The organism is uncultured Vagococcus sp. (assembly GCF_963518325.1).
Classification (GTDB): domain Bacteria; phylum Bacillota; class Bacilli; order Lactobacillales; family Vagococcaceae; genus Vagococcus_D.
In genome coordinates this window covers 1-57671 of sequence record NZ_CAUQJB010000010.1, presented here as the reverse complement: position 1 = coordinate 57671, position 57671 = coordinate 1, and the positions used below count along the sequence as shown (strand labels likewise).

50 protein-coding genes and 1 other annotated feature (1 of these 51 running past the window's edge) are annotated in these 57671 nt (G+C 38.9%); of the genes, 22 read left to right on the top strand and 28 right to left on the bottom strand.

Going from position 1 to position 57671, the window contains the following annotated elements; translation table 11 throughout:
• Window positions 1-825, bottom strand: the 5' portion of a protein-coding gene (locus RWN13_RS10265) for a pyrimidine-nucleoside phosphorylase (RefSeq protein ID WP_314063021.1). 477 nt of this gene lie to the left of the window's left edge; the window shows 825 of its 1302 coding nt (coding positions 1-825); the start codon lies at window positions 823-825; its stop codon lies off the left edge, out of view.
• Between the two features lie 137 nt (window positions 826-962).
• Window positions 963-1985 carry a LacI family DNA-binding transcriptional regulator gene (locus tag RWN13_RS10260; RefSeq protein ID WP_314063019.1) on the bottom strand — a complete coding sequence of 341 codons (1023 nt, stop codon included), beginning with the start codon at window positions 1983-1985 and terminating at the stop codon, window positions 963-965.
• 600 nt (window positions 1986-2585) lie between these two features.
• On the opposite strand from RWN13_RS10260, the gene RWN13_RS10255 reads away from it, so the two are divergent.
• The 3 genes from RWN13_RS10255 to RWN13_RS10245 are packed head-to-tail and all read left to right on the top strand — an operon-like array spanning window position 2586 to window position 5335.
• Window positions 2586-3569, top strand: a complete 984-nt coding sequence (locus tag RWN13_RS10255; RefSeq protein WP_314063017.1) for an ABC transporter substrate-binding protein — start codon at window positions 2586-2588, stop codon at window positions 3567-3569.
• 42 nt (window positions 3570-3611) lie between these two features.
• A complete protein-coding gene (locus tag RWN13_RS10250; protein ID WP_314063015.1) occupies window positions 3612-4535 on the top strand; it encodes an ABC transporter permease subunit in 924 nt (307 codons plus the stop codon).
• A complete protein-coding gene (locus RWN13_RS10245) occupies window positions 4532-5335 on the top strand; it encodes an ATP-binding cassette domain-containing protein (RefSeq protein WP_314063013.1) in 804 nt (267 codons plus the stop codon). The genes RWN13_RS10250 and RWN13_RS10245 overlap by 4 nt, the downstream gene beginning before the upstream one ends.
• A 61-nt stretch (window positions 5336-5396) precedes the next feature.
• Here the strand turns inward: RWN13_RS10245 and RWN13_RS10240 are convergent, their stop codons facing one another.
• Window positions 5397-5609 carry a zinc ribbon domain-containing protein gene (locus RWN13_RS10240; protein ID WP_314063010.1) on the bottom strand — a complete coding sequence of 71 codons (213 nt, stop codon included), beginning with the start codon at window positions 5607-5609 and terminating at the stop codon, window positions 5397-5399.
• A 293-nt stretch (window positions 5610-5902) separates the two neighbouring features.
• On the opposite strand from RWN13_RS10240, the gene RWN13_RS10235 reads away from it, so the two are divergent.
• On the top strand, window positions 5903-6880 hold the full coding sequence (locus RWN13_RS10235; RefSeq protein ID WP_314063009.1) for a biotin--[acetyl-CoA-carboxylase] ligase: 978 nt from the start codon (window positions 5903-5905) through the stop codon (window positions 6878-6880).
• 41 nt (window positions 6881-6921) lie between these two features.
• Here the strand turns inward: RWN13_RS10235 and menA are convergent, their stop codons facing one another.
• The 3 genes from menA to pplA all read right to left on the bottom strand — a co-directional run bounded on the left by menA (window position 6922) and on the right by pplA (window position 10136).
• Window positions 6922-7866, bottom strand: coding sequence for a 1,4-dihydroxy-2-naphthoate polyprenyltransferase (menA, locus tag RWN13_RS10230; protein ID WP_314063007.1), 945 nt, complete (start codon window positions 7864-7866; stop codon window positions 6922-6924).
• A 12-nt stretch (window positions 7867-7878) separates the two neighbouring features.
• The gene (locus RWN13_RS10225; RefSeq protein WP_314063004.1) at window positions 7879-8952 is read right to left on the bottom strand and encodes an FAD:protein FMN transferase; all 1074 of its coding nucleotides are present in this window, start codon (window positions 8950-8952) and stop codon (window positions 7879-7881) included.
• Window positions 8953-9203: 251 nt separating this feature from the next.
• Entirely contained in the window at window positions 9204-10136 is a 933-nt protein-coding gene (pplA, locus tag RWN13_RS10220) for an extracellular electron transfer flavoprotein PplA (protein WP_314063001.1), read from the bottom strand.
• A gap of 299 nt (window positions 10137-10435) precedes the next feature.
• Between pplA and RWN13_RS10215 the strand changes: the two genes are divergently transcribed.
• The 3 genes from RWN13_RS10215 to RWN13_RS10205 all read left to right on the top strand — a co-directional run bounded on the left by RWN13_RS10215 (window position 10436) and on the right by RWN13_RS10205 (window position 14110).
• The gene (locus RWN13_RS10215) at window positions 10436-12361 is read left to right on the top strand and encodes an NAD(P)/FAD-dependent oxidoreductase (RefSeq protein ID WP_314062999.1); all 1926 of its coding nucleotides are present in this window, start codon (window positions 10436-10438) and stop codon (window positions 12359-12361) included.
• A 171-nt stretch (window positions 12362-12532) separates the two neighbouring features.
• The gene (locus RWN13_RS10210) at window positions 12533-13066 is read left to right on the top strand and encodes a Gx transporter family protein (protein ID WP_314062997.1); all 534 of its coding nucleotides are present in this window, start codon (window positions 12533-12535) and stop codon (window positions 13064-13066) included.
• A 57-nt stretch (window positions 13067-13123) separates the two neighbouring features.
• Window positions 13124-14110, top strand: coding sequence for a polyprenyl synthetase family protein (locus RWN13_RS10205; protein WP_314062994.1), 987 nt, complete (start codon window positions 13124-13126; stop codon window positions 14108-14110).
• A 103-nt stretch (window positions 14111-14213) separates the two neighbouring features.
• Here the strand turns inward: RWN13_RS10205 and RWN13_RS10200 are convergent, their stop codons facing one another.
• From RWN13_RS10200 to RWN13_RS10190, 3 genes are all read right to left on the bottom strand, one after another.
• The gene (locus tag RWN13_RS10200) at window positions 14214-14768 is read right to left on the bottom strand and encodes a hypothetical protein (protein WP_314062991.1); all 555 of its coding nucleotides are present in this window, start codon (window positions 14766-14768) and stop codon (window positions 14214-14216) included.
• A gap of 10 nt (window positions 14769-14778) precedes the next feature.
• Window positions 14779-15591, bottom strand: coding sequence for a sugar-phosphatase (yidA, locus tag RWN13_RS10195; RefSeq protein WP_314062988.1), 813 nt, complete (start codon window positions 15589-15591; stop codon window positions 14779-14781).
• Between the two features lie 127 nt (window positions 15592-15718).
• On the bottom strand, window positions 15719-17410 hold the full coding sequence (locus RWN13_RS10190) for a M3 family oligoendopeptidase (RefSeq protein WP_314062985.1): 1692 nt from the start codon (window positions 17408-17410) through the stop codon (window positions 15719-15721).
• Between the two features lie 249 nt (window positions 17411-17659).
• Between RWN13_RS10190 and RWN13_RS10185 the strand changes: the two genes are divergently transcribed.
• Complete coding sequence (locus RWN13_RS10185; protein ID WP_314062983.1) at window positions 17660-19288, top strand: ATP-binding cassette domain-containing protein; 1629 nt, start codon at window positions 17660-17662, stop codon at window positions 19286-19288.
• Window positions 19289-19393: 105 nt separating this feature from the next.
• On the opposite strand, the gene RWN13_RS10180 is transcribed toward RWN13_RS10185, so the two are convergent.
• The 13 genes from RWN13_RS10180 to dnaA all read right to left on the bottom strand — a co-directional run bounded on the left by RWN13_RS10180 (window position 19394) and on the right by dnaA (window position 36314).
• Window positions 19394-20245, bottom strand: coding sequence for a DegV family protein (locus tag RWN13_RS10180; RefSeq protein ID WP_314063189.1), 852 nt, complete (start codon window positions 20243-20245; stop codon window positions 19394-19396).
• A gap of 127 nt (window positions 20246-20372) precedes the next feature.
• The gene (locus RWN13_RS10175; RefSeq protein ID WP_314062981.1) at window positions 20373-21665 is read right to left on the bottom strand and encodes an adenylosuccinate synthase; all 1293 of its coding nucleotides are present in this window, start codon (window positions 21663-21665) and stop codon (window positions 20373-20375) included.
• A gap of 160 nt (window positions 21666-21825) precedes the next feature.
• Window positions 21826-23190: a replicative DNA helicase gene (gene dnaB, locus RWN13_RS10170; RefSeq protein ID WP_314062978.1), complete on the bottom strand. Its 1365-nt coding sequence runs from the start codon at window positions 23188-23190 to the stop codon at window positions 21826-21828.
• Between the two features lie 406 nt (window positions 23191-23596).
• Window positions 23597-24049 carry a 50S ribosomal protein L9 gene (rplI, locus tag RWN13_RS10165; protein WP_314062975.1) on the bottom strand — a complete coding sequence of 151 codons (453 nt, stop codon included), beginning with the start codon at window positions 24047-24049 and terminating at the stop codon, window positions 23597-23599.
• Window positions 24050-26040: 1991 nt separating this feature from the next.
• Window positions 26041-26283, bottom strand: a complete 243-nt coding sequence (gene rpsR / locus RWN13_RS10160) for a 30S ribosomal protein S18 (protein WP_209527163.1) — start codon at window positions 26281-26283, stop codon at window positions 26041-26043.
• Window positions 26284-26304: 21 nt separating this feature from the next.
• A complete protein-coding gene (gene ssb, locus RWN13_RS10155) occupies window positions 26305-26829 on the bottom strand; it encodes a single-stranded DNA-binding protein (RefSeq protein ID WP_314062972.1) in 525 nt (174 codons plus the stop codon).
• Between the two features lie 43 nt (window positions 26830-26872).
• Window positions 26873-27172, bottom strand: coding sequence for a 30S ribosomal protein S6 (gene rpsF, locus RWN13_RS10150; protein ID WP_209527167.1), 300 nt, complete (start codon window positions 27170-27172; stop codon window positions 26873-26875).
• Window positions 27173-27406: 234 nt separating this feature from the next.
• A complete protein-coding gene (gene gyrA / locus RWN13_RS10145) occupies window positions 27407-29902 on the bottom strand; it encodes a DNA gyrase subunit A (RefSeq protein WP_314062970.1) in 2496 nt (831 codons plus the stop codon).
• A 117-nt stretch (window positions 29903-30019) separates the two neighbouring features.
• Window positions 30020-31975 carry a DNA topoisomerase (ATP-hydrolyzing) subunit B gene (gene gyrB, locus RWN13_RS10140; protein WP_399553650.1) on the bottom strand — a complete coding sequence of 652 codons (1956 nt, stop codon included), beginning with the start codon at window positions 31973-31975 and terminating at the stop codon, window positions 30020-30022.
• A gap of 2 nt (window positions 31976-31977) precedes the next feature.
• Complete coding sequence (gene recF / locus RWN13_RS10135; RefSeq protein WP_314062968.1) at window positions 31978-33099, bottom strand: DNA replication/repair protein RecF; 1122 nt, start codon at window positions 33097-33099, stop codon at window positions 31978-31980.
• A complete protein-coding gene (yaaA, locus tag RWN13_RS10130) occupies window positions 33086-33340 on the bottom strand; it encodes a S4 domain-containing protein YaaA (protein ID WP_314062965.1) in 255 nt (84 codons plus the stop codon). The genes recF and yaaA overlap by 14 nt, the downstream gene beginning before the upstream one ends.
• Window positions 33341-33626: 286 nt before the next feature.
• Entirely contained in the window at window positions 33627-34757 is a 1131-nt protein-coding gene (gene dnaN / locus RWN13_RS10125) for a DNA polymerase III subunit beta (RefSeq protein ID WP_314062962.1), read from the bottom strand.
• A gap of 213 nt (window positions 34758-34970) precedes the next feature.
• Window positions 34971-36314 (bottom strand): chromosomal replication initiator protein DnaA, encoded by a 1344-nt coding sequence (gene dnaA, locus RWN13_RS10120; protein ID WP_314062960.1) that lies wholly within the window; start codon window positions 36312-36314, stop codon window positions 34971-34973.
• Window positions 36315-36798: 484 nt separating this feature from the next.
• On the opposite strand from dnaA, the gene rpmH reads away from it, so the two are divergent.
• From rpmH to mnmG, 6 genes are all read left to right on the top strand, one after another.
• On the top strand, window positions 36799-36933 hold the full coding sequence (gene rpmH / locus RWN13_RS10115) for a 50S ribosomal protein L34 (RefSeq protein WP_314062958.1): 135 nt from the start codon (window positions 36799-36801) through the stop codon (window positions 36931-36933).
• Between the two features lie 336 nt (window positions 36934-37269).
• Window positions 37270-37632, top strand: coding sequence for a ribonuclease P protein component (gene rnpA / locus RWN13_RS10110; protein WP_314062955.1), 363 nt, complete (start codon window positions 37270-37272; stop codon window positions 37630-37632).
• Window positions 37616-38446, top strand: coding sequence for a YidC/Oxa1 family membrane protein insertase (locus RWN13_RS10105; protein ID WP_399553649.1), 831 nt, complete (start codon window positions 37616-37618; stop codon window positions 38444-38446). Before rnpA ends, RWN13_RS10105 begins: the two co-directional genes overlap by 17 nt.
• A 177-nt stretch (window positions 38447-38623) precedes the next feature.
• Window positions 38624-39352 carry an RNA-binding cell elongation regulator Jag/EloR gene (jag, locus tag RWN13_RS10100; protein WP_314062953.1) on the top strand — a complete coding sequence of 243 codons (729 nt, stop codon included), beginning with the start codon at window positions 38624-38626 and terminating at the stop codon, window positions 39350-39352.
• Window positions 39353-39704: 352 nt separating this feature from the next.
• Window positions 39705-41090, top strand: coding sequence for a tRNA uridine-5-carboxymethylaminomethyl(34) synthesis GTPase MnmE (gene mnmE, locus RWN13_RS10095; RefSeq protein WP_314062951.1), 1386 nt, complete (start codon window positions 39705-39707; stop codon window positions 41088-41090).
• 18 nt (window positions 41091-41108) lie between these two features.
• Window positions 41109-43004, top strand: coding sequence for a tRNA uridine-5-carboxymethylaminomethyl(34) synthesis enzyme MnmG (gene mnmG, locus RWN13_RS10090; RefSeq protein WP_314063182.1), 1896 nt, complete (start codon window positions 41109-41111; stop codon window positions 43002-43004).
• A 55-nt stretch (window positions 43005-43059) separates the two neighbouring features.
• On the opposite strand, the gene RWN13_RS10085 is transcribed toward mnmG, so the two are convergent.
• Complete coding sequence (locus RWN13_RS10085; RefSeq protein ID WP_314062948.1) at window positions 43060-43260, bottom strand: YwbE family protein; 201 nt, start codon at window positions 43258-43260, stop codon at window positions 43060-43062.
• 222 nt (window positions 43261-43482) lie between these two features.
• Between RWN13_RS10085 and rsmG the strand changes: the two genes are divergently transcribed.
• The 7 genes from rsmG (at window position 43483) to guaB (ending at window position 49883) form a co-directional block, all read left to right on the top strand.
• The gene (gene rsmG / locus RWN13_RS10080) at window positions 43483-44202 is read left to right on the top strand and encodes a 16S rRNA (guanine(527)-N(7))-methyltransferase RsmG (protein WP_314062946.1); all 720 of its coding nucleotides are present in this window, start codon (window positions 43483-43485) and stop codon (window positions 44200-44202) included.
• A gap of 158 nt (window positions 44203-44360) precedes the next feature.
• On the top strand, window positions 44361-45128 hold the full coding sequence (locus RWN13_RS10075) for an AAA family ATPase (RefSeq protein ID WP_314062943.1): 768 nt from the start codon (window positions 44361-44363) through the stop codon (window positions 45126-45128).
• Window positions 45115-46008: a ParB/RepB/Spo0J family partition protein gene (locus RWN13_RS10070; protein ID WP_314062940.1), complete on the top strand. Its 894-nt coding sequence runs from the start codon at window positions 45115-45117 to the stop codon at window positions 46006-46008. The genes RWN13_RS10075 and RWN13_RS10070 overlap by 14 nt, the downstream gene beginning before the upstream one ends.
• Window positions 46009-46021: 13 nt before the next feature.
• The gene (locus RWN13_RS10065) at window positions 46022-46207 is read left to right on the top strand and encodes a DUF951 domain-containing protein (protein ID WP_314062938.1); all 186 of its coding nucleotides are present in this window, start codon (window positions 46022-46024) and stop codon (window positions 46205-46207) included.
• A gap of 91 nt (window positions 46208-46298) precedes the next feature.
• The gene (gene ychF / locus RWN13_RS10060; protein WP_314062936.1) at window positions 46299-47399 is read left to right on the top strand and encodes a redox-regulated ATPase YchF; all 1101 of its coding nucleotides are present in this window, start codon (window positions 46299-46301) and stop codon (window positions 47397-47399) included.
• Window positions 47400-47465: 66 nt separating this feature from the next.
• Window positions 47466-48161, top strand: a complete 696-nt coding sequence (locus RWN13_RS10055; RefSeq protein WP_314062934.1) for a DUF1129 domain-containing protein — start codon at window positions 47466-47468, stop codon at window positions 48159-48161.
• Window positions 48162-48398: 237 nt separating this feature from the next.
• Entirely contained in the window at window positions 48399-49883 is a 1485-nt protein-coding gene (gene guaB, locus RWN13_RS10050) for an IMP dehydrogenase (protein WP_314062932.1), read from the top strand.
• A 77-nt stretch (window positions 49884-49960) separates the two neighbouring features.
• Here the strand turns inward: guaB and RWN13_RS10045 are convergent, their stop codons facing one another.
• From RWN13_RS10045 to RWN13_RS10025, 5 genes are all read right to left on the bottom strand, one after another.
• The gene (locus tag RWN13_RS10045; RefSeq protein WP_314062929.1) at window positions 49961-51367 is read right to left on the bottom strand and encodes a polysaccharide deacetylase family protein; all 1407 of its coding nucleotides are present in this window, start codon (window positions 51365-51367) and stop codon (window positions 49961-49963) included.
• A gap of 138 nt (window positions 51368-51505) precedes the next feature.
• Window positions 51506-52783 (bottom strand): serine--tRNA ligase, encoded by a 1278-nt coding sequence (gene serS, locus RWN13_RS10040; RefSeq protein WP_314062926.1) that lies wholly within the window; start codon window positions 52781-52783, stop codon window positions 51506-51508.
• Between the two features lie 196 nt (window positions 52784-52979).
• Window positions 52980-53185, bottom strand: a binding site (T-box leader).
• 62 nt (window positions 53186-53247) lie between these two features.
• Window positions 53248-54573, bottom strand: a complete 1326-nt coding sequence (locus RWN13_RS10035) for a serine hydrolase (RefSeq protein ID WP_314062923.1) — start codon at window positions 54571-54573, stop codon at window positions 53248-53250.
• Window positions 54574-54652: 79 nt separating this feature from the next.
• Complete coding sequence (locus RWN13_RS10030; protein ID WP_314062920.1) at window positions 54653-55831, bottom strand: HAMP domain-containing sensor histidine kinase; 1179 nt, start codon at window positions 55829-55831, stop codon at window positions 54653-54655.
• On the bottom strand, window positions 55821-56510 hold the full coding sequence (locus RWN13_RS10025) for a response regulator transcription factor (RefSeq protein ID WP_314062918.1): 690 nt from the start codon (window positions 56508-56510) through the stop codon (window positions 55821-55823). The genes RWN13_RS10030 and RWN13_RS10025 overlap by 11 nt, the downstream gene beginning before the upstream one ends.
• Window positions 56511-56725: 215 nt before the next feature.
• On the opposite strand from RWN13_RS10025, the gene RWN13_RS10020 reads away from it, so the two are divergent.
• Window positions 56726-57340 (top strand): histidine phosphatase family protein, encoded by a 615-nt coding sequence (locus RWN13_RS10020; protein ID WP_314062916.1) that lies wholly within the window; start codon window positions 56726-56728, stop codon window positions 57338-57340.
• The last annotated feature ends 331 nt before the right edge of the window (window positions 57341-57671 follow it).

Sequence of the window (57671 nt, the reverse complement as noted above, 5' to 3'; positions counted from 1 at the left end):
TAAGACATAGACCATCTCAGTTAAATCTTCTGGCCCTTTGCCTTGCAGTGTTTCAATCGCTTCCACGATTTCAATTGAGTTACCAATGGCCTCACCTAAGGGTTGAGACATATCGGAAATCACCGCCATCGTCCGACGACCAGCTAACTCACCGATACGGACCATGGTCTCAGCCAAACGAGTGGCATCGTCAATATTTTTCATAAAGGCACCATCACCTGTTGTGACATCCAAGACGATGGCATCCGCACCTGACGCAATTTTCTTGCTCATGATCGAACTGGCAATCAGTGGAATGGAATCGACAGTTGCTGTTACATCTCTTAAGGCGTACAAGGTTTTGTCTGCGGGGGCAAGATCACCGGATTGGCCAGTAACAGCAACTTGACTCTCATTCACCAGTTGAATAAATTTATCATTCGGTAATTCAACTTGGAAACCAGGGATTGCTTCTAACTTATCGATTGTGCCACCTGTATGGCCTAAACCGCGACCAGACATTTTAGCGACAGGCACACCAATACTCGCAACTAAAGGCGCTAAGACGATTGTCGTTGTATCACCAACGCCACCTGTAGAATGCTTATCTACTTTAATGCCGTTAATAGAAGATAAATCAATCACATCTCCTGAATTAGCCATAGCTAAGGTCAATGCGGTAATTTCTTCATCACTCATGTCTTCATAAAAAATAGTCATCAGGAACGCGCTGACTTGATAATCAGGAATCGTACCGTCGGTTAAACCTTTTACGAAAAAATCAATCTCTGTCTTTGTTAGCTCTTTACCTGCTCGTTTCTTCTCAATCAGGTCGATCATTCTCATTGTTATTTATCCCCCTATATGTCTTCACTATTATAACGAAATTTGTCGAAAAGGTAAAAATAAAAATAGTAAAACGTTTTACCTTTAACAACATACGGCTATCAACCGCTTTCATTTAACATGATAGCATCATTATTTTAACTAGTCAACCGTTTTACACTATTTCTAATAATCAAATTTGTCGGGAATATTTTATTGGGAATCCGTGAATGTGGGTTATCAATCGCATCAACGGCAAACTTTGCTGCAGAAAAGCCAATGTCAAAAACAGGCTGATAAACCGTTGTTAAAGCTGGTGCTAGAAACTTGCCGATCTCTAGTCCGTCAAAGCCAATTACCGAAATATCTTCTGGTACTCTCAGCCCAGCTTCGTGGATGGCTTGATAGGCCCCAACTGCCATTTGGTCATTAGTACACACTAAGGCTGTCAATTGTCCCTTGTTTTTGGCTAATAATTTAGCTGTTCCTTCATATCCGCCTTCAATTGTCAGAAAACTCTCCTCGATTAGTAAATCGTTATACTCAATCTCCCGATCTTCTAGGCAATTCAAATAACCCGTAATCCGTTCAGACAACTGATAATAATCGTCGACTTCACGCAAAAAGCCAATTTGACGGTGTCCCTGATCGATTAAATAACTAACAGCTTCATAAACACCCCGATATTCTTCCACAATTAATTTTCCTTCATTTCGTTGATTTTTCCCCATATCAACGAGAATCAGTGGCAAGTGGGGTTGTTTACTTAAAACCACCTCCATAATCTCCTGATCCAGGACATTTGGCGTAGCAATGATCATGGCTTCCACTGCCCGATGCATTAGCTCATCAAAGTACTTTTTCTCCAATGACACATCGTGTTTAGAATTACAAAGAATAATCATGTAACCTAGAGAATTTAGATAAGTTTCGACCCCTTCAATTAACTTTGAAAAGAAAAAGTCGGTCACGTCTGGCACGATCATCCCAATGGTTTTTGAGCGTTTAGTAATCATGCTTTGGGCAAAGAAATCCGGTTTGTAATTAAATTCTTCGACAATATCTAACACTTTTTGGCGTGTTTCATCGCTGAAGCGGCTGCCTTTATTATTTAAAATTTGCGAAACAGTTGTGGTTGAAACTCCTGCTTTATTGGCAATATCTTTAATCGTTAATTTCATGTGTCTTCCCAACTTTCATGACGTGATTCGAAAAGGGTTTCAGTCCTTGTCTCTTCCTATCATATCAAATATTAAAAAAAAAGCATAGAACATCTTTTACCTTCCGTTATTTAATTCACGTGTTATTTAAAGGAAAGGTCCCTCAAACTAGCTGTTTAACTACCGAAGGATTAACAAAAAATGGCATTCGTTAGAAACCGGCTAAATTTATCTCAACGCTCTTTAAGAATCCCCCCTTCTGCAATTGTCTGACTATTCAAAAAAATAGTTGACAAACCTTTGTTGAATGCCCTATACTGGAAACATCTTGAAATTTGTGGAGGTTTTTTCATATGACTCACTTACATACCACACAACTGAATAACACTTACTTTAGCTTCTTTAGATAGGGTTTGTAGTCATGATTCATGGGTGCAAACAATGTTTTGTATCTATGTGGGCTAGAGAGTTTTGTCGTCAAGATAAACGCCACGTAGGATTTTAAAATCTAAGTGGTGACTAAACAATTTTAAGCGTATATTAAATTGAGCAGCCATTTAGATCTGAGTATCTAAATGGCTTTTTATATATAAAAAAACAGAGAAACCGGAGGAAAACAAAATGAAATCGAAATTAGGTCTTTTATTAATCGCTGGCGTCGCAATGGCGAGTTTAGCGGCTTGCGGTAGTGGCAATAAAAATGGTGAGGCTTCTGACTCAGGCTCAGACAAAAAATCAGTTGGGGTGCTTCAATTAGTTGAACATGAGTCTCTGGATGCTACCTACGAAGGATTTAAAGAGGCTTTGGCAGAAGAAGGGTTTAAAGAGGGCGACAACTTAACCATTGAGTATCAAAATGCCCAAAATAACCAAGATAACTTAAAGAGTATGAGTGAGAAGCTAGTTAAAGCAAAACCTGATTTAATTCTGGGTATTGCCACACCGGCAGCTCAATCCTTGTTAAATGAAACAACGGACATCCCTATTCTAGTAACAGCTGTCACTGATTTGGCCGAAGCGAAGTTAGTTGAAAGTAACGAAAAACCTGGCGGCAACTTATCAGGAACCAGTGACATGGGGCCAATTGAAAAACAAATCGACTTACTCCTAAGCATCGTGCCAGATGCCAAAACGGTCGGCATCATGTACAACGCCAGTGAAGCCAACTCGATTATCCAAGCAAATATTGCGAAAAAAGCCTTAGAAAAAGCTGGCATAAAAGTCAGCGAAAAAACAGCCAATTCAACTAATGATGTCCAACAAGTCACTTCCAGTTTAGCGAAAAATGTGGATGCCATCTATATCCCAACTGACAATACTTTCGCCAGTGCTGCTGCAGTGGTTGGTGAAGTCGCAAAAGAAGAAAAAATTCCCGTGATTGCCGCATCTGTTGGTCAAATCGAAGAAGGGGGCTTAGCCACTTTCGGCATTGACTACAAATCTCTTGGCAAACAAACAGGACACATGGCAGCTAAAATCCTAAGAGGCGAAGCCAAACCGGCTGACATGCCTGTTGAATATTCAACAGACTCTACTTTATTTGTTAACGAAGAGATGGCAAAAGCTCTGGGTATTGATCCAGCTAGCATCAAAGCACCTAAATAACCTAAAACAAACACTGTTTTTAGTAGAAAAGAGATAGTTAATATGGAAATTCTCAGTAATATAATAACAAACTTGCCTTCAATTGCGATATCATCAATTTCACAGGGCCTCTTGTGGTCTTTACTGGCCATTGGTGTATTTATCACTTATCGCATTCTCGATGTGGCTGACTTAACCACCGAAGGGACCTTCCCTTTAGGTGGTGCCATTGCGGCAACAGCCATCGTCAACGGGTTATCCCCCGTTATCGGTACCTTACTTGGTTTTTGTGGCGGCATGTTAGCTGGATTGGTCTCAGGTTTACTTCACACAAAATTAAAAATTCCCGCTCTTTTGGCTGGAATTATTACTATGACAGGTCTTTATTCGATTAACTCCCGGGTCATGGGAAAACCAAATGTCTCTTTGCTTGGAGAAAAACGGCTTTTTTCCAGTATTGAGTCTCTCGGCCTTAACAAAGAAAATGCCGTAATTGTTGTGGGTCTAATTATTGTCGTCCTTGTAATCGCCGCTTTATATGTCTTTTTCCGCACCGAAATTGGGTTATCAATCGTGGCAACTGGCGATAACTTAGAAATGAGTGAAGCCAACGGAATTAACACTCACACTACCAAAATTTTAGGGTACATGATCTCCAATGGTTGTATCGCTCTCAGCGGTGCCCTATTGGCTCAAAACAATGGCTTTGCTGACTTAAATGCTGGTGTTGGCACGATTGTGATTGGCCTAGCATCCATCATCATCTCGGAAGTTTTATTTGCCAGCCAACCACTTTTCTTTAGAATGTGTTCAATCGTTTTGGGAGCCATTATTTATCGGTTTATTTTAGCTATTATTTTGGAATTTCCTATCGAAGCAAATGACAACAAATTATTTTCAGCTTTAATTCTCATCCTATGCTTGTCGCTTCCACTCATCAAGAAAAAAATGCGCCGCAAAACCGGGAAAGGAGTGGCAGCTAAATGACCGCAATTTTAGAAATAAAGAACTTGCATCAGTATTTTGAACGAGGGACTGTCAACGAAAATCACGTCCTAAAGGGCATTAATCTCGAGATTAATCAAGGTGATTTTATTACGATAATCGGAGGCAACGGTGCTGGAAAATCAACTTTGCTCAACAGTATCGCTGGCACATTGCCGATTGAAGAGGGGCAGATGTTCCTTGGTGCAAAAAATATTACCAAACAAAATGTGGTTAAGCGCTCCAAGCAAATCAGCCGGGTCTTTCAAGACCCTAAAATGGGGACAGCTGTCCGCTTAACAGTTGAAGAAAACTTGGCCATCGCATTAAAACGTGGCAAATCTCGTGGCTTTACTAAAGGGGTTAAAGCCATTAACCGGGACTTTTTCCGGGAACAATTAGCGACCCTTAACCTTGGCTTAGAAGACCGTCTTCAAGCGGAAATTGGCCTTTTATCTGGCGGTCAACGCCAAGCCATTACCTTGTTAATGGCCACCATCGTCAAACCAGAATTAATCTTACTTGACGAACATACGGCTGCTTTGGACCCTAAAACATCTGCCCTTGTTATGGCATTAACGGAACAGTTAATTACCGAGCAACAGCTGACTGCTTTTATGGTCACTCACAACATGGAAGACGCCATTAAACACGGAAACCGTCTGATTATGTTACATCAGGGAACAATTGCCGTAGATATCTCCGGGGAAGCCAAACAAAACTTAACAGTGGCTGATTTACTGGACCTCTTTCATAAACAAAGCGGCACCGTTATTAAAGATGATTCTCTATTGTTAGCTTAAACTAAAGAAACGTCACACTTTCGTGTGACGTTTCTTTTTAATAGCCAAGGTAAGTGAGACTCTAGCCCCCCATTAGGAAGTCTAAAATATCCCAGCCTTCTGTTGTTTCACCTTTGTACAATTCAGTAAACCCACAACGGGAACAACTAATTGTAATAAATTTTTTATTTTGCACATCAAAAATCTTGGCAAAATTCCCCCCTGTTGCTTGAAACTGGTCAGACACAAAATGTTGATTGCCGCATTTATCACAATTGTATTGAACTTTATCCACTTTTTCTCCTCCTTATTTTCGTCGAACCTTGCTTATAAGGTTTATAAGCCAATTGATGTGACTAAAAAAATCACTAAAGCCAGTCCGACCACTTGCTTTCATTAGCTTCATCGCTAACTCAATAAAATAAGTATACCTCTTCTTCCCCTTAAAGAAATCAGTCTTTGGTCTGTATTCCACTCAGAATTGCGACTGATTTTTGAGTGAGGAATCAACCAATCAGACGATTGAAAGTTGTTTTCAGGTTGACAATCTGACAACCTCCTTTACAATAAAAGAAAAAGGAGGCCCTTATGTCAACTAAAAGTGCTGTACTAACCATTTTATTAGAAAACCAAGGAACGCCCATCTCCGGTGAAACCATAGCAACTAAGCTGTCTCTTTCACGAACAGCCATTTGGAAAGCCATAAATGAACTAAAAAAAGAGGGTCATCACATTGAAAGTGTTACGAATCAAGGCTACACCTATCTGGCATCGGATGTCCTAACAGCCGAAGGCATCAACCTTTATCTGGCACCAACGACGCCCAAGTTGTCCATTCAAATTGTGGATGAACTTGAATCAACCAATCAAACCTTAAAAAAAATGGCGATTGACGGGGCCCCAACTAATACATTGCTATTAGTCAATAAGCAAACGAAAACTAGGGGTCGTTTTGGTCGTGAATACTTTGCCGTTGACAGCGGACAGGGAGTCTACTTTAGCCTGTTGCTTCACGCTAACCAACAATTTTCTGAAGTTGCCCAATATACCTTAATAACTGCTGTCGCAATCGCCCGAGCAATTGAACATTTTCAAGATCGAAAGGTCATGATTAAATGGGTGAACGATGTTTTTATCGATCAGCAAAAAGTCTGTGGCATTTTATCAGAGGCTATGACCGATGTGGAAACACAAACCATTGGCTCGGTCATCATTGGTGCTGGTACCAACTATACCTTAACGATGGAAGACTTTCCTGAAGAGTTGCGCCACAAGGCAACATCTGTTTTTCCTGACGGTTATGCAAAAGTTTCCCGCAACCAATTTGTGGCAACTTTTTTAAATGAGTTTTACCAGCTCCTTGCCAACCAAGCAACTCAACCGGTGATTGATGAGTATCGAGAACGTTCACTGGTTCTGGGAAGAGAGGTGACGTTCACTTACAATCGCCAACCTTGTAAAGGAACTGCCACCACCGTGAATGACCGCGGTGAGTTGGTTGTCAACCTTGATAATGGTGAACAATTAACCTTATCGTCTGGCGAAATCAGTCTGACCTCTTATTAAAAAAAAAGCGGCTAACTCTATCCAGAGACGCCGCTTTTTTCTTATTTTGTGAAAATCAACCCCAACAATAAGCCGACAATTTGGGCACCATTTAAGATCACCAAATTTTTCAACGATATCACAAAGGTTTTACTTTTCACTTGTTCCCCATTAAAAATGCGAACATTTTTTATCACTAAAGGCAGTGTCAACAAGACGATCAGCATACTCCAGTGATACACGTGAAATGCCACACCAATCACAATCGTCACATAACAGCCGTACATTAAGACATTAAATAATTTCACACCATTTTCTCGGCCGATATAGAAAGGCAAGGTGTAGCGGTGATTGCCAATATCTTCATCTAAATCACAAAGATTATTGGCTAACATAATATTGGCAATGGTAAAAATCATCGGCAAGGAGGCCCAAACAATGGCTAACAACGGTTTGATATCGCCGTGAATGACAAATTGCCAATGATCAATGGCCAGATAGAAAAATTGTAAATCGTAAGTATTAACGTATATTGTCATCATAAAGATGCCCAACCCCATAACGACCCCACTAAAGACTTCACCTAGAGGCATTCGTGATAAAGGCACTGGTCCAAAGGTGTAAAAAACACCAATAAAGCAACAAGCGCCTCCCATAATTAACATCAACCAACCTGTTGCATAAGTTAAATAAGCACCTACTAGGGCTGAAAAAATCAACATAATTGTAATTAAACGTCTGACCTCTGGTTCTTTCAGCCCTGCTTGACCAACAATATTTGTTTGATACTTATACTCATCATTTTTAGCCTTTTTAAAGTCCATAAAATTATTAATCGCCGTTGTGGTCATATCAAAAACCAACATTCCCGCGAAAAAGATTAGGGTTGTTTCCCATTTAAAGGTCTGGAAGTAATACATTGAAAAGAGAACACCTATTAAAAAGGGAAAAAGACTGGCCAGTTTGGTTTGGATTTCAACTAATTTAAAAAACGTACTAATGGTCATCGACTCACTCCCTTACTTTAACTCGCGAATATCGCCAATTTCATAACCAGACTCTTTATTTAACTCAAATGTTTCTTTCACACCACTACTTAAATATAATTTATCGTCTAAGGTAACAAAAATGGCATCAACATTTTTTAACTGATTGATGTGAGCCATGCCCTCTTTAACACCCATTGAAAAAATGGCCGTCGACAGCCCGTCACCATCGATTGATTCCTGAGAAATAATCGTGACACCGGCAATTTCATTATCGAATGGATAGCCTGTTTTCGGATTAAACAAGTGGTGGAAGGTTTCGCCGTTGACTTTTAAATTTCGTTCGTAGATACCTGATGTTACCAGTGATTGATTTGACGCTGGCACCGATCCAACAATGGTGTTCCGCGCTTGATTGGGATCTTGAATGCCCACTTTCCAGTCGCTGTTTTCTTTCCGCGGGCTGTGGCCTAAAACATAGACATTCCCACCTAAGTCCACAATCGCCGTTGTCACATCATTCGCTTTAAAGACTTTGACCACTTCATCGGTGATATAGCCTTTAGCAATTGCACCTAGGTCTAATTCCATGCCTTTTTTCTCTAAGTAGACTGTCTGTTCTTTATCGTCAAGAATCACTTGCTCGTGTTTAACTAATTTTAAAGCCTCATCAATTTCACTTTGCTCTGGTTTACGGGCATCATCAAAACCGATATGCCAAAGTTGGGTAATGGGTCCGATTGATAGATCAAAACCGTCGTCTGACTCTTCACTGTATTGATAGGCTTTTTTTATTAACGGATAAACATCATCTGAAACTTTTACCGGTTTTATCCCAGCCTGCTCATTGATTTTATCGATTTCAGAGCCTGGCTCGTTAACCGTGATCTCCGCAGCCAGTTCTTTTACTCTGTCAAAGCCCTTTTTTAATACCGCCTCTTTGCCATCGTCATAAATCTGCATTTTAACGTATGTTCCCATTAAAAATTGCTGATCACTGTAGGCTTCTTTGTTAATAACTGCTTCTTCCTTTTTATTGCTGCAAGCTGTTAGTCCTAAAAGTAAAAACAAACTAATTCCAACAACTATCTTATGCTTTTTATTCATTTTATCCTCCCCTAATTCAACTAAGCTTTATCAGTGTTTTCAACCAACTGATTTTCTTTATTTTATCAGTTAACGGCTAAAGGTACCTCACTAAATGCTTGACTGGTTAATTTCTTGCCATTGTTAGTTTACCTCTTTTTCTTTCATTATACAAAACCAGGCAATAGTTTAATAAAATTTTATTACTTGTCAAATAGAAAAACAACAAGCTCTGGTCTCAGAACTTGTTGTTTCTCAAGATTAATCTACGATTATTTACCCATGACAATATTGTCTACTTCAATTTTAGTTGTGTCGCCTTTTTCAGCGGCATTAACTAATTGTTCAGCATACATTTGGAACGTATGAGTTGAATGAGTTGCTCCCGTTACCACATCGATATTAGCTGGTGATTGATCTTCCGCATCGATTAGCGCTTTGTTTAATGCTGGGATGAATTCTGCTGGGCCAACGCCAGCTTTTTCTTTCATCATTTCATTGTAGTCTTTATCGTCTACTTTAGACTTGCCTTCAGCGTTGACATTGTCATATTTAGATTCCGTAATTTTTTTGTCTTTGACAACAATTGTAAAGACTGTGTGGTAACCGTTAGAATCATTTTTCTCTTCTAATGTGTACTCGCCGTCTTTTAAGTCAGCGCCATTGTCAATTTCAATCTTATCTGTTTTACCAGCTTGAGACGCTTGAATTAATTGTTGTGCATAGTTTTTAAATGACGCTGTTGAATGAGTTGCTCCTGTAACGACTTCAACACCATCCGCAGATTGCGCAGAAACCAATGATTTGTTCAATTCAGGGATAAATTCAACTGGACCAACACCCGCTTTATCCTTCATCATTTTTTGGTACTCTTCATCGTCTACTTTAGATTTACCTTCAGCATTGACGTTGTCGTATTTAGATTCAACAATTTTGCCATCTTTAACAACGATTGAGAAAGTTGCTTTATAGCCATTGTTTTCATTTTTTTCTTCTAACGTAAAGGTACCATCTTGTAAATCGCCACCTGCTACTTTCGTTGCTTCTGTTGACTCTTCAGTTTTTTCAGATGATTTTGATGTTTCCTCTGTTTTTGACGATGATGCTTTTGTATCATCCGCTTTGTTATCTGGTGAACAAGCCGCCAGTGCCAAAGTTGATAATGCTAATACCGCAAACCCTGTAACAAATTTTGTTGATTTCATAATTCTTCCACCTTTTCCTTATTTTTTCACTTTGTACAATCCTAATTGTGAAATATTTTACATAATCAGTTTATCTCATTCTTTCACACAATGCAATAACAATTTTATTTTTTCACTTATTTCACATAATTCCTGTTTTAATAAGATACCTTTATTGGTTTTTTCTCATAAATTTGTGATAAACGGAAAATATATTAGACTTCTGAGTCATTTGGTTATATAATTAATTAGATTGTGTAATTATTTTCAAAGCAATTATTTTGTACAAAGTATATTTATTTAAAGGAGAGGTTAAAACTATGGCAAAGACTAAGATCGTCGTAGTAGGGGCTGGATATTCAGGTGTGTTTGGCACAAAAACACTATCTAAAAAACTGAAAAAAAATCCAGATGTTGAAATTACGCTAATCGATCGTCATTCCTACCAAACAATGATGACCGAACTGCACGAAGTAGCTGGTGGCCGTGTTGAACCGACTGCGATTCAATATGACTTACAACGTTTATTCTGCAAACGGAAAAACGTTACTCTAGTGACAGATAATGTCACCAACATCGACAAAGAAAATAAGGTTGTCATCACTGAAAATGGCGAATACCCATTTGATTACATCATGCTTGGCATGGGTGGCGAACCGAATGATTTTGGAACACCTGGCGTTAAAGAAAATGGCTTCACCTTATGGTCGATGGAAGATTCCATTAAACTAAGAGAACATATTCAGGCTACGGTTAAAAAAGCAGCCTTAGAACCAGACGCGGCTTTACGTAAAGCCATGTTGACTTTTGTTGTCTGTGGCTCTGGTTTTACTGGGATTGAAATGGTCGGCGAATTATTAGACTGGAAGGACCGTCTAGCAAAAGACAATAAGTTAACGGCTGACGAAATTTCATTATTAGTAGTCGAAGCCGCTCCAACTATTTTAAATATGTTGGACCGCAATGATGCTGGTAAAGCCGAACGCTTTATGGTCAAAAAAGGAATTCAAATCCTTAAAAACTCACCAATCGTTGAAGTATCAGCAGATGCTATTACGTTGAAGAACGGTGAAAAAATTCCGACTCATACACTGATTTGGACAGCAGGTGTGCAAGCTAACAGTGATGCTAAGGCCTTTGAAATGGAATCTGCACGTGCGAATCGTTTAGTTGCCAATGAGTTTTTACAAGCAAAAGGCTTTGAAGACAAAGGCGTATACGTTGTTGGAGACTTGGTGTACTACGAAGAATTCGAAAACACACCAACACCACAAATTGTTCAAGCAGCTGAAGGAACTGGTCATTGTGCTGCCATGAATATTGTCGCTGAAGTTAATGGCACTGAAAAACACGCTTATAAAGGGAACTATCAAGGCTTTATGGTGTCTATTGGCTCTAAATACGGTGTGGCTTGTCTCTTTGAAAAAATCCATTTAAGTGGCTTCATGGCCATCTTAATGAAACACATGATTAACTTGAAATATTTCCTGGACATTCGGACAGGTTACTACGCTTTCCAATATGTGATGCATGAATTCTTCCATATTAAAGATGAGCGTAACGTTGCTCGTGGTCACTCATCACGTTATGGTAACGTCTTATGGTCTGTGCCACTGCGTGTCTTCTATGGCTTAATGTGGTTAGTGGAATCCATGAAAAAAGTCGTCGGAACAGGGGATTACTTGAAACCATCTACTTGGTTTGGTCAAGGCTCTTGGTTCACTGACAATGTGGTCTTCCCATTCCCTTGGTTACAAGAAGCGGCCACAAGTGGTGCTTCTGGTGCGGCTGAAGCGACAACGGGAGCCTCTGGTGCAGTTGAAGCTGGAACAGAAGCTGTTGCACACTTTGGTTTAAGTTATGCTTACGGTGAAGAACCGATGATGGTCTTTGATCACATGCCAAAATGGTTTGCTTCTGTGATGGAATTTATGATGCCTAACAAAGAAGTGGCTCTATTCTTCCAAAAATTCATGACTATTTTTGAAATTTTAATTGCCTTAGCCTTAATTGCTGGTCTCTTCACTTGGTTAGCAAGTGCTTCGACAATTGCCTTAGTAGCAGCTTTCTGTTTATCTGGTATGTTCTATTGGGTAAACATTTGGTTTATCCCCGTTGCCTTTGCTCTAATGAATGGCTCAGGAAGAGCGATTGGTTTAGACAAGTGGGTTGTGCCATGGTTACAACGGACACTTGGTAAATGGTGGTACGGTGAAACGAAATCGATGTACGGGCGAAGCGAATAGCACCACTCAGAACAGTTTAAGGAATGATTGATTCCCTGAACCCTCAAATAAAGTTCTAAGGGAAGTTCCCTTAGAACTTTATTTTGATAAAAAATCAATTATTCGTCTATTATATGGCATGACATCCTTACTATTTATGATATACTTAGCTAATCAATCTGGAGGAAACATATGAATAAGAATAAACGGCTCATCTATATTTCACTCCTAGTAGCTCAAGGCGTTATCATTGGCTTACTTGAAAATATGATTCCTTTTCCTTTTGCCATCGCCCCTGGAGCTAAATTAGGATTAGCTAATTTAATTACGATTATCGCCATCTTTACGATGCCCAAACGTGAAAGTTTTTTTCTCGTTTGTCTGCGCTTGATCTTAACCACCTTACTAGGTGGAACTGTCTCAACCTTGCTTTACAGTGCTGCTGGTGCTCTTTTAAGCTATGTCGGCATGCTCTTGACGAAACAATTGGGTCCAAAACGAGTCAGCGTAATCGGCATTAGTTCTGTCGGTGGTTTTTTACACAACGTTGGTCAGTTAGCCATGGCGAGTTTTATCGCCCGTTCATGGTCGGTTATGCTTTACTTACCGATTCTCTCAGGCATTGGGATTCTAGCAGGTATTGCGGTTGGTATTGCTGCCAACTATCTCCTGCAGCATGTCAAAACACTGAACACCTTTCAAAAGGAGTACGAAGCGTCTCGATAAGCCATTATCACAATATGATTATCTGTCTGGGCATTATTTTTTATAAGGAGTACACTCATGAAAATACACAAATTATGGCACGATTACCCTGATTTGTCCAAAGATCTCAAAGCTACCTTAACATTGATGGAAAAGACCATCAATTTATCTAATAAAGACGTTGAAAAGGCCATTTTAACCATGATCCACTCTGGTGGTAAATTGTTAAGACCCGCTTATTTACTCCTGTTTTCACAGTTTGGAAAAGACTATGATAAAGACAAAGCGATTGCTTTAGCTGCGGCCATGGAAACTCTCCATACGGCGACTTTAATTCACGATGACATCGTGGACGAAGCAGATATTCGACGTAATTTACCAACCGTTCAAAGTCAGTTTGGAAAAGATGTGGCTGTCTATGCTGGTGATTATCTTTTCGTCAGTTGTTTCAAGTTGTTGGCCGATTATGCCTCGTCACTAAAGAGCATTCAACTCAATGCCAAAAGCATGGAGAAAATCCTCTCAGGTGAATTGGGTCAAATGGATAACCGCTATGACACGACTATGACCATCGATCGCTATTTAGCCAACATTTCTGGTAAAACAGCTGAATTATTTGCCTTAAGTTGTTTTGTAGGTGCCTATGAAAGTGGCTGTTCTGACTTGTTTGCCAATAAAGCCAAACAAATCGGTGGGTCTATTGGTATCACGTTTCAAATTATTGACGATATTTTAGACTATTCCCAAGATGCCGCCACTATCGGGAAACCTGTTTTAGAGGATGTTAAGCAGGGTGTTTACAGTTTGCCATTACTTTACGCTTTAAAACATAATTCTCAGGCTTTATTGCCTTACCTTGAGAAACGAGAAGAGATGACCGATCAGGATGCTGAAAAAGTCTTTGAATTAGTCCAAGAAAATGGCGGGATTGAAGCAGCTCATGCCTTAGCGCAGACCCATACAACGAAAGCTTTAAAAGAAATTTCCAAACTTTCGACGTCCAATCAAGCCCTTAAGGATACTCTTTACACCTTAACTAGCCAATTATTAACACGGACACAATAGCAAAAAAAGGACACTAAGCCCGTGAGCTTAAGTGTCTTTTTTGCTGCCTATTTTAAAATTGGTATAGGTATAATTCCAGGTTATATTTGCAAGTTTAAATCGTTTATTTTTTAAAGAGACGGGAAAAAAAGCCTTTTGATTCATCTTCATTTAGTGAGGGCTCTGTCTTCAGATCAGCCGGTTTAGCAGCTGGCTCTTCCGTGATAGTTTCCTTCTCTACTTCATCGTCTGTCTCGTCAATTCGCTGTACCGTTGCCTTTGTCTCGACTTGTTTCATGCCCATATTGTGACCTAATAAGGCTTGCTGATTCTCTGTTATTTTGATTAGTTTTCGTGTTAACTCACGTGAGTTTTCCCGTTCAACCTTTAATTCATCGTTTAATTTACTGATTTCTTCCTGTAGCCAACTGACCATTTGAGTCTCTTGAGTCTGATTGCTCTTGCCAGCTTCTTGAGTCTCCTCAGTCGAAGCTGTTACTGGTTCTTTGCGGTCTCCACCAATAAATTCCAACCCTTCTTCGGTCAACATCCTGACCCCATTTTCATCGGTTGTCAAGAACGTTGCCAACTGGTTGTCATCCATATTTTTAATCCGCTTATAGATCGCTTGCGTTGAAATACCAAGTAATTCCGCGGATTCTTTAATTGTTTTTGCCATTTTATCACCCCTAACTAAATGCATGCGTGATGATTGCCTGCGCAACCCCATCTTGATCATTTGAACCTGTTTCCACATCTGCTGCCGCCTTTAATACTGGCACAGCATTGGCCATTGCCACACCCAAACCGGCATATTCAACCATGGCCAAATCATTTTCGTTATCCCCGATTGCCATGGTTTCCTCTTGTTCAATCCCTAAATGTTGAGCCAATTCATGTAAAGCTTGACCTTTATTGGCTTTTTTATTTAATACTTCATAATAAAAATCTGCACTTTTAGCCGTGGTATACTTTTCTTTAAACCAAGTGGGTATCTTGGTGATTGCCTCATCCAAAACAGCTGGTTCATCAATCATCATCATTTTGACAATTGTCATATCCGCTGTCATCTGATCAATTGAACGGTAATAAAGTGGCATTCCTGTCAAACCAACTTCGTGAATGGTATAGGGACTAATATGGTGATTGGCGGTATAAATATGCTCCCTGTCAATCGTATGTAAATGAGAGCCTACTTGACGAGACATGGCTTCGATTTCGATAAAGTCTTCAAATGTTAATCCATAGGAGACAACCGTTTCCTGAGTGTCGCTGGCTTGAACCAAAGACCCGTTGTAAGTTATAACGTAGTCGCCTGCCTCTTCCAAGTTCAACTCTTTTAGCGATGTTAAAACACCTGGATAAGGACGACCAGTTGCCAACACAATTTTAATTCCCCGTGCCTTAGCTTCTGCAATGACCTCTTTCGTTTTATCCGTAATTTCCTTATTTGAATTTAGTAACGTACCATCGATATCAATGGCCACTAATTTAATTGACATAGACAAACTCCTTCTGACTATTTTTAACACTGCTATTTTTCTAGTTTACCTCAAATAAGTCTTTACTGCCAGTTTTCATTCCAAATACTCGTGAGGACTGGGCAACTACTCCCAGCCCTCACGCTTCTTACAATTGGGTATCGTCAACAGCACTTAAATACTCATCGATGGCAGACATCACTTGAGCCAATGAGCCTTTTTCAAAGGGCGAGGTCAAATTAGCTAATTCGATAATTTCCAAGAAGGTTTTTGTACCGCCTACTTGGCAGATTGCCAGGTAGTCTGACCACGCTTGTAACTCTTTATCCACCTGACTTCTTTTCCAAAATTGGAAGGCGCAAACTTGGGCTAACGTATAATCAATGTAATAAAATGGTGAGGCGAAAATATGTCCTTGCCTGAACCAATACGTTCCTTTTTCCAAGAATGGGTCTTCCTCATAATGTCGTTCTGGGCAGTACATCTTTTCTAACTGGCGCCAAACCGTCTTCCGCTCTGCTGGTGTCAGGTTAGGTCGACCATAAACTTCGTGTTGGAAATGATCAACTAACACGCCATAAGGCAGAAATTTAACGGCTCCAGCCAAATGAGAATACTGATACTTAGCCGTTTGTTCTTCAAAAAACAAATGCATCCAAGGCCAAGTAAAAAACTCCATACTCATGGAATGAATCTCACAGCTTTCATAAGTTGGAAAGACACATTCCGGCTGCTGAATCCAACGTGATTGATAGACTTGGAAGGCGTGGCCCGCCTCGTGGGTTAACACATCTATATCTCCTGATGTGCCGTTAAAATTCGCAAAAATAAATGGCGCTTGATCTTTCGGGATATAGTCACAATAACCACCACTTTGCTTACCTGGTTTACTTAATAAATCCAGTAATTCTCCTTTAACCATCGTAGCCATAAACTCCCCTGTTTCAGGTGATAATTCCCGATACATCTGCAATCCTTTTTGAACGATTTCAGCTGGTGTTCCTTTGGGAGTCGCATTACCTGTCAGGTATTCCAAAGGTAGGTCGTAATGGGCCAAGGTGGCCAAATCTAAGCGATTAGCCTGTCGTTCATATAATTTTTGGGCTAATGGCACCACTTGACTTAAAATCTCCTGTCGATATACTTCCACCATTTCGCGATCGTAATCAAAGCGATTCATGATCCGATAACTCATTTCAACATAATCTTTAAAGCCCAATGTTTGAGCCATCTTCGTCCGAACTTCCACTAACTGATCAAAAAGATCGTCTATTGTCTCTTCTTGCGAGGCATAATAAGCACTGTGAGCCAAGGTGGCCTGACGCCGTATTTCTCGGTTCTCGTGTTCACGATAGGGACCCAATTGCGGCAATGTTAATTGTTTGCCATCAAAAGTTACTTCTGCAGAAGCTATTAATTTATCGTACTCGCTGACCAATTGATTCTCACGCTGTCGTAATTCAATAATTTTGGATGAGAAGGTTTTGGCTTTATTTTCCGCCATCAGAAAAAAAGTCTTTGGAAATGCCTTCCTAAGCTCTTGATAGGGCGATGCTAACATGGCTTGATAATAATCACTTAATAATTCTTCATACAACGGCCCATACTCATTCCAATAATCGTTTTCCTGACTGTAAAAATCATTGGCCGTATCAATCGAATGACGAATCATCCCCAAGACTTCCATCGAACTAAATTGACTGTGAATCTGGTTGATTGTTTCTGCTATCTCAACGACTGTCTGAGCATCAGCTTTTTTCAGTGCCGCAACTTGACGAGTCATTTCCTCCTTAACAGCCTCATAGTCCGGTCGTTCATAAACAAATTCAGTAAATTTCATGGGACACCTCTTTCAACTATTTATTCTTATTGTCATTATAACATCTTCCCGCTGTTTAAAAAGTAACACTTTACAGCTAAAAAAAGTGAAACAGTTGATATTTTCGCTTATTTTCATAATAATTTCTAAAATCCTTTCTTTTCCCCTCAACAACTTGCTATAAAGGTTGTAATTACCGCCATTCCTCGATATAATGCAAGGAGGTCTATCTAGAAAATAGAGATAAAATTATCAGAATTGAGGAAATATATGATTACTGTATCAAATGTTAGTTTACAATTACCCGATCGTAAGTTATTTGAAGATGTTAATATCAAATTTACGCCCGGCAACTGTTACGGCTTAATCGGTGCCAATGGTGCTGGAAAGTCGACGTTCCTAAAAGTCCTTGAAGGCTCCATCGATGCGTCAACTGGGTCGATTACCTTGGGACCTGACGAGCGGATGGCAACCTTAAAGCAGAACCACTTCGATTATGAAGATCAAACTGTTTTAGCTACTGTGATGATGGGTCATAAACGACTGTTCGAAGTCATGCAAGAAAAAGATGCGGTTTATATGAAAGAGGATTTCACTGATGAAGATGGCATTAAAGCGGCTGAATTAGAAGGCGAATTCGCTGAACTAAACGGTTGGGAAGCTGAACCAGAAGCCGCTATGTTATTGCAAGGCTTAAACATTCCTGCTGACCTCCATGATTTGAAAATGGCTGAATTAACAGCTGGCCAAAAGGTCAAAGTATTACTGGCCCAAGCACTTTTTGGCAAGCCCGATGTCTTACTGTTAGATGAGCCGACAAATGGTCTCGACACACAATCCATCGCTTGGCTGGAAGAATTTTTAATCAATTTTGAAAATACCGTTATCGTTGTCTCCCATGACCGTCATTTCTTAAACAAGGTATGTACCCATATGGCCGATTTAGACTTCGGTAAAATTCAACTTTATGTTGGAAATTATGATTTCTGGTTGGAATCAAGTCAATTAGCTTCTAAATTACAAGCTGACCAAAACTCTAAAAAAGAAGAAAAAGTCAAGGAATTGCAAGACTTTATCGCTCGCTTTAGTGCTAATGCGTCTAAATCTAAACAAGCGACTTCTCGTAAGAAAATGCTTGAAAAAATTACCCTTGATGATATTCAGCCTTCTTCACGCCGCTATCCCTTTGTTGGCTTTAGTCCAGAGCGTGAAATTGGCAATGATTTATTAACTGTCGAGAATATCTCAAAAACAATTGACGGCAAAAAAATCTTGGATAACATTTCGTTCACCTTAACAAAGGACGACAAAGTTGCCTTTGTTGCCACTAATGATTTAGTCCCAACTGTGCTCTTTAAAATTCTAACTGGCGAAATGGAGCCTGATTCCGGTTCGGTTAAATGGGGTGTTACCACTTCTCAAGCCTATTTACCAAAAGATAACTCCAATGAATTCGAAGGCAATGAGCAAGCGATCGTGGATTGGTTGCGTCAGTATGCTGGCAAAGAGGAAGACGACAATACTTTCCTACGTAGTTTCCTAGGAAGAATGCTGTTCTCTGGAGAAGATGTTATGAAACCTGTTAATGTCCTTTCCGGTGGCGAGAAAGTTCGCTGCATGTTATCTAAATTAATGCTCTCAAAAGCCAACGTTTTAGTTCTAGACGATCCTACGAATCATTTGGACCTGGAATCAATCACAGCACTTAACGATGGTCTAATCGCTTTTAAAGGCTCCATTTTATTTGCTTCACATGATCACCAGTTTATTCAAACATTAGCAAACCGCGTCATTGCGATTTCTGATAAAGGGGTTGTCGATCGTGCCGAAACAACTTACGACGAATTCCTTGAGAATAAAGAAATTCAGGCTCGGGTTAAAGAAATATTTAGCAACTAACAAAAAAGAAGAGGTTAGGACATGTTTAAACTGTCCCAACCTCTTCTTTTTTAACGAATACACTATAAACAGTATGTCAGCTCACTGCTCTTCGACCTGTAGAAATTATCGTTCTTGGCCAAATGAGAAAACCGCAATTGCCCCATAACCTGTGTGACTAGCAATCGTAGGACCCATTCTAAGCAGTTGAATGTCCTTAAAGGTTAATTGCTTGGCCAAGGCTTCTTTAACCGCCTCTCCTGCCTCTAAATCGCCGGCATAAGCTATATAGATCGTTTGAGTCTCACTATTGACAATTCCACGACAGGTTTCATCCACTAATTTTTTTAATGAGTGACGACGGCCTCTCACTTTACCTACATTAATCAGCCGTCCTTGGTTATCAACCACGATGATCGGTTTAATTTTAATTAAGCCACCTACTGCTGCTGCTGTTTTAGAAATCCTGCCACCACGCTCCAGATGGTTTAAATCATTAACCGTTACCCATGAATGAACTTTCATAACATTATTAGTTAGCCATTCTTGAACAGACTCTAAATTTTGGCCAGCATTTCTCAATTGAATCACTTCATGAACCAGTAGACCTTCTCCTAAGCATGCTGCTTTTGTGTCAACAATGGTAATTGGCACATTACCATATTCTTCTTTTAATGATTCCAACGCCATGACTGCATTATTATAAGACCCACTTAAAGCCGATGAAAAACACAGATACAATAACGGCCGGTCACTGCCAATATAATTTTTAAAAATCTCTAAATAAGTGCCCATATTAATTTGTGACGTTGATGGCATCTTGCCATTCTTTAATTCATTCATAAACCACTCATAATCAAAGTTTTCACCGAGATCATCAATGTATTCTTTATCATCTAAATTAATAATCATACTCACAAACTGAACCTGATTCTCTGCCAAATACTCATAGGGTAAATCGCAGCAAGAATCTGTCATTAAATCAAACTGTGTTCCCAAAACCTCGCCTCCTTTGTCGTTAATTATAGCATAGATAGAAAACAAGATACACGTGGAACAATCGCAAAAAGGAGGAAGACAATTTGTCCCCTCCTTCATAAATCAATTAAATTTGTGCCCAAACACTTTCTAAGACATTTGTTTGATTACGATCTGGGCCTACAGAAAAGGTCGACACTCTTACTCCTACTAATTCAGATACCCGGTGAACGTAATTTCGTGCATTTTCTGGCAATTCAGCTAATGTCTTACAGCCAGTAATATCTTCTTCCCAACCTGGTAATTCTTCAAAAATAGGTTTGCAACGAGCTAATTCTTTCAAACTTGCTGGATAATGGTAAATTTCCTTACCATCTAACTCGTAAGCTGTACAAATTTTAACCGTTGGCAGACCACTTAAAACGTCAATCGAGTTAAGGGATAAATTAGTAATCCCTGATACACGTTTGGAATGACGCATAACAACCGTATCAAACCAGCCAACACGACGTGGACGTCCTGTTACGGTTCCAAACTCACGGCCAATTTTTCTGATACGGTCGCCGGTTTCGTCAAATAACTCAGTAGGAAATGGCCCATCACCAACTCGTGATGTGTATGCCTTACAAACACCTACTACTTTGTCAATTTTAGACGGACCGACACCACTACCAATTGTCACACCTCCAGCTACAGGGTTAGAAGATGTCACATAGGGGTAGGTTCCTTGGTCGATATCTAACATAACCCCTTGAGCACCTTCAAAAAGAACCCGTTTGCCATTGTCTAATGCGTCATTTAAAATAACGGACGTATCAGTAACATAATTTTTAATTAGTTGGCCGTATTCATAATACTCTTCAAAAATATCATCAAAATTAAGTGGCTCAGCATCATACATCTTAGTAAAGACTCGGTTTTTTTCTTCTAAATTGATTCTCAGGCGTTCTTCAAAGATTTCTTTATCTAATAAATCTGCCATCCGAATGCCAATTCGAGCTGCTTTGTCCATGTATGCAGGACCAATCCCCTTATTAGTAGTACCGATCTTATTGTCGCCTTTAGATTCCTCTTGCAGCGTGTCCAATAAAATGTGATAAGGTAAAATAACATGAGCACGATCAGAAATCCGTAAGTTATCAGTTGTCACACCTTTATCAGCCAAATAATTAATCTCTCTCACGATTGATTTCGGGTTAACTACAACACCATTACCGATGACACTAATTTTATCTTTATAAAAAATTCCAGATGGGATTAATTGTAACTTGTAAGTCACACCATCAAATTTTATTGTGTGTCCGGCGTTGTCTCCACCTTGATAACGAGCAATAACTTCCGCATTTTCACTTAAAAAATCTGTAATCTTGCCTTTACCTTCATCGCCCCACTGTGTACCAACTACAACTACTGATGACATCTGAACACCTCATTCTTTTTTTTAAGTCCTTGTTCATTCTAACAAGCCATACTTATAAAATCAAGTTATAAGCGAACATTTATCGCCTATTTCGTGTTTAAAAGCCAATAAAGTCGAATTATTATAAAAAAGACGTTTTAAACGCGCTAAAACACGAACATTAAAATTCTTCACGTGTTGATAAAGAGGAAAACTTATTATATTCCTTAATAAATAGCAATTCCACTGTTCCCCGTGCGCCACTCCGGTTTTTTTCAATAATGACTTCAATGATATTATTATCTTCTTTTTCTTCGCCTGAATCTTCCCCCTCTTCATCGCGATAATAATCATCACGATAAAGAAAGGCAACAATATCCGCATCCTGCTCAATTGAACCTGACTCACGAATATCAGATAAAACAGGGCGTTTATCTTGACGTTGTTCAACACCACGAGATAACTGAGATAAGGCAATTACAGGCACTTTTAGTTCCTTGGCTAATTTTTTTAATTGACGGGAAATTTCAGATACTTCTTGTTGTCTGTTCTCTTTACCTGTCCCCTCAATAAGTTGCAAGTAATCAATTAAAATTAAACCAAGATTTCCACGTTCCTGATGCAACTTCCGGCATTTCGCTCTGATTTCAGAAATTTTGATACCGGGTGTATCATCAATGTAAATATTAGCCTTTGATAAACTTCCCATAGCCATGATTAAATTTTGCCATTCTTCTTCATTTAACTGACCTGTTCTTAAATGTGATGCCTCAATTGTTCCTTCAGCACACAACATCCGGTTAACCAATGAACTGGCCCCCATCTCAAGGCTAAAGATGGCGACTGAATGATCCGTCTTTGTGCCAATATTTTGAGCAATATTCAAAGCAAAAGCGGTTTTCCCTACGGCTGGACGAGCAGCCAGGATAATTAGCTCTTCTGGTTGTAGGCCTGCTGTCATTTTATCCAAGGCATGGTAACCTGTGGGAATGCCGGTGATTTCTTCCTCTTGTTGGGACAGTCGATCGATTTCCGCAAAGGTTGTATTCAAGACTTCTGATATCGATAGGAAGCCACTGCGGTTTCTTTTTTCAGAAACTTCTAAAATGCGACGCTCAGCTTCATCTAAAATAGACTCAACTTCTTCACCTTGCTCAAAGCCCTGACTAACAATATCAGTTGCTGTTTGAATCAAATTACGCAGTAGAGATTTTTGTTCAACTATTTTGGCGTAGTGAACAATATTAGCCGCAGTTGGAACTGCTAAAGCCAATTCTGATAAATATGATAATCCGCCCACATCTTCTACTAGTTTTTGATTTTCCAATTGGTCTTTGACCGTAATGACATCTATCGCTTCGCTACGATTATTTAAGTTCAACATGGTTTCAAAAATCAACTGGTGACTTCGGCGATAAAAATCTTTAGTTTCGATATATTCCATTGCTTCAATGATGGACTCTGCATCTAAAAATATTGATCCTAAGACAGCTTGTTCGGCTTCAATATTTTGTGGTGGAACTCTGTCTTGCATTACTTCATTCATTCACTGTCTCTCCTATTTCACGCTTCAGCTTATTTCATGCTAAAACGAATTTTCTTGCTTCAATTAAGAAAAGCTTCGCAAATCGCTCAACCTTGAAAGAAAATAACAAACTATTTAAGTGACGCGATGTATTTTCAACTTTAGCCTAAATGTCTGCTAGGGTTCGTGAAACTAGATCTAAACTTTAACTTGCAGAGACATATTTCTCAATAGATAGTCGTGATCAACTATTTTTTAAATCTAAAGAGATAGTAAGTTACTGCTCACGCTAAAAGTCATCATTATAGTTATCTTTTCCCAGAACGGGTAGCTCACCGACACTCATAAACTTATTAAGAATAACTACTTTCTTCTATACATTTAGAAAATTATGATCAAAAGGAAAAAGCGAATAAATTTATTCGCTTTACTCCGTTACAACGTGGACTCTTAAGACAGCCATTACTTCATGATGCAGTTTAACAGGTACGTTGCTGTAGCCTAACGTTCTAATTGGTTGAGGCAAATCCATTTTGCGTTTATCTAATTTAATATCATGCTGTTTCTTTAATGCATCAGTGACTTGTTTTGAAGGGATGGATCCAAATAAACGACCATCCTCACCAGCTTTAGCCTTTATTAAGACTTCAAAACCTTCTTCTTCAAGTTTCCCTTTTAATGCTACTGCTTCTTGCTTGATTTCTTCATCTTGTTTTTGTTTAGCTTTTTTCTGAGCAGCCAGTTCACTAACATTACCTGTAGTAGCTTCTTTAGCATACCCATTTTTAATTAAGAAGTTCTGAGCGTAGCCCGAAGCCACTTCCTTAACTTCCCCTTTTTTACCTTGGCCTTTAAGATCTTTAGTAAAAATAACTTTCATAAATCAAACACTCCTCTATATATTAATTACTCTATATGTCGAGTTACTTGTTACGTTACTCTTCTATTCTACCACAATTTCCGAGTACCTCAAATAAGAATTATCAGCTCCTTCAATCAGTCATATCAAACCATCAAATGTTTCACGTGAAACATTTTGGAAAGCGATATTAATCTAACATTCTGCTGCCTAAATTAAAATTTCTGATTGGACTCCCCTCATTCTCTATAAAAAGCTTCATCTATTAACATCAAGACATAACCAAATTCTTTTAGGTATTGATAAGCTATGCTGGACACTAGCTAGGCTAAAGAAAAAGTATTATACATTCTAAGTTTTAAACATCAAGTTAAATTATGGAGTGTTTGCTTTATATGTTCCCTTGCTAATTCCTTCTATTCATAATAAAAAATACACATAGAAACTTAGACACCTACTATCTAATCTTTATTGGCCACGTGAATCTGATTTTCAGGAAATAATAGAAAAAGAAACAGTAACGGACTAAAAGTCTATGTAACTTTCTATCCAACTAACTTCTACTATTAAAATAATCAAAAAAATCCTCAGTCTTAAGCACGTCGAGCTGAACAACTCAGGAATATAGGCCAAATTGTTTAGTTAACTTATTAAATTTCTAGTACACCTTGAAACCTTAACTATTACGATTAGAATTCTAAAAATTAAAAAAAGATCCGTTTCTATATATTTTATCAATTAATTAGCCATTCATCCATTTCACTTATGAAACAACCTTAACCCACTACCATCATTCTTTCAATTTTTTTTACTAGAATAACAGAAAACGAAGTAACGCATTCAAACAAGCCCAATAGAGTTCAGAACACTGTGTCGTGTTTCTCAAAGGAAAGGACTGATTGAAAGCTGTGCTTATCGTTTTAACCCTAATAACCAACTTTAGAAGAATCACACCATCTGTTACAACCCTCTTGATGACTATCATCACGTTTCAACTCTAAAAACTTATCCACAATTATTGAAACGGCACCTTAATTAGTTTTCCACAGTGGATAACTAAAAAGAACCCCAAAGGAACGGTCAAATAAACTTATCCACAGGTTTAACTTTCTGACTTCTCTCAGAATATATTAAGTTTAATCATTTTAACGAACTATTTCCAAAAGACAATTAAACTAACTTACCTATGGTTTAATCTTGATCAGTCATTTGACTCGCCTAAAAATATTAGCTTATCTGTTAAATGAAGTAAGAGTCTTATTATATCATGAACTAAGTCATTTCAAAAAAATGAAAGAAGTTGAATTTTGTTGACTTCTGAAGCCAGTTTAATGATTGATACACTTGTACTGTCACTTCTATCTTTAAAAGTTCTAAAAGATGATGGGATGGCATTGTAAAAACACAGACCGCTACTCAAAACTAAACGGATATCTAATGATTTTTTTACATTAATAAGAGAAGTCAGTCGAGGTCCCTGCAACTCTGAAATAAAACAGTGACAAATTTAAGTGTACTACCGTTGCTTAAATATTAAGAACAACAAAAGTTATGCAGTAGTGCCTCAAAGTTAGATTTAAACTGACGATTAAAGAATGACATATGTTTCCCATAAAACTGAATTTTCTTTCTAAATAGCTGTCAGCCTCCATTAAAATTTTCTTCCTACTTACATAGGGGATTTGAGCTAGAGTAGTAAGAAAATAATAAGTATGACGTTTATGTGGTTGAAACTAAATCAAGAGATAGGAGTATCAGTTCAAGTTCATCTGGTCTCTTTAAAAATTAGTTTTTATGATCACTTCAAAACATTATTTTTCTTCTCTACTCAGATTGTAGATTGCAATTAGAATGGCTGCCGTTGCTCTTATTATTTTATATACGTCTTTCGATGTGAACAAAAGACTACTAGAAATGATTATGTTCATCACTTATTGTGTCATAAAATCAAACCATTCATTCAAAAATCAACGCATAAAAAAAGACAATGCTAGTTAGCATTGTCTTAATAATTAATTTTCTTCGCCTACGAATGGAAGTAATCCCATAATGCGTGCGCGTTTAATTGCTACTGTTAACGTACGTTGGTGTTTAGCACAAGTGCCAGTTACACGACGTGGTAAAATTTTACCTCTTTCAGAGATAAATCTGCTTTTAAGCAATTCTACATTTTTATAGTCAACGTGGTCTACATGATTGGCACAGAAATAACAAACCTTACGTCTTCTTTTTCCGCCTCTTCTTTGTTGAGCCATCATTTTCCCTCCTGTTCAATTTTAGAATGGTAAATCATCATCTGATATGTCGATTTGTGAAGCGGAGCCGAATGGATCAGCTGCTGCATCACGACCAAAATCTGGCATATCTTTTTGTTGGGATGATGAAGATTGGTCAAATGATTGATTACTTTGTTGTTGATAACCACCGCCACCTTGGCTTTGATTACCACCAGCAGGCTCTTGTTTTCTTTGCTCATTGGCATTCTTAGATTCTAACATTTGGAAATTGTCACATACGACTTCCGTCACATAGACTCTTTGACCTTGTTGGTTCTCATAGTTACGAGTTTGAATTCGTCCTACAGCACCTATCAAGGAACCTTTACGAGTGAAGTTAGCTAAAGTTTCCGCAGGTTTTCTCCAGATTACACAATTAATGAAATCTGCTTCTCTATCACCACTTTGGTTTGTAAAGCTTCTGTTTACAGCTAAAGTGAAGGTAGCAACAGCAGAACCACTTGATGTATAACGTAGATCTGGATCTTTTGTCAAACGGCCGACAAGTACAACATTGTTAATCAAATCTTCATCCCCTTTCTCATCTTAATGTTTCACGTGAAACATTTTAGTTCTCTTCTTTAACGATCATATGACGGATAATATCGTCATTGATTTTAGCTAAACGGTCAAACTCATTGATTCCATCAGCATTTGTTGAAGAAACTTTAATGATATGGTAGATGCCTTCGCGGAAATCTTTGATTTCATACGCTAAACGACGTTTTTCCCAATCTTTAGATTCTAAAATTTCAGCACCGTTGTCTTTAAGAATTGCATCAAAACGATCAACTAATACTGTTTTAGCTTCTTCATCAATGTTCGGACGAATGATATACATAACTTCATAATTCGTTACTTGACTCATTGATAGTTCACCTCCTTATGGACTTTGGCCCTATCTCAATATAGGGCAAGGAGAGTTATCTAAAATAGATTACTCACATCTTTATACTATACTATTTTATTAAGAAAAAATCAAGAAAAACTTGGAAAATCAAGGATTATTATCTTTTAAAGCCAATCTATCCTGATTCGACAACCAGCACTTTTTATAATTTGCCAAAAAGAGACAGGGAATATCTCCCTGCCCCAAATTAAGTTATTCTGTTGTACTTCCTTCAGTCGGTGTCTCAGTAGTTGGCAGTACAGCCACTTCTTCAACTTCCTCTGGCTCTACCTTAGCCATAGTGGAAACAATCGCATCTTCTTCCAAACGAATCAAGCGTACGCCTTGAGTTGCTCGACCAGTTTGCGATACTGATTCAACACCAAAACGAATGATGACGCCTTTATTGGTGATTAACAAGATGTCTTCTTCACCGGTAACAGTTGTCAACCCAGCTAGTGGACCGTTTTTAGTGGTAATATTGGCTGTTTTAATCCCTTTACCACCTCGACCTTTAACTGGATATTCTTCCCAGTTGGTTCGTTTGCCATAGCCATTTTCAGTTATGACCAGCACTTCTTTACCTTCTTCGAGAATATCCATGCCAACCACATAGTCATCGTCTCTCAGACGGACGCCACGAACCCCTGTAGCCGTTCTACCCATGTCCCGCACATCATTCTCATCAAAGGTCACAGAATAGCCTGAGTGAGTTCCTATGATGATATTTTTAGTACCATCTGTAACAGTGACATTAATCAGTTCATCGTCTTCACGAAGTCCGATGGCAATCAGACCATTGCTACGAATATTAGCAAAGGCAGTAACTGATGTTCGTTTTACAATTCCTTTACGGGTTGTAAAGAACAGGAAGTGACCATCTTCTGCTTTGCCACTTACGCTGATAATTGCTTCAATCTTTTCAGAAGAATCAATTCCAAGTAAGTTTATAATTGGAATTCCTTTGGCTGTTCGGCCATATTCAGGAATTTCATACCCTTTAGCTTGGTACACTTTTCCGTTATTTGTAAAGAACAACAGATTATCGTGAGTGGAACATGACACAAGGTTTTCCACAAAGTCATCATCATGCATTCCCATTCCTTGCACCCCACGGCCACCACGTTTTTGGCTTCTAAATTCAGAATTAGCCAACCGTTTAATATAACCGTTGTGAGTTAAGGTAATGACGATATCTTCTTCTTCGATTAAATCTTCATCTTCTAAGCTTAGCACTTCACCAACTAATAATTCAGTTCGACGAGGATCATTGTACCGGTCTTTCACTTCTTGTAACTCCGTTTGAATGATTTCTACGACACGGTGATGATTAGCTAGAATATCCGTTAAATCTGCAATAAATTCCAATAATTCTTGATATTCTTTTTCAATTTTATCCCGTTCCAAACCGGTTAGACGGCGGAGACGCATGTCTAAAATAGCTTGAGCCTGACGATCGGACAAGGCAAATTGTTCAATTAAAGCCGCTTTTGCTACATCATCGGACTGTGAGGCGCGAATGACTTTAATAATTTCATCAATGTGATCTAATGCAATTCGCAATCCTTCTAAGATGTGAGCTCTTGCTTCTGCTTTTTTCTTATCAAATTCAGTTCGACGACGAATAACTTCTTCCTGATGTTTGATATAATGCGTTAAAATAGGTTTCAAGCCTAAAATTTTAGGTTCCCCATTTACAATCGCCAGCATATTAAACCCAAATGAATTTTGTAAGGCCGTTAATTTAAATAAATTATTTAAAATAACAGAAGCGCTAACGTCACGACGAACTTCAATCACGATTCGCATACCTTCACGAGAAGACTCATCTCGTAAATCCGTCATTCCTTCAACCCGTTTTTCACGGCTTAATTCTGCAATTCGCTCGATTAATTTAGCTTTATTAACCATGTAAGGAATTTCTGTCACAATAATCCGTTCCTTACCATTTTTCATCTCTTCAATCTCTACTTTAGAGCGAACGGTAATTGATCCCTTACCTGTTTCATAAGCGCGACGAATACCTGATTTCCCCATGACTAACCCACCAGTTGGAAAATCCGGTCCTGGTAAAACTTCCATCAATTCAGCAGTGGTTACTTCGGGATTGTCCATCACTAACATCGTAGCATCAATGACTTCTCCTAAATTATGTGGCGGAATATTTGTCGCCATCCCTACGGCAATTCCTGTCGTTCCATTGACTAATAAATTCGGGAAACGAGCCGGTAAAACCAAAGGTTCTCGCTCAGTTTCATCATAGTTATTCCCAAAATCAACGGTATCTTTATTAATATCACGCAGCATTTCCAAAGCAATTTTACTCATTCTAGCCTCTGTATAACGCATAGCCGCTGCGCCATCGCCATCGACAGAACCAAAGTTACCATGACCATCCACTAACATTTGACGGAAACTAAAGGGTTGAGCCATCCGAACCATTGATTCGTAGATCGCACTATCACCATGAGGATGATACTTACCCATAACATCCCCAACAATCCGCGCTGATTTTTTATGCGGCTTATCAGGTGTTACCCCTAGATCATTCATCCCATATAAAATTCGACGGTGGACTGGTTTTAAGCCATCTCTAACATCTGGAAGAGCACGTGACACAATAACACTCATTGCATAGTCAATAAACGAGTCTTCCATTTCACTTGTTAGATTGACATCTTTTATATTTACTTTTACTTCATCTGTCATGAAAGCTTCTCCTTTTTAACAAACTTTTTAACGCCAAGAGCTGAGGCAAAAAAGCCAGAATTCATTAGTCAGATTACCTTCTCTCACAACCTGTCAGAAAAGGTAATTTGATCTTGATTAAATATCCAGATTTTTTACGTAACGCGCATTTTCTTCGATAAAATTACGGCGTGGCTCTACTTTATCACCCATTAACATTTCAAACACTTGATCGGCCCGAATGGCGTCGTCAACTGTGACACGCAACATTAAGCGATTATCAGGATCCATTGTCGTTTCCCACAATTGATGGTCATCCATCTCACCCAAACCTTTATAGCGCTGAACACTTGGTTTAGGTGAGGCTGGTAAACTGGCAATCGTATTAGCTAAATCCTCTTCGGCATTTTTCCCCGGTTGGATGTACGTAATATTTTTTCCTTGTTTAATCCCATACAAAGGCGGTTGGGCAATATAAACATAGCCCGCTTCCACAACAGGACGCATAAAGCGATAAAACAGCGTTAATAACAGTGTTCGGATATGAGCCCCATCGACATCGGCATCGGTCATAATAACTAATTTGTGATAACGAGCTTTTGATACATCAAACTCTTCGCCAAAACCAGTTCCCATAGCTGTAAACAATGATCGAATTTCTTCATTGGCTAAAATCTTGTCCATAGTTGCTTTTTCAACGTTAAGGATTTTCCCACGAATCGGTAGAATCGCTTGATACTCACGACTACGACCTTGCTTCGCAGAACCTCCGGCGGAATCTCCTTCGACGATAAAGAGCTCGGTCTTCTCAGGGTCACGGCTGGAACAATCGGCTAACTTACCAGGTAAGTTACTGATTTCCAACACACCTTTGCGGCGGGTCATCTCCCGAGCACGTTTAGCTGCCATCCTTGCTTTAGCAGCCAGAACACCTTTTTCAACGACTTTTTTAGCCACTGTTGGGTTTTCCATTAAAAATTTATTAAAGGCTTCAGAGAATAAGCGATCGGTAACCGTCCGCACTTCTGAGTTACCCAACTTTGTTTTAGTTTGTCCTTCAAACTGAGGATCTGGATGTTTGATGGAAATAACTGCAGTGATTCCCTCACGGACATCTTCCCCACTTAAATTTTCTTCATTTTCTTTGATAATTTTTTGTTTGCGACCATAATCATTAATCACACGTGTTAAAGCCGTTCTGAAACCAAATTCATGGGTTCCACCTTCATAAGTATGAATATTGTTAGCAAAACTCAGCAAATTGGTGTGATAACCATCAGTATATTGAATCGCTACTTCCACCGTAATCTCTTGTTGCTCACCTTCTGTATAAATTGGCTCATCAAACAAGACGGTTTTAGTGGCATTTAAATGTTCTACATAGCTCTTAATCCCACCATCGTAATGATATTCGCGAATTTGAGGATTTTCTGCTCGTTTGTCTTCAATTGTTAATTTTAATCCGCGATTTAGAAAGGCTAATTCACGGACGCGAGTTGCTAATTTTTCGTATTCAAATTCCACCGTTTCCGTAAAGATTTCTGGATCTGGTACAAAATGAATCGTTGTGCCGTGACGATCGGTTTCACCAATGACTTTTAAATCATTGACAATTTTCCCTTTATGGAATTCTTGGTAATGGATTTTACCATCTGTGTAGACTTTAACTTCCAATTTAGTGGATAAAGCATTCACAACAGAAGAGCCTACACCATGGAGGCCTCCAGATACTTTATAGCCGCCTCCACCAAATTTACCACCAGCATGCAAGACCGTTAATACAGTCTCCACGGCTGGACGCCCTGTCTTTTCTTGAATACCGACGGGGATTCCTCGTCCGTTATCAATAACGGTAATACTGCCGTCTTCTTCAATAATCAGATTAATCTCTGTACAGTAACCTGCCAAAGCTTCATCGATTGAGTTATCGACAATTTCCCATACTAAATGGTGCAACCCTTGTCCACTAGTTGAGCCAATATACATTCCTGGGCGCTTTCTTACGGCCTCTAAGCCTTCTAAGACTTGAATCTGACTGGCGTCGTATTCTTTTGCTTTATCATCTAATTCATTAATTATTTCTTCTTCTGCCACGTTTATTCACTCTTCCTCTCTACCCTGCCATTTTCCACCATAAAAATATCCGGTTGACTCATGAGGCGATCACTTAAATGTTGTAAGGTTGTCGTTGTAACAAAGGTTTGGACTTTGCCTTCAATTGTCTTCAGGAGGTGGATTTGACGTTCATCGTCCAGCTCACTCATGACATCATCTAAGAGTAAAATTGGGTATTCACCAATTTCATCGTTGATCAGTTCAATTTCAGCTAATTTTAGACTTAGTGCGGTTGTCCGTTGCTGACCTTGAGAGCCATAAGTTTGAACGTTTTGCCCGTCGATAAAAAACAATAAATCATCTCGATGGGGGCCAATCGCAGTGCTCTGTTTAAAAATATCTCGTTTTTGATTCTTTTTTAACTCCGCAACAAATTGATCACGGATTGCTTCTCGTGGTTGTTCCGCTGTTACAGGAAGACTGACCTGATACTCAATCTTTAACTGCTCTCGACCATCGGTAATCCCTTTATGAATGTCTTGTGACCAGTTTTCTAACTTCCGAATAAACTGATACCGTAAAAATAACACATGACTTCCTGCCTCAGCTAATTGCTCTGACAGAACCTCTAGGTACGTTTCATCGGCATTTTTTTGTTCATTCATCTGTTTTAAATACTTGTTTCGCTGTTTCAAGACTTTTTGATAGGTGGTCAAGTGATACAGATACACTGGATCAATCTGACCTAACTCCATATCAATAAACCGCCGTCTTACTTGCGGTGCCCCTTTGATTAAATATAAATCTTCCGGTGCAAACAAGACCACGTTTAACTCGCCAATATAATCGCTCAATCGTTTTTGTTCAATGTGATTGAGTTTGGTTTTTTTTCCCTTTGTCGAAATAGCCATTTCTAACTGTAAGGTTTGATTGCGCTTTTCAATATTGCCAACAATCCGTGCGACCTCTTCGCCCCAATGAATAAATTCTTTTTCATTATTTGTTCGATGGCTGCGTGTCATGGCCAGCACGTAAATACTTTCCAATAAATTTGTTTTCCCTTGTGCATTTTCACCTAAAAAAATCGTCAGTGATTTAGGAAATTCCAATTGTAAATTGTCATAATTGCGATAGTGGCTCAGTGCTAATTTAGTCAGTTTCATGAGGATTTTCTCCAGTAGTTTCGGTCATTTTTTCCATAAAAAAAGTACCTGTATCAGGTATCTCGATCATCATGCCTGGATATAATTTTCGACCTCGGCGGTTTTCAACTTCACCATCAACAAACACCACGTGCTCACTTAAGTACCATTTGGCCATTCCCCCACTACTAATAACTTGGATTTCTTTAAGGAACTGACCCAATCTGATAAACTCCGCATTTAATTTAAATGTCTCTTTCAACTTCTCACCTTCTTATGAAGCAATATCTTACTATATTATACCTTTTTTTAGCCAAAAAAACAAATTTTCCTGTGTATTTTCTGTTTTTAGCGATTTTCACGTTAAATAGATAGTTTTATCCTAAAATAGCCATATAAGCTTAAATCAGCTTTTTTTTAAGTTTTAAAAATTTCAGAGACTTTTCATCACTCTTTACGAATTTTAACTCCTTGGCTTAAAATGGACTTCTGATTTAGTTAGTTAGACAAAAAAATCCGACTTACAGATTACGCAAGTCGGATTTTTTTTAATTAGTTCGTACAGGTGTAATTAATTGAATGAAGGAAATATCTGAATCAACTGGTTCTAAAGTAAAGGGACGAATTGGTGAAATAAACTTCACAACTACGTCAATTGCACCAAAGGCCTTTAAGGCGTCTTTCATGTAATCAGGATTGAAAGAAATATCCAAAGGATCCCCTGTCACTTTTAAGTAAGTTAATTCTTCTTGAACATTCCCTATTTCTGGTGAATTTCCATAAATTGTCACTTCATCAGCGCTGATGGACAATTTGACAATATTGTTACGACCTTCATGAGATAACAATGAGGCACGTTCAATGGCCGATAGTAAGGCGGGCACATTAAATTCAATCTCTGTGTTAAAACTGTTAGGAATTAAACGATTAGTGTCTGGGTATTTTCCTTCCAATAAACGAGAATAGAAATACATGGTTTTTGTTTTAAAGAGAACTTGGTTTTCCATGATACTGACTTCAACCAGTTCTTCCTCATCTTTAAATGAGCGAGATAATTCCAACAGACTTTTCCCGGGGATAACAATATCGAAATCTTCCACTGCGTTTTCCACAGGGATAACTCGTTGACTTAAACGATGACTGTCAGTTGCAACAGCTAATAATTCTGAGTTACTTAAAATAAAGTGAACTCCTGTTAAAATCGGACGGCTTTCATGCATGGAAACAGCAAAGCCAGTTTCACTAATAATTTTATTTAAAACACGTACAGGTATTTTTAATTGATTATTTTCATCAATAACAGGTAGATGAGGATAATTTTCAGCATCTAGGCCGTTGACAACAAATTCAGCAGCACCAGAGGTAATTGCCACCTGATTATTATCAAGTACTTCTAATGTAAAGAGATCTTCAGGTAGTTTTCGAATAATTTCACCGAAGAAACGGGATTGTAAGACAATTGCACCGGTCTTTTCGATTGTTAGATTGGCTTTTTCATCTTGAGCAGATAGGAAGGTTTCAATTGAAATATCTGCATTACTTCCTGTTAAAGAAAGACCTTCAGTTGTTAAAACTATTTTAACACCCGTTAAAATGGGAATAGTTGTTTTTGATGAAATGGCACGCTGAGCTGTAGACAGCTCATTCATAAAAGTGTTTCTATTTATGGTTAGTTTCATTTGAGAGATGAGTCCTTTCTTTTATATATATTATTATTATATTAAATAATAGTAGTAGTAGGGCCTGTTATTACTGTGGAAAAGATTGTTCACCTTAGAAAGCTCTAGAGTTATCCACCTGTGCATAACCTGTGCATAACTTTTTAACATTCAAGGACTTATCCACATGTGTAGAAATGACAATAAACTAGAAAAATCTCTACTTAGCTTCTTTTAAGAAATTAAACGATTTTTTATTTCGCCAACTTCTTTTTGAATGGTAGGATCATTTTCTATTAGTTGTTGAATTTTTTCGTGAGAGTGAATGACGGTTGTATGATCTTTACCGCCAAATTCAGCCCCAATTTTCGGTAAGGAATTATCGGTTAATTCTCTTGAGAGATACATGGCTATCTGTCGAGGCAAAACAATTGTTTTAACTCGTTTCTTTCCTTTAAGATCTTTCAATTGAATGTGGTAATAATCGCAAACCTCTTCTTGAATGGTCAAAATCGATAATTGGTTTTTTTGGCCAATCGGTCTTAAGGTTTTTAATGAATCAGCGGCTAAGCTAGTCGTAATGTCCTGGCTGTTCATCGTGGCGTAGGCTTGAACTCGAACAAGTGCTCCTTCTAGTTCTCTAATATTGGAATCGATCTGGCCAGCGATGTAACTCAAAGTGTCATCTGGAATTTCCAAACGCTCGGCATCTGCCTTTTTTCGTAAAATAGCGATCCGAGTTTCTAAGTCGGGAGGCGTGATATCAACAGATAATCCCCATGCAAAGCGAGAAACGAGACGTTCTTGTAATTTAGGAATCTCATTTGGTAAACGATCACTGGTTAAGACAATTTGTCGTCCATCATTATAGAGAGAATTAAAGGTATGGAAAAATTCTTCTTGAGTCCCTTCTTTATCTGCAAAAAATTGAATATCATCGACTAATAATAAATCCACGTTACGGTATTCTTGACGGAAACTTTCAGAAGTTCGATTTTGAATCGAATTGATAAAATCATTGGCGAAAGTTTCACTGCTAACATATTTTACTTTAGCATTAGGATTGTTTAGTAACATTTGATGGCCAATGGCGTGCATTAAATGGGTTTTTCCTAAGCCAACGCCACCATAGAAAAATAAAGGATTGTAAGTTGATCCCGGATCTTCGGCAACGACGAGTGCAGCCGCGTGAGCCATTTGGTTTCCTTTGCCAATAACAAAAGTATCAAAGGTGTATTTAGGATTTAAAAGAGCTTTGCGACTGTTTTCGCGAGTTAGCTCTGAGACAACAAATTCTTCTCGTGGTTCAACGAGTTGCTGACTGGCTTGTTCATTTTGGATGATAAAAATAGGCGTAATCTCTTCGCCAGTTAATTTAAAGCCAGTTTCAACGATTTTTGTGGATAAGTTTTTTTCCCAGTACTCCTTATGGAGTGTCGAAGGGACTTCGATTGTTAGCTGTCCATCCATTAAGCTGATTGGTTTTGCTTGCTCAATCCAGGCATTAAAACTAGGTACAGTTAGGATTTTTCGATAACTTTCTTCTAGTTCTTTCCAAATATACTCAATATTTGGCATGAAATTAATTCCCCCTCTATCACTTCATAGTCTTATCTATTTTAGCACTAAAAAAAAAAGTTTTCCACTGCTTTTCAAGAACTGTGGAAAAAACATCCACAATGGGGACGTTAGTTATCCACAAGGTGAAGTTGATTTGTGTAGAAACTGCGAAAAAAAAAAAGAGTCCTCAAAATAATGTGGATAACTTTTGTTGATATATAAAGGATTAGATGAGTTTTGAACAAGGTGTTTTTGAATTGTGGATAACTTTTGAACATGTGTCTAACTTGTGGATAAGCTGTCCATAACTTTAATAACAACTTTTCCACAGTTTGTTATATCCACATGTTATCCCGTGGTAAAAAAATAATGTGGATAACTTTTGTTAGAAGAATTACTGTCTTTCTCTCGATGTATGGTTGACAGATGCTCTGGGGTTTCGTATAATATTATAGTCTGTCTAACTATAAAGAAGATATATTTTATTTAGGAGGTGTCACGCATGAAAAGAACATACCAACCAAACAAACGTAAGCATAATAAAGTTCATGGTTTCCGTAAACGCATGAGTACTAAAAACGGTCGTCGCGTATTAATGACTAGACGTCGTAAAGGAAGAAAAGTTTTATGCTCATAAGCCGCTGACCTTCAGTGGTTTTTTTTATAAGCAGATCGAAATGGCTAACATTTTTTATCTGTTAATCTGGAATTAGCTTCTCTCGGCACTTAGCCTCGTGAAGCTTTTCTTTTTTAAATAAACCATTTGTTGGTTTGGGTCCATTTAGCCTCACAACATCAGTCTATTTTTTTACGAGTCTGTGTTTTACGTTCTTGTGAGTATAAGTGGGCCTTTTACTCTTTTTTGAAGCTAAAAAATTTGTTAGTAAAAAGCTAGAGGAAAAATAGAGTTTTTATGCTATCATATAGAAGTGTACGAATAAGTTAACAGGGCTTTAAGCGAAAGGAGATCAGCGTGAAAAAATCCTATCGTATTAAGAAAGAAAATGAATTTCAAACGATAATGCAGAAGAAGCAATCATTTGCCAATAAAAATTTTGTGGTATACGTCGATTTTAATGAACAACCGCATTTTAGAGCGGGGTTATCGGTGGGCAAAAAAATTGGCAACGCCGTCACGCGTAATTACGTGAAACGTCAAATTCGTGAAAATCTTCGCTTATTAACAAATGAAATTAAACAAGAGAGCAATATTATCATTATCGCACGACCGAATATTGTGAACTTGACGTCAAACGAGGTTAAAAAAAACCTTGAGCATGTCTTTAAATTAGCACATATTTTATTGGTGAGAGAGGTAAATGAAAGTGAAGAATAAGAAAAAAATACTATTAGCCTTAGGGTTAGTAGCATTAGTATTGGTTTTAACCGGCTGTGGAACAGGTGAAGTAACTGCCGATAGTACCGGAGTCTGGGAGCGTTATATCATTTATAACTTTGGCCGAGCCATTGACTTCCTATCCTTTGGTGGCAGTGCGGGGATTGGGATTATCTTATTTACGATTATTATTCGGGTTATTTTATTGCCTTTGATGCATTATCAAAATAAGAGTATGCGTAAGACCCAGGAATTGCAACCTAAACTGAAAGAGTTACAAGCGAAGTACTCGTCAAAAGATCCAGAAACAACCCGTAAATTACAAGAAGAGCAACAAAAGCTTTATGATGCCAATGGGGTTAATCCTTTTGCCGGTTGTTTGCCTTTGTTGATTCAAATGCCAATTATGATGGCTTTATGGCAGTCAATTTCACGAACAGGTTTAAGTAAAGGGAATTTCTTGTGGCTTGAACTAGGAAAGCCTGATCCAATTTTCATCTTACCTGTTTTAGCGGCGATCTTTACCTTTGCTAGTACTAAATTATCTAGTATGGGTCAAGTTGATGCTAATCCGAGTATGAAAATTATGAATTATGCAATGCCTGTGATGATTCTATTTATGGGGATTAATCTGGCAAGTGGTCTGTCTCTGTACTGGGTTATTTCAAATGCCTTCCAAGTGGGTCAAACGTTATTGATCAACAATCCATTTAAGATCAAACGGGAGCGTGAGGAAGAACAACAACGTAAACGTGATTTAGAGCGAGCACTTCAAAAAGCTCAGAGCAATAAGAAGAAAAAAGCCAAACGTTAAATAGCAAAGGAAACATTCCAGATAGTTCCTATTAACTAATTGTCGGTTGTCCTTAAAGGGTCAGCTGAAAAAGCTGACTAGATAACTGCTAAGGATTATATGGATAATGCGATGGAAGGGGCTGTCTGGGTTAGTTTACGAGATGTATATATTTTATTATCTAAGGAGGTAGGTTTTGTGCCAAATTATGAAGGTCTAACAGTTGAGGATGCAATTCAAAAAGGGCTAGACGCCTTGAAATTAACAAAAGCAGAAGTTGACGTAAAGATTCTAGAAGAAGGCAAGAAGGGTTTTTTAGGAATTGGGAAAAAAGTCGCAGTGGTGAGTCTAACACCTCTGGTTGCTCCAGTTGCTGAAAATCCAGTAGAGGAAGTCGTGGTTGAAACAGAAACAATCATTGCTAAGTCTACTGAGGAAATGCCATCTGTTTTAGAGAAATTAAGTGATGATGATGCGATTACCGAATTAGCCTTATATTTAACTAACATAACAAAGGAACTTAATGCCCCTGCGATGGTTAGAGTGGAACGTCAGGATGAACATATCACCTTTCATTTAGATAGTGATAAGGCGGGCATGTTGATTGGGAAACATGGCAGAGTGTTAAATGCCTTGCAGTATTTAGCCCAAGTCTTTATTCACCGGACAGCCGAACACAAGTTATCGGTGGTCGTAAATGTCGGTGACTACCGTGAACGTCGTGAAGCCACTTTGATTCGTTTAGCTAATAATACGGCGGATAAAGTCAAACGGATAGGTCAGCCTGTCTTTTTGGAACCAATGCCTGCATTTGAACGTAAACAAATCCATGCGATTTTAACCGCTCATGAAGATGTCCAAACACATTCAGAAGGCGACGAACCCTTTAGATATTTAGTCGTTGAACCACGTAAAAGTCATGGCTAATTTTGAAAAAAGATTTGACAAACCATAAATAAATAGCGTATATTTTAAACGAAATCATTCTTATCAACGTTGAAATACGGTGATACTTAAAAAACCTCTATTTCCCTTACGGAGTAGAGGTTTTTTGGTTAGTCAACGCTCTCGGTAGATGCCAATCTACTTAAGGTTGTTATGCAACTGGTGATAGCTGGTTAAAAATAAGCACTAACGATTGAATAACTATCACGAATATGCTATCATCGTAGTGACATATAAAAGAACAAGTGCAGTCAAAGTGCTACGTTCATCCTTTAATGAAGGGGTGGAGTGGGCACTTTTTTCTATGCCAAAAATCAGGAAAGGTTGACCAGAGATGAATATAACCATGGAATTTGATACAATTGCAGCCATTTCGACCCCTTCAGGAGAAGGGGCTATCAGCATCGTTCGCTTAAGTGGTGATCAGGCTATAGCCATTGCCGAAAAGGTATCGACCCAATCATTGGACAAGGTGCCTAGCCACACGATTCATTATGGCCATATTGTTGACCCAAAAACGGAAAAAATGTTAGATGAAGTGATGATTTCGGTGATGCGCGAACCTCGTACTTTTACTCGAGAAGATGTGGTGGAAATCAATTGCCATGGCGGTATTGTGGTTACTAATCAAGTCCTACAATTACTTTTACGACAAGGTGCTCGCTTAGCTGAGCCAGGAGAGTTTACCAAGCGGGCCTTTTTAAATGGGCGAGTGGACTTGTCTCAAGCGGAAGCTGTGATGGACGTGATTCGTGCTAAAACAGATAAGGCGATGCAGATGGCGTTAACCCAATTAGATGGTAATTTATCCCACTTAATTCGCAGTTTGCGACAAGAAATTTTAGAAACTTTAGCCCAAGTTGAAGTAAATATTGATTACCCAGAATACGATGATGTGGAAGAATTGACCACGCAGTTACTACTGGAAAAAGCCGAGTTAGTGAAAGGTCAAATTCACCAGTTATTGCGAACAGCTAAGCAAGGCAAGATTTTACGTGAAGGACTTTCAACAGCGATTATCGGTCGACCAAATGTGGGGAAATCTAGTTTATTAAACCACCTTCTACAAGAAGATAAAGCCATTGTAACGGATATTGCTGGTACTACTCGCGATGTGATTGAAGAGTACGTGAATGTTCGGGGGGTACCCTTAAAATTAATTGATACAGCAGGGATTCGTGAGACGGAAGATGTCGTGGAAAAAATTGGTGTGGAACGGAGCCGCAAAGCTTTAGCTGAAGCGGATTTGATTTTATTGGTTTTAAATCAAAACGAACCTTTAACTGAGGAAGACCGAAGCTTACTGAAAGCAACGGTCAATTTAAAACGACTGATTTTACTGAATAAAGTCGATTTGGAAGCTAACTTAAAAGTGGAAGATTTAACTGATTACGTAAAACCTGGGGAGTTATTGTCGATTTCCGTGCTAGAAAGTGCAGGTATTGACGAACTGGAAAGTCAGATTGCGGCTCTCTTTTTTGATGGAGGGACTGGGGAAAAGGATGCTACCTATGTTTCCAACAATCGCCATATAGCGTTGCTTGAACAAGCTGAACTTGCCTTAGGTGAAGTCGTAACGGGAATCGAAGTGGGCATGCCGGTCGATTTAGTTCAAATCGATATGACACGCTGTTGGGATCTACTGGGTGAGGTTATCGGTGACAGTGTACAAGATGAATTAATCACTCAATTGTTTAGTCAATTTTGTTTAGGAAAATAGTCTTGAAAGGAAGATATGATGGAAAGATATGAAGCAGATACATTTGATGTCATCGTCGTTGGGGCGGGACACGCTGGTTCAGAGGCCGCTTTAGCAGCGGCTCGAATGGGTTGTCGCACGATGCTGTTGACAATCAATTTAGATATGGTGGCATTTATGCCTTGCAACCCTTCATTAGGAGGGCCCGCTAAAGGCGTCGTCGTTAGAGAAATTGACGCACTTGGTGGCCAAATGGGTAAAAATATTGATAAAACCTATATCCAAATGCGGATGTTAAATACGGGGAAAGGACCCGCTGTTAGGGCTTTAAGAGCACAGGCAGATAAAAATAAATACGCTGAATCAATGAAACAAACCATTGAAGAGCAAGAAAATCTAGTCTTACGCCAAGGATTGGCTGATGAGATTTTAGTTGAAGAGGGTGTTTGTACCGGTATTGTGACGTCAACAGGGGCGATTTATCGTAGCCAAGCGGTTATTATTACAGCGGGAACAGCTCTTCGGGGGGAAATCATTATTGGGGAATTGAAGTATTCATCTGGCCCCAATAATTCACAGCCCTCACTGAAATTAAGTGATAGTTTAAAAGCACATGGCTTTGAAATTGATCGCTTTAAAACGGGAACGCCACCACGGATTAAGTCCAGTACAATTGATTATTCCGTAACAGAAGAGCAACCGGGAGATGACGCGCCGAATCATTTTAGCTTCTCTACACCGGACAGTGAATATAACCAACATCAATTATCTTGTTGGTTAACCTATTCCAATGAGAGCACTCATGGGATTATCCGTGATAACTTGCACCGTGCGCCAATGTTTACTGGAATCGTGGAAGGTGTCGGAGCTCGTTATTGTCCGTCGATTGAAGATAAAGTTGTTCGTTTTAGTGACAAGCCTCGTCACCAAATTTTCTTGGAACCAGAAGGCGCAAACACCGAAGAAGTCTATGTTCAAGGATTGTCAACCTCACTACCAGAAGATGTTCAACATAAAATGCTGCAAACCGTGGCCGGTTTGGAAAATGCTGAGATGATGCGTAGTGGTTATGCCATTGAATACGATGTGGTTGTACCTCATCAATTACGTCCAACCTTGGAAACAAAGATTGTTGAAAATCTATATACGGCTGGACAAACAAACGGAACCAGCGGCTATGAAGAAGCTGGTAGTCAAGGATTGATGGCAGGGATTAACGCGGCTTTAAAAATTCAAGGGAAAGATCCTTTAATTTTAGCGCGTAGCGACGGCTACATCGGGGTGATGATTGATGACTTGGTGACCAAAGGAACTAATGAACCTTACCGGTTATTAACATCTCGAGCGGAGTACCGATTAATCTTACGCCATGATAACGCCGATTTACGTTTAACAGAAAAAGGACGAGAGATTGGTCTAGTCAGTCAAACTCAATATGAGACCTATTTGACGAAAAAAGCGCTGATTGAAGAGGAATTAAAGCGTCTGAGTAAAGTTCGCTTAAAACCCACGCCAGAAGTTCAAGCTTTTTTAGAAACCAAAGGTGCGTCACCATTGAAAGATGGGATATTAGCTGCTGACTTTTTACGACGGCCTGAGATTTCTTATGAAGAGCTAAGTCGCTTTATGCCGGAATCAGAACAGATGTTGCCACGAAAAGTTGTGGAACAAGTGGAAATTCAAATCAAGTATGAAGGTTACATTAAAAAAGCTTTGGAAAAAGTGGCAAAATTAAAACGAATGGAAGCCAAGAAAATTCCTGATAATATTGATTACGAGGCAATTAACGGTTTAGCCACTGAGGCTCGTCAAAAATTGATCAAGATCGAACCGGAAACCATCGCTCAAGCAAGTCGCATTAGTGGTGTGAATCCAGCTGATATCAGTATTTTGATGGTCTATCTGGAGCAAGGAAGAGTCACCAAAAAAGCGTAAAAAATAGTGATAGTAAGTCAGGAAATTCCCAACTTATTATCACTATTCTTTGTTTTTATTCTTCGATAATCTGTTGAACTCGACCAACTTGATCTCCTTCGGTTAGCATTACTTTAATGCCGTGAGGGTGGTTGGGGCTCTTTGTTAAAAGTCGTTTAATGTGGCCACGTGTTAAGGTACCTGTGCGTTGATCTTTTTTTAAGACGATATCTACTAGTTGACCAATTTTTAATTGACTGCGGTTTTTTCCATCCATTTGTGTCACCTTCCTCTTTCTTTTGGTTCTTAGGGTATTATCCCAGACTGGTGTTTAAAAAGCACGCTTATTGCTAAGAATTCCCATAAAAAAGGCAACAAAAATCAAGAAACTTATATAGAAGTAGTAAAAGCATTGCACTTCATCTCATTTTACGTTAAAGTAAACAAAGAAAAGTGTGAAACAATTAGTTTGTTTCACGAGAGTAGAAAGGAAATCACGATGACACCAGAACAATTTAGACAAGCACTTAAAGAAAAAGGGATTGAGCTGACGGATACGCAAATGTCTCAATTTGCCAATTATTTTACCTTGTTAGTGGAATGGAATGAAAAGATGAACTTAACCGCAATTACAGAAGAGTCAGAGGTTTATTTAAAACATTTTTATGATTCTTTGACGTTGGCCTTTACCAATGATTTTGCTAAAGAAGGCTTTACGTTGTGTGATGTGGGGTCAGGGGCAGGTTTTCCAAGTATCCCTTTAAAGATTGCTTTTCCAAATAGTCAGGTGACGATTGTTGATTCTTTAAATAAGCGGATTACCTTTTTAAAGACTTTAAGTCAATCGTTAGGTTTAGAGGGCGTTCATCTCTACCACGATCGGGCGGAAACCTTTGGTCAAAACAAAGAATTTCGGGAAGGGTTTGACTATGTTACGGCACGAGCGGTGGCTCGTCTCAATGTCCTGGCAGAATTATGTTTGCCTTTAGTGAAAAAAGATGGCTACTTTTTAGCCATGAAGGCGGCTAAAAGCGATGAGGAATTAGTCGAAGCAAAAAAAGCGATTGCCCTTCTAGGTGGTAAATTGGCCAAAGAAGAAGATGTGACGTTGCCGATTACCCATGATACGCGTCATGTGGTAACGATTGCCAAGAAAAAAGAAACACCTAATAAGTATCCTCGTAAACCGGGGACACCGAATAAACAGCCGTTGAAATAAGGCAAAGAGACAGAGAAAAATTAACGTATTTATGATACAATAGGAACATTGAGAAATCCTTGAACTACACAAGTCCAGATCGTCATTACTAGCTCTTTGAGTCATGAATTGGTTGGGTCTGTGTAGATAAATTGTGAGAAAGAATCGGAGGAAAAAGCATGGCACGGATTATTTCGGTGGCGAACCAAAAGGGCGGTGTTGGTAAAACCACTACAACAGTAAACTTAGGTGCTTCGCTTGCGTTTTACGGTAAAAAAGTGTTATTGATAGATATTGACGCACAGGGAAATGCAACAAGTGGAATTGGAGTCAGAAAATCAGATGTTGATAAGGATATATATGATGTATTAGTCAACGAACATCCCATGTCTGAGGTCATTCACCACACGACCCGCGATCAACTGGATATTGTGCCGGCGACGATTCAATTAGCGGGAGCAGAAATTGAATTAACCCCGATGATGGCTCGTGAATCACGTTTAAAGAGTGCGATTCAAGATGTGGCAGACATGTATGATTATATATTAATCGACTGTCCACCTTCGTTAGGCCATTTGACGATTAATGCTTTTACAGCCAGTGATTCGATCTTAATTCCGGTTCAGTGTGAGTATTATGCCTTAGAAGGATTGAGTCAGTTACTTAATACGGTACGTCTTGTCCAAAAACATTTTAATCCTGATTTGCGTATTGAGGGAGTGTTATTAACGATGTTTGACGCTCGTACGAATTTAGGCTCTGAAGTGGTTGAAGAGGTTCGCAAGTATTTTAGAGAACGAGTGTACGATACTATTATTCCGAGAAATGTCCGACTATCAGAAGCGCCAAGTCATGGGTTGTCAATTATTGATTACGATCCCCGTTCAAGAGGTGCTGAGGTTTATCAAGCATTAGCAAAGGAAGTGTTAGCACATGAGCAAAAATAGTAAAGGATTAGGCCGTGGCATAGATGCGTTGTTCCAAGATTTTGCCAGCTTGGAAGAAGTCGATGTTCAAAAGGAAGAAATCGTTGATCTTGATTTAGGAGAACTTCGCCCCAATCCTTATCAACCCCGGAAGACCTTTGATGAAGCAGCCCTCCAAGAGTTAGCCCAGTCGATTAAGCAATCCGGTGTTTTTCAACCGATTATTGTCCGTAAGTCGGATGTAAAAGGGTATGAAATCATTGCTGGTGAGCGTCGTTTTAGAGCGTCGAAATTAGCTGGGAAAGAAAACATCCCGGCAATTGTCAGAGAATTTGATGAAGCGGCAATGATGCAAATCGCTGTACTGGAAAATTTACAGCGTGAAGACTTAAGCCCTCTAGAAGAAGCGGAAGCCTATGACATGCTGATGAAAAATTTAAAGTTGACCCAAGTTGAGTTGTCAGAACGCTTAGGGAAAAGCCGTCCGTATATCGCCAATCATTTACGCCTACTGACGTTGCCAGAAGTAGTCAAAGAATTATTACAAGCTGAGCAGTTGTCAATGGGACAAGCCCGTACGTTATTGGGCTTGAAAAATCGTGAATTAATGGCTGAAGTTGCTGCCAAAGCGATTAAAGAAAGTTTGACGGTTCGTCAGTTGGAGCAATTAGTGTCAGAGATGAACGATCAAAAAGTGGCGCCAAAGAAAAAAGTTAAAAAAGAAGGACCAGCCAAACCCTATTACATTCGTGAAAGTGAAGAACGTCTCATGGATAAATTTGGCACCTCTGTGTTGATTCAAGAAAAAGAGGGCAAGGGCAAGATTGAAATTGAGTACTTGTCTGCTGATGATTTGACGCGGATTTTAGATATTTTAGAAATTAAGTTTGATGAAGGATAAGTGAGGGAGATCCATGTATGATTTAGGTGATCTTGTTGAGATGAAAAAGCCTCATGCGTGTAAAGCCAATCGTTGGGAAATTATTCGCATGGGAATGGACATTAAAATCAAGTGCACGAACTGTGGTCACATTGTGATGTTACCTCGTCGTGACTTTGATAAAAAAATGAAAAAAGTCTTGGTAAAAAAAGACGAGTAAAAGTCGGTTTTAGAATAGAGGAAAGTTGATACTCTCCGCTATTCTAATCGTCGTTTCTAACTATTTTAAGATGAAAGAGTGAATGTAAATTATGGCATTAACAGCTGGTATTGTGGGGCTTCCCAACGTTGGTAAGTCGACCTTATTCAATGCAATTACAAAAGCCGGAGTCGAAGCGGCGAATTATCCCTTCGCAACAATTGATCCCAATGTAGGGATGGTTGAAGTTCCAGATGAACGCTTAGATGAATTAACAAAATTAGTGCAACCTAAAAAAACAGTGCCAACAACCTTTGAATTTACGGATATTGCCGGAATTGTTAAAGGGGCAAGTCAAGGTGAAGGGCTAGGAAATAAATTTTTAAGCCACATTCGCCAGGTTGACGCTATTTGTCACGTCGTTCGTTGTTTTGATGATGAAAACATCACCCATGTAGAAGGTCGGATTGATCCCCTAGGGGACATCGAAACCATTAATTTGGAATTGGTTTTAGCCGATTTGGAGTCAATTGATAAACGTCATACTCGAGTGAGTAAAATTGCTCGGACAAAAGATAAAGAAGCCTTGGCAGAATTGGCTATTCTTGATAAAATTAAGCCGGTTTTAGAAGCTGGACGTTCCGCTAGAACGATTGAATTTACTGAAGAAGAGTTAGATTATGTCAAAAGTTTATTCCTACTAACGACTAAACCGATCCTTTATGTAGCCAATGTGGCTGAAGATGAGGTTAGTGATACGGATAATAATGACTATGTGAAACAAGTCCGTGATTTTGCTTCAACGGAAAACTCTCAAGTGATTGTGGTAAGTGCTCGCGCTGAAGAGGAAATTGCTGAATTAGATGATGAAGACAAAGAAGAATTTTTAGAAGCCTTAGGAATTGAAGAGTCAGGTCTAGATCAATTAATTAAAGCGGCTTATGACTTACTTGGTTTTGCAACTTACTTTACTGCAGGTGTCCAAGAAGTTCGTGCCTGGACTTTTAAGAAAGGCATGAAAGCTCCCCAGTGTGCAGGGGTCATTCATACCGATTTTGAACGTGGTTTTATTCGTGCCGAAACAGTCTCATATGAAGATTTGAAACAATATGGAAGTATGGCAGCGGCCAAAGAAGCTGGACGTGTCCGTCTTGAAGGTAAAGAATACGTTGTTCAAGATGGCGATGTTATGTTGTTCCGTTTTAACGTATAAGACACTGATGACAAGAATCTTGTCTGTTGCTAAACTAATTTGACAGGCAAAGGGGGAGGGATTTTTTTGGAAGAATTAGAATTACGAGAAACTGTCGCTAAAAACCGTGAATTAGAAGCTCAATTAACGAAGCGTAATGAGCAATATATCTTTGATTTGAAGAAATCATTGGCTGCGGCTAATTTATCAGAAGAACTACAAGCAATTGCCTTAGGTGGTATTTTGCCAGAATTAGTTGAAGGTCAAAAAACAGGAAAAACCGCCCGCCAATTATTTGGCACTGTAGGGGAGCGAACCGAGGCTATTTTAGCGGCTCCAGCTCCGGATAGAGAAGGAACTAAGTATGAGATGTGGCTAGATAATTCATTGCTGATCTTTGTCTTTATGACGGTCTTCATGACGGGGGTTATGCCACTATTAGCGAAAAATGCTGTTACGAGTCAACAACAAGGCTTAATCAGTATTTTAGTTGGCTCAATCTCCGGAGGTTATGCCTTCTATTTGATTCACAAAAAGATTTATATTTACGATCGGCCTGGCGCTGATCAAGCAGGCCGGCCTGGCGGGTTTAAATCTATTTTAATTATGATTGGGATAATGCTGGTTTGGATATTTGTCTTCATGCTGTCAGCTTTTATACCTGCTGTAGTCAATCCGGTTTTAGATCCAACCATCAACATTATTTTAGGTGCAGCAGCTTTCGGATTACGTTATTTCCTAAAGAAAAAATACAATATTCGCGGCAGTATTTTGCAACGATAAGTAAAAAACCTCATCAATTGGTGAGGTTTTTTTGCTGCTGAAAATTTAAGACAGGTTATCGATCGATACCTCCAGATTCGGTTTTGGTTGAATCGTTTGGTGCAACAAGGAAGGTGAGAGCGTCTCAAGTGAGAAAATGATGATAAACCTCATAAAATAGACAGCAATCATTGACATAACCCAATTTCTTTGATAAGTTTGTAATTAAAAAATAAAACAGAGGAGTGGTTCGTTACAATGTCTAATTGGGAAACTAAATTCGTGAAAAAAGGTTTAACATTTGATGATGTGTTGTTAATTCCAGCAGAAAGTCTTGTGTTGCCAAATGAAGTAGACATGTCAATCAAATTAGCTAAAAATATCACCTTGAATATTCCATTTATGAGTGCCAGCATGGATACCGTCACAGATAGTAAAATGGCGATTGCTATGGCTCGTCAAGGCGGTCTAGGTGTTATTCACAAAAATATGAGCATTGCGCAACAAGCAGATGAAGTTCGCAAAGTTAAACGGTCAGAGAGTGGTGTCATTATCGATCCATTTTTCTTAACGCCGACTCATTTAGTTGCCGAAGCAGAGGCTTTAATGTCTAAGTACCGAATTAGTGGGGTTCCCATTGTTGAAACACTGGAAAATCGTAAATTAGTCGGAATTTTAACAAACCGTGATTTACGTTTTGTAACGGATTACCAACAGCCGATTGAGGCTGTTATGACGAAAGAAGATTTAGTAACAGCGCCTGTAGGGACATCGTTAAAAGATGCTGAAAAAATTTTACAAAAGCATAAAATTGAAAAATTACCAATCGTTGATGCTGATAATCGCTTAAGTGGTCTGATTACCATCAAAGATATTGAGAAAGTGATTGAATTTCCCAATGCCGCAAAAGATGAGCATGGTCGTTTATTAGCTGCTGCTGCAGTTGGTGTGACCAGTGATACTTTTGAACGTGCTCAGGCATTATTAGATGCGGGAGCTGATGCAATTATTATTGATACGGCTCATGGTCACAGTGCAGGGGTTATTCGTAAAATCAAAGAAATTCGCGAGACTTTCCCTGAAGCGACCTTGATTGCTGGAAATGTGGCAACAGGTGAGGGGACCAGAGCTCTATATGAAGTCGGAGTTGATGTTGTAAAAGTCGGAATTGGACCTGGTTCAATTTGTACGACTCGTGTTGTAGCTGGCGTGGGTGTTCCTCAATTGACAGCTATTTATGACGCAGCCGAGGTGGCTCGTGAGTACGGTCGGGCGATTATCGCTGATGGTGGGATTAAATATTCCGGAGACATTGTTAAAGCTCTAGCAGCTGGCGGTCACGCGGTTATGTTAGGTAGCATGTTGGCCGGCACCGATGAATCACCAGGTGAATTTGAAATTTATCAAGGGCGTCGTTTTAAAACCTATCGGGGTATGGGCTCTTTAGGGGCTATGGAAAAAGGATCAAGCGATCGTTATTTCCAAGGTGGAACGAATGAAGCCAATAAATTAGTGCCTGAAGGAATTGAAGGCCGTGTTGCTTATAAAGGGAGCGTCTCAGATATTATCTTCCAATTAACGGGTGGCCTTAAAGCCGGTATGGGATATGTTGGTGCGGCTAACCTTCAATTTTTGAGAGATGAGGCACAGTTTATTCAAATGAGTGGCGCTGGTCTTCGTGAATCACATCCTCATGATGTCCATATTACTAAAGAAGCACCAAATTATTCTGTTGAACAATAAGACTAAAACGACGCTGAATTATTCAGTGTCGTTTTTTTATCCTGCAAGACAAAAAAATACCCAATAAAGAGTCCTCTTTATTGGGCGGAGATAAGTTGTTTATTTGATGAGGAGTAATAAACAGTTAATGGTTCTGGAGTGACTTGTAAAAGGTCTGAAATGGTGACAAAACGATAACCTTCTTTTTGCAGATCTGTAATTAATTTTTCCAAAGCGTCGGCAGTTTCCTGATGGATGTCATGCATCAAGATGATGCTGTCAGTTCCGATGGTATTTTTTATCTCAGCGTCGATTTTTTTGCTGTTTTTCGTTTTCCAATCGAGGGAGTCGACTGACCAGTTGACTAAGGGAAGGCCGATGGCGACTGCCGTCTCATAGTTGAAACTGCCATAAGGGGGTCGTACGTACTTGGGTAAGACACCGCTAGCTTGATAAATAGCTGCTTGAGTTCGGTTAATCTGCTGACGAGTCTCTTCTGCGGATAATTCAGTTAAATTAGGGTGGCTAAAAGAATGATTCCCTAGTTCGTGGCCATCTTTAGCTATCCTTTTTACCAAATCAGGGAACTTCTCAGCTTGTTGCCCAAGCATAAAAAAAGTGGCAGGGACTTTTTTCTTTTTTAAAACAGATAACACAGCAGGAGTTGTTTTATCACTGGGTCCATCGTCAAAGGTTAATGCGACTACTTTTTCCTGTGGAATAACGGTCTCTACAGGAGTCTCTTTTAAGTAGCGACTGTCAACAAAATCAGAGCTCAAAAAGCCTTCGACTTCGCCAAAGTTAATGGTATAAGTATCAATGTAAGCACCTTTTTGTCGATAAGGGATTTTAACCTTGGTTTTACCAAATGTAAAATCTGTTTGAGACGCTAGAAGAGGTGGCAAAGCTAAAATGTTAGCCACCTCTTTTTTACTGTTCTTAGCTCCAGCCAGAAGTTCTTCCTGAATATTCCGATTAAGCCTCAACAAATTTTGCTGGTTAATAAAAACATCACCTAAGGTAAGCTTATTGCCTGTTAGTTTATTAATAAGGGTTTTTTCTTTTAGAGGTTGGCTTGACTCTTCCCATTTCTTTTTCCCCTTGTTCCAATCATAACTTTTTTTTACATAGCCATAATAGGTCACGTTCTGTTGGTTATCTTTGGCTGTTGCTCTTAAAACGGTTTTGGTAGGAACGTCTTTATTTTCTTTTTTTATATGTTTTTCAGCTATTTTAGCCATATCTTCTTGAACATCTTTAATGATTGCTGCCTGGCCATTAGTTGGTATCATCAAAATGATGTTATTATCACCTTGAGTTGATTGAACTAAAGAATGGTAGTGACCCTCTCTGGCTTCTTCGTCAATTTTTTGCATTAATTGAGTGTCACTGGTATTAAATTGCTTAATTGCTAATTTTTTTTGGTTTTTAATAAAATAAGAGCCGTAAATAACTACTATCACGCATAAGATAAGGGTAATTAAAATCTTTCCTGTATTTTTCATCGGCATAATTTCCTTTATTTGATTACTATACCAATAGTGTAATGTTTTTGTTACGTTATTGCAATAAATTATACCCGTTCGTAATCAAAATAATGAAAAAATATAAAAATCCTTCCTTTTTAAAGGAAGGGGGGAAGATTATGCTTTTGTAATGATAGTCAAACCACCCATATAAGGTACAAGTACTTCAGGGATAGTCACGCTACCATCAGCGTTTTGATAATTTTCTAAAATCGCTGCCACGGTTCTACCTACAGCTAGCCCAGAACCATTTAAGGTATGGGCAAATTGAAGTTTGCCTTCAGCATTGCGGTAACGAATTTTTGCTCGGCGAGCTTGGAAATCCTCACAATTTGAGCAAGAGCTAATTTCACGGTACACATCTTGAGCTGGAATCCAAACTTCTAAATCATAGGTCTTCGCTGCAGCGAAGCCCATGTCACCTGTTGATAATGTCATGACGCGGTAAGGCAAGTTCAGTTTTTGTAAAATGGCTTCGGCATTAGCTGTCATTTTTTCTAATTCATCATAAGAGTGTTCAGGTTCAGTAAATTTCACCATTTCCACTTTATTAAATTGATGCAAGCGAATTAACCCACGAGTATCACGTCCTGCGCTGCCGGCCTCAGATCTAAATGAAGGGCTTAAAGCAGTAAAGTAAATTGGCAAGTCTTCTTGAGGAATGATTTCATCTCGATAAAAGTTAGTTAATGGCACTTCAGACGTGGGAATCAACGTTAAATCAGTATCAGCAATTTGAAAGACATCTTCTTTGAATTTAGGAAACTGACTCGTGCCATACATTGAGGCGCTATTAACGAGATAAGGGGTCATCATTTCTTGATAACCGTGTTCAGTTGTATGGGTGTCTAACATAAAGTTATAAATGGCCCGCTCTAAACGAGCACCGAGCCCTTTATAAAAAACAAAGCGGCTGCCAGAGACTTTAGCGCCTCTTTCAAAATCAAGAATATCTAGGTCTTCCGCAATTTCCCAGTGAGGTCTTGTCTCAAAATCGAAGGCCTTAGGTTGTCCCCATTTGCGAGCTTCCACATTGTCCTCTTCATCTGCGCCAACCGGTACAGAATCATTTGGAATATTTGGTAAGTTATCGGCAATATCGGCAATTTGTTGATCGACATTGGCTAGTTCAGTATCCAATTCTTTAATCAAAGTACCAACAGCTTTCATCTGCTCAATTTTCTCTTGAGCCTCTTCCTTGTTGCGTTTTAATTGAGAAATTTCTTCGGAAACTGTATTGCGTAATTTCTTCTGCTCCTCAACCTCTACTAATAGTTCACGACGGTGTTTGTCTAGCTCCATAAAAGTGATCATGGTTTCTTTAGCGACGCCACGAGTGCTAAGTTTTTCAGTGACTTCATCAAAATGTTGGCGAATTTCTTTAATATCTAACATCTTTCTTCCTCCTTTTTCTGTGTAGGTCCGGTGTCCACTATCGCTAACGGCTAAAGCCGTAAGCATAGGGGCCCTCCTTTTTCTTGTCGTTCGGGTGTCCACTATGGCTAACGGCTAAAGCTGCAAGTATAGGGGGCTGTTTCTAAAGTGACTAAACTCCATAATAAAAAGCCTTCTCATCCATAGAGCATTTGCTCCTTGGGACGAAAAGGCGTAAGTTCGCGGTACCACCCAAATTCAACATAACTGTTGCACTTGATTAAGGCTTTTAACGGTGGCCACCGAAATGAATTATGTCTTCATTTACTTTACTGGGATGGATTTCCATTGATTGCTTTATTGACTTGCACTAACCGTCAACTCTCTGTCAAAGCGCCTAATGTACTTGTTCCCAAACGTTTACTATTATTATTTAACTTAGCATACCGAAAAATTTACTGGCTGTCAACCTTTCTTAGGAATCCTTAAAAAATAGTGGAAAAGAAGTTTTTAATGGAACGGCTGGATAAAACGAAAAAGTTAGCTTTTTTGGTAGCCCCGTTGGTGACCATTGGAACACTTGTTTTTTGTTTAGAACCATCCACGTAACCTAGGGTGTCTTCTGGGTAACCAACTTGCAACTCACCGACTTGTTGCCCTCTTTCTACAGGGGCTTTGAGCTGGTTGTTTTTATCAAGAGCCTCATAGCTGTTGACCATTGTCAGAGTGAGATGTTCCTTGTTCATATCTTGGCGATGCCATAATTGAAGAGGGTCATTTGTGATGATAGGAACTGACAAGTCGACTCCGTTTGGAACATCGATTTTGTTAAAACCAGGTAAAGTACTTCCTTTAGGGTAGAGGGTCTCATAAGTCCAATTTTCATAAACAAAATCCATTAAGCGAGTGGTTTCCACGAAACGTAACCCACCGTCACCATTAGAATCATTGGCATTCATAACAATGGTGATCAAGCGTAAGCCGTTTTTATTAATGGTACCTGCAAAAGAAGCACCAGCTAAATCAGTTGTTCCGGTTTTTAGTCCGTCCACACCTTCTTTATAGTAATAAAATCCAGGCAGCATAAAGTTAGAACTTTCTAACACTGTTTCTTCGTCGGTTCCGGCGGCGAAAACTGTACTGGGTAATTTGGTTGTTTCAAGAAATTCTGGAAAATCTTGAAGTAAATGTTGTGCCACAAGGGCCATGTCTTTGGCTGACATTAGATTTTCTTCATTCTCTTTGCTGCCAGGGTAAATCCGCCCCTGAGCATCCTCGTTATTAATACCAGAAGTTGAGATTAAATAAGCATCCTCAATTCCCCAAGAGATGACTTTGGCTCGCATCAAATCGATAAAGTCTTTTTCTGTCCCAGCTACCCGTTCAGCTAAAGCGGTGACAGCTGCATTGGCTGAAATGATCGCACTGGCGTTAAAAAGATCTCGGACAGAATAAGAGCTACCTTTAACAAGTTTAACATTTGATAAATTTAAATCTTCGCTGATTTTTAGTAAATGATCACTAATTTCAATTTGTTCATCCCAAGAAATTTGCCCATTTTTTTCTGCCTCTAAAATCAAATAAAGGGTTAGTAATTTGGTCATGGATGCGATGGGGAGTGGCGTATTTGCATTTTTTTCATAAAATATTTTGCCAGTATCGGCGTCGATCGCAATCGCAGCCTTGGCACTGACTTCAAAAGTTGTTTCAGCAAAAGCGATTGGCGCAATCATATTAAAACTAATGATGATAACTAAGGTGTAACAGAGGCCTTTTAGCCTCGACGGTATATTGATGCGTTTTAGATTCATTTATTTCTCCTTGTGTAGACACTATCACAGTTTAAAACCAACATGATTCATTTTAACGAATTATGTTGGTTCTGGCAATTTATTCAATTGGTTGACGCTTCAGTGGTAAGTGTATCACAAAAGACGTCCACTTACGATCAGATTTAGCATAAATATAGCCACCGTGAAGAACCACAATACTTTGGGCGATGGCTAATCCAAGACCCGTTCCGCCAGTTTCTTGAGAACGAGATTCCTCAACACGGTAAAAACGATCGAATAATTGATTTAATGAAGCTTCGGGAATTTGAGGACCATCGTTTTTCACTGTAATGATAGCCTCACTACCTACCCGTTCCGCTTCTAGGATGATTTGTTTCCCTTGACGACCATACTTTAAGGCATTGGCGATGAGATTATTAAAGAGACGAACCAGTTTTTCCGTATCTCCTTCCATCAAAAAGGGCGAAGGATTCGTCAAAACATCGACTTGCATCCCCTTTTTGTTAGCGTCAATCTCAAAATCAACTGCCAACTGAGCTAATAATTGCTCCATATCAAATTGAATTAAGTTAAGAGGCGTGCTGGGCTGACGGACTTTCGTATATTCAAATAAGTCATCGACTAATAATTTCATTTGCTTGGCTTTTGAATAAGCGGTATGGGTGTACTTTAATAAATCTTCTTCATTTCGGTATTGTTTTTCTTCTATTAAACCGAGATAACCAATAATGGAAGTTAAAGGTGTCCGGATATCATGACTAATATTTGTAATTAATTCATCTTTCGATTTTTCAATCTTACGTTCTTCTTCAATCGCTTCAACCGTACTGTCCACTAAGCCGTTAATACTTTCCACAACCCGCCCTAAGTCACCGGCAAGTTCAAAGGGAATTCTATGGCCATAGTTGCCATTGGCAATATAGTGAAGCTCGCTAATAATGTGGAGCAACTGCATTTGATGGTAACGACGAATCAAGCGCCAATATAAAATGATTAAATCAAAAAGAATCATAAAACCTAATGTTAAATTACCTAAGGAATAAAATTTTTCATTTGAAAAGGTTTTGACTAAGACTTCTTTAATATCAAAGATGAGATTTTTTGTCGTGGTGGTGTCTTTGATCAGTAATTGAGCGAGTGATAAGATGGCAATATTTAACAAGATCAGTAAGACAATCGTGACGATGCCTTCTATAATGAGTTCGCTAGTTTCTTTTGATGTCAGCTTAATGCGTGTCCCTCGTTGAGAGGAATCATTTTTTTGTTTAATTGCCATCAATTTTATAGCCAACTCCCCACACTGTTTGAATGACTTTTTCACCATCTGTCGCTTCTTCAATTTTATCCCGTAAGTGACTGACATGAACCATGACCGTTTTGGCTGAAATTAAACTCTCTTGCTGCCAGACTCGTTCAAAAATTTCATCGGCACTGAAAACTCGGTTAGGGTGACTAGCTAAGAGATGCAGAATCCCAAACTCTAATGCTGTCAATTGGATTTCGACACCTTCATCAGTCGTTACTTCGTGAGAATCCTTTTTGATAACCAGAGGTCCGATTTCCAAGACATCGGGTTCATTACTAGTGACTTGCATTTTAGTTCGACGCAAGAGGGATTTGACACGAGCCATAACTTCCAATGGATTGAATGGTTTTGTCACATAATCATCGGCTCCTGCAATTAGTCCCTGAATTTTATCCATGTCCGTGGTTTTTGCAGTCAACATAATAATCGGAATTTGCGATTCCTTGCGTAGCTCTTTCACCACTTGCATGCCATCCATCACGGGCATCATAATATCGAGAATCATTAAATCAATATCAGAAGTCGTCAAGATTTTAGTAATGGCTTCTTTGCCATCATATGCCTTGATTACTTCATACCCTTCGTTGTGAATATAAATACTTAAAAGCTCAACAATCTCTTTATCATCATCAACAACCAGTATTTTCATTTTTATTGCCTCCATTATAAGTAGCTAATTTTAATCTCATTGTAGCAAATAATAGAAACAAACCCAAAATTTAAGAGATAAGTTAAATGAAATTTATACTTTTAACTGAAAACCTTGAATAAAAGTCGTCAATTGGTCATAATTGATAGTAGAAACTAACTATTTTTCAAGAAAAGATAACCAGGTTAGACAATTTAAACGAGGAGCAACTTATAATGAAAGTCTATTTTGTGCGTCATGGTCAAACGGAATTTAATCATATTGGTAGAATTCAAGGGGGAAGAATCGATTCGCCCCTAACCCAAGTGGGCATTGAAGGAGCTAAAAAAGCAGGTCAGCGTTTGGCTGAGGTCAAGTTTGATCAGATTTATGCAAGCCCATTACAGCGAGCTAAAGATACAGCTAGTTATATTATGGCAGAAAATAATGACCCTAATCAGCCTGATATAATAGAGGAAATAAATTTTCGTGAACTTCAGTTTGGCAATTGGGAAGGTCAATTCATCCATGATATTAAAGAAGAGCCACAATACGCCAACCTTAAAAACCAACCCGAAAATTATGATCCAAGTGGCCATGAAGGAGAGAGCTACCAGCAGTTAGTTTCCCGTAGTCAACAAGCACTGGCAAAAATTATCAAAGAACAGGCAACAGCCGACAATCTATTAATTGTCTCTCATGGAATTACGCTAACGACTCTGATTAAATCATTGGAAGGGAAGGAGCAAGCTGCTTATCGAGAAAGTGGGTTATTAGCTAACACCTCAATCTCGATTATGGAGACTGATAATGACGGTCGTTCGTTTGAATTAATCGCTTATAACAGTTAAGATTACAGTGTCCAAATTCAGTGACAAAAAATAACTTTTAAAATAATGAAAAAAGTAGTTGCTTTTTGCTGCTGGACTTGGTATATTATATCTTGTCCTTAAGACAGCCCAATAAATTTAAATAACAACGAAAAAAACTTTTATTAAAAAGTTGTTGACAAATGTTTGTCAAACATGTTATTCTAATTAGGTTGTCGAGTGAAGAAGTAAAACGCTTCAAACAAACTCATGACTCAAAAAATTAATGAAAAAGTTGTTGACACTGACAACTAAAACATGTTATTCTAATTGAGTTGCTGTTGAAGTTCTAAACCACTTCTGCTGAGTGTAA

Coding starts and splice junctions, on each gene's coding strand:
- RWN13_RS10260 (WP_314063019.1), bottom strand. CDS start 1,985: ATGAAATTAACGATTAAAGATATTGCCAATAAAGCAGGAGTTTCAACC.
- RWN13_RS10255 (WP_314063017.1), top strand. CDS start 2,586: ATGAAATCGAAATTAGGTCTTTTATTAATCGCTGGCGTCGCAATGGCG.
- RWN13_RS10250 (WP_314063015.1), top strand. CDS start 3,612: ATGGAAATTCTCAGTAATATAATAACAAACTTGCCTTCAATTGCGATA.
- RWN13_RS10245 (WP_314063013.1), top strand. CDS start 4,532: ATGACCGCAATTTTAGAAATAAAGAACTTGCATCAGTATTTTGAACGA.
- RWN13_RS10235 (WP_314063009.1), top strand. CDS start 5,903: ATGTCAACTAAAAGTGCTGTACTAACCATTTTATTAGAAAACCAAGGA.
- menA (WP_314063007.1), bottom strand. CDS start 7,866: ATGACCATTAGTACGTTTTTTAAATTAGTTGAAATCCAAACCAAACTG.
- RWN13_RS10225 (WP_314063004.1), bottom strand. CDS start 8,952: ATGAATAAAAAGCATAAGATAGTTGTTGGAATTAGTTTGTTTTTACTT.
- pplA (WP_314063001.1), bottom strand. CDS start 10,136: ATGAAATCAACAAAATTTGTTACAGGGTTTGCGGTATTAGCATTATCA.
- RWN13_RS10215 (WP_314062999.1), top strand. CDS start 10,436: ATGGCAAAGACTAAGATCGTCGTAGTAGGGGCTGGATATTCAGGTGTG.
- RWN13_RS10210 (WP_314062997.1), top strand. CDS start 12,533: ATGAATAAGAATAAACGGCTCATCTATATTTCACTCCTAGTAGCTCAA.
- RWN13_RS10205 (WP_314062994.1), top strand. CDS start 13,124: ATGAAAATACACAAATTATGGCACGATTACCCTGATTTGTCCAAAGAT.
- RWN13_RS10200 (WP_314062991.1), bottom strand. CDS start 14,768: ATGGCAAAAACAATTAAAGAATCCGCGGAATTACTTGGTATTTCAACG.
- yidA (WP_314062988.1), bottom strand. CDS start 15,591: ATGTCAATTAAATTAGTGGCCATTGATATCGATGGTACGTTACTAAAT.
- RWN13_RS10190 (WP_314062985.1), bottom strand. CDS start 17,410: ATGAAATTTACTGAATTTGTTTATGAACGACCGGACTATGAGGCTGTT.
- RWN13_RS10185 (WP_314062983.1), top strand. CDS start 17,660: ATGATTACTGTATCAAATGTTAGTTTACAATTACCCGATCGTAAGTTA.
- RWN13_RS10180 (WP_314063189.1), bottom strand. CDS start 20,245: ATGACAGATTCTTGCTGCGATTTACCCTATGAGTATTTGGCAGAGAAT.
- RWN13_RS10175 (WP_314062981.1), bottom strand. CDS start 21,665: ATGTCATCAGTAGTTGTAGTTGGTACACAGTGGGGCGATGAAGGTAAA.
- dnaB (WP_314062978.1), bottom strand. CDS start 23,190: ATGAATGAAGTAATGCAAGACAGAGTTCCACCACAAAATATTGAAGCC.
- rplI (WP_314062975.1), bottom strand. CDS start 24,049: ATGAAAGTTATTTTTACTAAAGATCTTAAAGGCCAAGGTAAAAAAGGG.
- rpsR (WP_209527163.1), bottom strand. CDS start 26,283: ATGGCTCAACAAAGAAGAGGCGGAAAAAGAAGACGTAAGGTTTGTTAT.
- rpsF (WP_209527167.1), bottom strand. CDS start 27,172: ATGAGTCAAGTAACGAATTATGAAGTTATGTATATCATTCGTCCGAAC.
- gyrA (WP_314062970.1), bottom strand. CDS start 29,902: ATGACAGATGAAGTAAAAGTAAATATAAAAGATGTCAATCTAACAAGT.
- recF (WP_314062968.1), bottom strand. CDS start 33,099: ATGAAACTGACTAAATTAGCACTGAGCCACTATCGCAATTATGACAAT.
- dnaN (WP_314062962.1), bottom strand. CDS start 34,757: ATGAAACTAACCATAAATAGAAACACTTTTATGAATGAGCTGTCTACA.
- dnaA (WP_314062960.1), bottom strand. CDS start 36,314: ATGCCAAATATTGAGTATATTTGGAAAGAACTAGAAGAAAGTTATCGA.
- rpmH (WP_314062958.1), top strand. CDS start 36,799: ATGAAAAGAACATACCAACCAAACAAACGTAAGCATAATAAAGTTCAT.
- RWN13_RS10105 (WP_399553649.1), top strand. CDS start 37,616: ATGAAAGTGAAGAATAAGAAAAAAATACTATTAGCCTTAGGGTTAGTA.
- mnmE (WP_314062951.1), top strand. CDS start 39,705: ATGAATATAACCATGGAATTTGATACAATTGCAGCCATTTCGACCCCT.
- mnmG (WP_314063182.1), top strand. CDS start 41,109: ATGGAAAGATATGAAGCAGATACATTTGATGTCATCGTCGTTGGGGCG.
- RWN13_RS10085 (WP_314062948.1), bottom strand. CDS start 43,260: ATGGATGGAAAAAACCGCAGTCAATTAAAAATTGGTCAACTAGTAGAT.
- rsmG (WP_314062946.1), top strand. CDS start 43,483: ATGACACCAGAACAATTTAGACAAGCACTTAAAGAAAAAGGGATTGAG.
- RWN13_RS10075 (WP_314062943.1), top strand. CDS start 44,361: ATGGCACGGATTATTTCGGTGGCGAACCAAAAGGGCGGTGTTGGTAAA.
- RWN13_RS10070 (WP_314062940.1), top strand. CDS start 45,115: ATGAGCAAAAATAGTAAAGGATTAGGCCGTGGCATAGATGCGTTGTTC.
- RWN13_RS10065 (WP_314062938.1), top strand. CDS start 46,022: ATGTATGATTTAGGTGATCTTGTTGAGATGAAAAAGCCTCATGCGTGT.
- ychF (WP_314062936.1), top strand. CDS start 46,299: ATGGCATTAACAGCTGGTATTGTGGGGCTTCCCAACGTTGGTAAGTCG.
- guaB (WP_314062932.1), top strand. CDS start 48,399: ATGTCTAATTGGGAAACTAAATTCGTGAAAAAAGGTTTAACATTTGAT.
- RWN13_RS10045 (WP_314062929.1), bottom strand. CDS start 51,367: ATGAAAAATACAGGAAAGATTTTAATTACCCTTATCTTATGCGTGATA.
- serS (WP_314062926.1), bottom strand. CDS start 52,783: ATGTTAGATATTAAAGAAATTCGCCAACATTTTGATGAAGTCACTGAA.
- RWN13_RS10035 (WP_314062923.1), bottom strand. CDS start 54,573: ATGAATCTAAAACGCATCAATATACCGTCGAGGCTAAAAGGCCTCTGT.
- RWN13_RS10030 (WP_314062920.1), bottom strand. CDS start 55,831: ATGGCAATTAAACAAAAAAATGATTCCTCTCAACGAGGGACACGCATT.
- RWN13_RS10025 (WP_314062918.1), bottom strand. CDS start 56,510: ATGAAAATACTGGTTGTTGATGATGATAAAGAGATTGTTGAGCTTTTA.
- RWN13_RS10020 (WP_314062916.1), top strand. CDS start 56,726: ATGAAAGTCTATTTTGTGCGTCATGGTCAAACGGAATTTAATCATATT.